60 protein-coding genes and 4 tRNA genes (2 of these 64 cut by a window edge) are annotated in these 57,229 nt (G+C 52.8%); 30 read left to right on the forward strand and 34 right to left on the reverse strand.

Going from position 1 to position 57,229, the window contains the following annotated elements:
• The 4 genes in view from F7C38_06300 to F7C38_06315 are tightly spaced (at most 36 nt apart) and all read left to right on the forward strand, a layout consistent with a single transcriptional unit that may run on beyond the window.
• A protein-coding gene (locus F7C38_06300; GenBank protein MCE4601160.1) for an alpha/beta hydrolase crosses the window boundary here: on the forward strand, window positions 1-788 show its 3' portion. Its footprint begins 112 nt before the window's first position; 788 of the gene's 900 nt are visible here — the last part of the coding sequence; its start codon lies off the left edge, out of view; it ends in the stop codon at window positions 786-788.
• A gap of 33 nt (window positions 789-821) precedes the next feature.
• A complete protein-coding gene (locus tag F7C38_06305) occupies window positions 822-1,751 on the forward strand; it encodes an MBL fold metallo-hydrolase (protein MCE4601161.1) in 930 nt (309 codons plus the stop codon).
• Window positions 1,752-1,787: 36 nt separating this feature from the next.
• Window positions 1,788-2,696 carry a dihydrodipicolinate synthase family protein gene (locus tag F7C38_06310; GenBank protein ID MCE4601162.1) on the forward strand — a complete coding sequence of 303 codons (909 nt, stop codon included), beginning with the start codon at window positions 1,788-1,790 and terminating at the stop codon, window positions 2,694-2,696.
• A gap of 15 nt (window positions 2,697-2,711) precedes the next feature.
• Window positions 2,712-4,112: a hypothetical protein gene (locus tag F7C38_06315; GenBank protein ID MCE4601163.1), complete on the forward strand. Its 1,401-nt coding sequence runs from the start codon at window positions 2,712-2,714 to the stop codon at window positions 4,110-4,112.
• On the opposite strand, the gene F7C38_06320 is transcribed toward F7C38_06315, so the two are convergent.
• Window positions 4,098-5,897, reverse strand: coding sequence for a hypothetical protein (locus F7C38_06320; GenBank protein MCE4601164.1), 1,800 nt, complete (start codon window positions 5,895-5,897; stop codon window positions 4,098-4,100). The genes F7C38_06315 and F7C38_06320 overlap by 15 nt on opposite strands.
• A gap of 131 nt (window positions 5,898-6,028) precedes the next feature.
• On the opposite strand from F7C38_06320, the gene F7C38_06325 reads away from it, so the two are divergent.
• Both F7C38_06325 and F7C38_06330 read left to right on the forward strand, forming a co-directional pair.
• Window positions 6,029-6,143: transfer RNA gene (locus tag F7C38_06325), tRNA-Lys, on the forward strand.
• A gap of 82 nt (window positions 6,144-6,225) precedes the next feature.
• Window positions 6,226-7,005, forward strand: a complete 780-nt coding sequence (locus F7C38_06330; GenBank protein ID MCE4601165.1) for a metallophosphoesterase — start codon at window positions 6,226-6,228, stop codon at window positions 7,003-7,005.
• Between the two features lie 142 nt (window positions 7,006-7,147).
• Here the strand turns inward: F7C38_06330 and F7C38_06335 are convergent, their stop codons facing one another.
• Entirely contained in the window at window positions 7,148-7,735 is a 588-nt protein-coding gene (locus tag F7C38_06335) for a TATA-box-binding protein (protein MCE4601166.1), read from the reverse strand.
• Between the two features lie 88 nt (window positions 7,736-7,823).
• Between F7C38_06335 and F7C38_06340 the strand changes: the two genes are divergently transcribed.
• Window positions 7,824-8,411, forward strand: a complete 588-nt coding sequence (locus F7C38_06340) for a hypothetical protein (GenBank protein MCE4601167.1) — start codon at window positions 7,824-7,826, stop codon at window positions 8,409-8,411.
• Here the strand turns inward: F7C38_06340 and F7C38_06345 are convergent.
• From F7C38_06345 to F7C38_06355, 3 genes are all read right to left on the reverse strand, one after another.
• On the reverse strand, window positions 8,389-9,738 hold the full coding sequence (locus F7C38_06345; GenBank protein ID MCE4601168.1) for a TldD/PmbA family protein: 1,350 nt from the start codon (window positions 9,736-9,738) through the stop codon (window positions 8,389-8,391). The two genes, F7C38_06340 and F7C38_06345, sit on opposite strands and share 23 nt — an antisense overlap.
• Window positions 9,739-9,743: 5 nt before the next feature.
• A complete protein-coding gene (locus F7C38_06350) occupies window positions 9,744-11,147 on the reverse strand; it encodes a TldD/PmbA family protein (protein MCE4601169.1) in 1,404 nt (467 codons plus the stop codon).
• A gap of 61 nt (window positions 11,148-11,208) precedes the next feature.
• Entirely contained in the window at window positions 11,209-11,829 is a 621-nt protein-coding gene (locus F7C38_06355) for an alpha/beta hydrolase (protein MCE4601170.1), read from the reverse strand.
• Between the two features lie 32 nt (window positions 11,830-11,861).
• Here F7C38_06355 and F7C38_06360 point away from each other — a divergent pair, with 32 nt between their 5' ends.
• The 8 genes from F7C38_06360 to F7C38_06395 all read left to right on the forward strand — a co-directional run bounded on the left by F7C38_06360 (window position 11,862) and on the right by F7C38_06395 (window position 18,590).
• A complete protein-coding gene (locus F7C38_06360) occupies window positions 11,862-12,200 on the forward strand; it encodes a hypothetical protein (GenBank protein MCE4601171.1) in 339 nt (112 codons plus the stop codon).
• Between the two features lie 114 nt (window positions 12,201-12,314).
• On the forward strand, window positions 12,315-13,397 hold the full coding sequence (locus F7C38_06365) for a hydroxymethylglutaryl-CoA synthase (GenBank protein ID MCE4601172.1): 1,083 nt from the start codon (window positions 12,315-12,317) through the stop codon (window positions 13,395-13,397).
• A 5-nt stretch (window positions 13,398-13,402) separates the two neighbouring features.
• Entirely contained in the window at window positions 13,403-14,533 is a 1,131-nt protein-coding gene (locus F7C38_06370; GenBank protein MCE4601173.1) for a thiolase family protein, read from the forward strand.
• Window positions 14,534-14,546: 13 nt separating this feature from the next.
• Complete coding sequence (locus F7C38_06375; GenBank protein MCE4601174.1) at window positions 14,547-14,948, forward strand: Zn-ribbon domain-containing OB-fold protein; 402 nt, start codon at window positions 14,547-14,549, stop codon at window positions 14,946-14,948.
• A complete protein-coding gene (hmgA, locus tag F7C38_06380) occupies window positions 14,948-16,195 on the forward strand; it encodes a hydroxymethylglutaryl-CoA reductase (NADPH) (GenBank protein MCE4601175.1) in 1,248 nt (415 codons plus the stop codon). The genes F7C38_06375 and hmgA overlap by 1 nt, the downstream gene beginning before the upstream one ends.
• A complete protein-coding gene (locus F7C38_06385; protein MCE4601176.1) occupies window positions 16,182-16,727 on the forward strand; it encodes an NUDIX hydrolase in 546 nt (181 codons plus the stop codon). Before hmgA ends, F7C38_06385 begins: the two co-directional genes overlap by 14 nt.
• A gap of 73 nt (window positions 16,728-16,800) precedes the next feature.
• A complete protein-coding gene (locus F7C38_06390) occupies window positions 16,801-17,637 on the forward strand; it encodes a D-aminoacyl-tRNA deacylase (GenBank protein ID MCE4601177.1) in 837 nt (278 codons plus the stop codon).
• A 62-nt stretch (window positions 17,638-17,699) separates the two neighbouring features.
• Window positions 17,700-18,590: a DMT family transporter gene (locus F7C38_06395; GenBank protein ID MCE4601178.1), complete on the forward strand. Its 891-nt coding sequence runs from the start codon at window positions 17,700-17,702 to the stop codon at window positions 18,588-18,590.
• A gap of 11 nt (window positions 18,591-18,601) precedes the next feature.
• Here the strand turns inward: F7C38_06395 and F7C38_06400 are convergent.
• From F7C38_06400 to F7C38_06410, 3 genes are all read right to left on the reverse strand, one after another.
• Window positions 18,602-18,713: transfer RNA gene (locus F7C38_06400), tRNA-Gln, on the reverse strand.
• 80 nt (window positions 18,714-18,793) lie between these two features.
• Entirely contained in the window at window positions 18,794-19,348 is a 555-nt protein-coding gene (locus tag F7C38_06405; protein ID MCE4601179.1) for a GNAT family N-acetyltransferase, read from the reverse strand.
• Window positions 19,338-20,282 (reverse strand): amidohydrolase family protein, encoded by a 945-nt coding sequence (locus tag F7C38_06410; GenBank protein ID MCE4601180.1) that lies wholly within the window; start codon window positions 20,280-20,282, stop codon window positions 19,338-19,340. Before F7C38_06410 ends, F7C38_06405 begins: the two co-directional genes overlap by 11 nt.
• Window positions 20,283-20,471: 189 nt before the next feature.
• Between F7C38_06410 and acs the strand changes: the two genes are divergently transcribed.
• From acs to F7C38_06425, 3 genes are all read left to right on the forward strand, one after another.
• A complete protein-coding gene (acs, locus tag F7C38_06415; GenBank protein MCE4601181.1) occupies window positions 20,472-22,445 on the forward strand; it encodes an acetate--CoA ligase in 1,974 nt (657 codons plus the stop codon).
• 19 nt (window positions 22,446-22,464) lie between these two features.
• Window positions 22,465-23,019: an acetate uptake transporter gene (locus tag F7C38_06420; GenBank protein ID MCE4601182.1), complete on the forward strand. Its 555-nt coding sequence runs from the start codon at window positions 22,465-22,467 to the stop codon at window positions 23,017-23,019.
• Window positions 23,020-23,174: 155 nt separating this feature from the next.
• Window positions 23,175-23,738, forward strand: a complete 564-nt coding sequence (locus tag F7C38_06425; protein ID MCE4601183.1) for a hypothetical protein — start codon at window positions 23,175-23,177, stop codon at window positions 23,736-23,738.
• An 11-nt stretch (window positions 23,739-23,749) separates the two neighbouring features.
• Here the strand turns inward: F7C38_06425 and F7C38_06430 are convergent, their stop codons facing one another.
• The 5 genes from F7C38_06430 to F7C38_06450 all read right to left on the reverse strand — a co-directional run bounded on the left by F7C38_06430 (window position 23,750) and on the right by F7C38_06450 (window position 26,839).
• Entirely contained in the window at window positions 23,750-24,178 is a 429-nt protein-coding gene (locus F7C38_06430) for a DUF1641 domain-containing protein (GenBank protein MCE4601184.1), read from the reverse strand.
• A gap of 13 nt (window positions 24,179-24,191) precedes the next feature.
• Window positions 24,192-25,364, reverse strand: a complete 1,173-nt coding sequence (locus F7C38_06435) for an FAD-dependent oxidoreductase (protein ID MCE4601185.1) — start codon at window positions 25,362-25,364, stop codon at window positions 24,192-24,194.
• 178 nt (window positions 25,365-25,542) lie between these two features.
• Window positions 25,543-25,656: transfer RNA gene (locus F7C38_06440), tRNA-Met, on the reverse strand.
• Between the two features lie 46 nt (window positions 25,657-25,702).
• Window positions 25,703-25,891, reverse strand: a complete 189-nt coding sequence (locus F7C38_06445; protein MCE4601186.1) for a ribbon-helix-helix protein, CopG family — start codon at window positions 25,889-25,891, stop codon at window positions 25,703-25,705.
• Window positions 25,892-26,044: 153 nt separating this feature from the next.
• Complete coding sequence (locus tag F7C38_06450) at window positions 26,045-26,839, reverse strand: hypothetical protein (protein ID MCE4601187.1); 795 nt, start codon at window positions 26,837-26,839, stop codon at window positions 26,045-26,047.
• A gap of 161 nt (window positions 26,840-27,000) precedes the next feature.
• On the opposite strand from F7C38_06450, the gene F7C38_06455 reads away from it, so the two are divergent.
• The 3 genes from F7C38_06455 to F7C38_06465 all read left to right on the forward strand — a co-directional run bounded on the left by F7C38_06455 (window position 27,001) and on the right by F7C38_06465 (window position 28,316).
• Window positions 27,001-27,264, forward strand: coding sequence for a hypothetical protein (locus F7C38_06455; protein MCE4601188.1), 264 nt, complete (start codon window positions 27,001-27,003; stop codon window positions 27,262-27,264).
• A 201-nt stretch (window positions 27,265-27,465) separates the two neighbouring features.
• Window positions 27,466-27,636, forward strand: coding sequence for a hypothetical protein (locus tag F7C38_06460; protein MCE4601189.1), 171 nt, complete (start codon window positions 27,466-27,468; stop codon window positions 27,634-27,636).
• Window positions 27,609-28,316 carry a diphthine--ammonia ligase gene (locus F7C38_06465; protein MCE4601190.1) on the forward strand — a complete coding sequence of 236 codons (708 nt, stop codon included), beginning with the start codon at window positions 27,609-27,611 and terminating at the stop codon, window positions 28,314-28,316. Before F7C38_06460 ends, F7C38_06465 begins: the two co-directional genes overlap by 28 nt.
• Here F7C38_06465 and F7C38_06470 read toward each other — a convergent pair.
• The 5 genes from F7C38_06470 to F7C38_06490 form a co-directional block, all read right to left on the reverse strand.
• Window positions 28,313-29,047 (reverse strand): TatD family hydrolase, encoded by a 735-nt coding sequence (locus F7C38_06470; protein MCE4601191.1) that lies wholly within the window; start codon window positions 29,045-29,047, stop codon window positions 28,313-28,315. The genes F7C38_06465 and F7C38_06470 overlap by 4 nt on opposite strands.
• Window positions 29,025-30,023 carry a flippase-like domain-containing protein gene (locus F7C38_06475; protein ID MCE4601192.1) on the reverse strand — a complete coding sequence of 333 codons (999 nt, stop codon included), beginning with the start codon at window positions 30,021-30,023 and terminating at the stop codon, window positions 29,025-29,027. Before F7C38_06475 ends, F7C38_06470 begins: the two co-directional genes overlap by 23 nt.
• Window positions 30,010-30,993, reverse strand: coding sequence for a pyridoxal-phosphate dependent enzyme (locus tag F7C38_06480; protein ID MCE4601193.1), 984 nt, complete (start codon window positions 30,991-30,993; stop codon window positions 30,010-30,012). The genes F7C38_06475 and F7C38_06480 overlap by 14 nt, the downstream gene beginning before the upstream one ends.
• Window positions 30,994-31,063: 70 nt before the next feature.
• Window positions 31,064-32,032: a GNAT family N-acetyltransferase gene (locus tag F7C38_06485; GenBank protein ID MCE4601194.1), complete on the reverse strand. Its 969-nt coding sequence runs from the start codon at window positions 32,030-32,032 to the stop codon at window positions 31,064-31,066.
• A 114-nt stretch (window positions 32,033-32,146) separates the two neighbouring features.
• Entirely contained in the window at window positions 32,147-32,419 is a 273-nt protein-coding gene (locus F7C38_06490; protein MCE4601195.1) for a hypothetical protein, read from the reverse strand.
• A gap of 148 nt (window positions 32,420-32,567) precedes the next feature.
• Here F7C38_06490 and F7C38_06495 point away from each other — a divergent pair, with 148 nt between their 5' ends.
• From F7C38_06495 to F7C38_06520, 6 genes are all read left to right on the forward strand, one after another.
• Window positions 32,568-34,589 carry an enoyl-CoA hydratase-related protein gene (locus F7C38_06495; protein ID MCE4601196.1) on the forward strand — a complete coding sequence of 674 codons (2,022 nt, stop codon included), beginning with the start codon at window positions 32,568-32,570 and terminating at the stop codon, window positions 34,587-34,589.
• 129 nt (window positions 34,590-34,718) lie between these two features.
• Complete coding sequence (locus F7C38_06500; protein MCE4601197.1) at window positions 34,719-35,066, forward strand: hypothetical protein; 348 nt, start codon at window positions 34,719-34,721, stop codon at window positions 35,064-35,066.
• Between the two features lie 224 nt (window positions 35,067-35,290).
• Entirely contained in the window at window positions 35,291-35,518 is a 228-nt protein-coding gene (locus F7C38_06505) for a hypothetical protein (protein MCE4601198.1), read from the forward strand.
• Window positions 35,519-35,614: 96 nt separating this feature from the next.
• Complete coding sequence (locus tag F7C38_06510) at window positions 35,615-35,824, forward strand: hypothetical protein (GenBank protein MCE4601199.1); 210 nt, start codon at window positions 35,615-35,617, stop codon at window positions 35,822-35,824.
• 266 nt (window positions 35,825-36,090) lie between these two features.
• A complete protein-coding gene (locus F7C38_06515; GenBank protein ID MCE4601200.1) occupies window positions 36,091-36,327 on the forward strand; it encodes a type II toxin-antitoxin system HicB family antitoxin in 237 nt (78 codons plus the stop codon).
• On the forward strand, window positions 36,293-36,538 hold the full coding sequence (locus F7C38_06520; GenBank protein MCE4601201.1) for a type II toxin-antitoxin system HicA family toxin: 246 nt from the start codon (window positions 36,293-36,295) through the stop codon (window positions 36,536-36,538). The genes F7C38_06515 and F7C38_06520 overlap by 35 nt, the downstream gene beginning before the upstream one ends.
• A 94-nt stretch (window positions 36,539-36,632) precedes the next feature.
• Here F7C38_06520 and F7C38_06525 read toward each other — a convergent pair.
• The 5 genes from F7C38_06525 to F7C38_06545 form a co-directional block, all read right to left on the reverse strand.
• Window positions 36,633-36,726: transfer RNA gene (locus tag F7C38_06525), tRNA-Thr, on the reverse strand.
• 92 nt (window positions 36,727-36,818) lie between these two features.
• The gene (locus tag F7C38_06530) at window positions 36,819-37,634 is read right to left on the reverse strand and encodes an SDR family oxidoreductase (GenBank protein ID MCE4601202.1); all 816 of its coding nucleotides are present in this window, start codon (window positions 37,632-37,634) and stop codon (window positions 36,819-36,821) included.
• Between the two features lie 41 nt (window positions 37,635-37,675).
• Window positions 37,676-38,125, reverse strand: a complete 450-nt coding sequence (locus tag F7C38_06535) for a hypothetical protein (protein ID MCE4601203.1) — start codon at window positions 38,123-38,125, stop codon at window positions 37,676-37,678.
• Window positions 38,122-39,561, reverse strand: coding sequence for a sodium:solute symporter family protein (locus F7C38_06540; protein MCE4601204.1), 1,440 nt, complete (start codon window positions 39,559-39,561; stop codon window positions 38,122-38,124). Before F7C38_06540 ends, F7C38_06535 begins: the two co-directional genes overlap by 4 nt.
• The gene (locus tag F7C38_06545) at window positions 39,558-39,725 is read right to left on the reverse strand and encodes a hypothetical protein (protein MCE4601205.1); all 168 of its coding nucleotides are present in this window, start codon (window positions 39,723-39,725) and stop codon (window positions 39,558-39,560) included. Before F7C38_06545 ends, F7C38_06540 begins: the two co-directional genes overlap by 4 nt.
• Window positions 39,726-39,808: 83 nt before the next feature.
• On the opposite strand from F7C38_06545, the gene F7C38_06550 reads away from it, so the two are divergent.
• Window positions 39,809-40,771: a winged helix-turn-helix transcriptional regulator gene (locus tag F7C38_06550; GenBank protein MCE4601206.1), complete on the forward strand. Its 963-nt coding sequence runs from the start codon at window positions 39,809-39,811 to the stop codon at window positions 40,769-40,771.
• A gap of 1 nt (window position 40,772) precedes the next feature.
• On the opposite strand, the gene F7C38_06555 is transcribed toward F7C38_06550, so the two are convergent.
• The 8 genes from F7C38_06555 to F7C38_06590 all read right to left on the reverse strand — a co-directional run bounded on the left by F7C38_06555 (window position 40,773) and on the right by F7C38_06590 (window position 49,610).
• Complete coding sequence (locus F7C38_06555) at window positions 40,773-41,852, reverse strand: glycosyl transferase family 4 (GenBank protein MCE4601207.1); 1,080 nt, start codon at window positions 41,850-41,852, stop codon at window positions 40,773-40,775.
• On the reverse strand, window positions 41,843-42,424 hold the full coding sequence (locus tag F7C38_06560; protein ID MCE4601208.1) for a hypothetical protein: 582 nt from the start codon (window positions 42,422-42,424) through the stop codon (window positions 41,843-41,845). Before F7C38_06560 ends, F7C38_06555 begins: the two co-directional genes overlap by 10 nt.
• The gene (locus tag F7C38_06565) at window positions 42,421-42,747 is read right to left on the reverse strand and encodes a hypothetical protein (GenBank protein ID MCE4601209.1); all 327 of its coding nucleotides are present in this window, start codon (window positions 42,745-42,747) and stop codon (window positions 42,421-42,423) included. Before F7C38_06565 ends, F7C38_06560 begins: the two co-directional genes overlap by 4 nt.
• Window positions 42,748-42,779: 32 nt before the next feature.
• Complete coding sequence (locus tag F7C38_06570; GenBank protein MCE4601210.1) at window positions 42,780-43,622, reverse strand: deoxyribonuclease IV; 843 nt, start codon at window positions 43,620-43,622, stop codon at window positions 42,780-42,782.
• A 106-nt stretch (window positions 43,623-43,728) separates the two neighbouring features.
• On the reverse strand, window positions 43,729-44,310 hold the full coding sequence (locus F7C38_06575; GenBank protein MCE4601211.1) for a VWA domain-containing protein: 582 nt from the start codon (window positions 44,308-44,310) through the stop codon (window positions 43,729-43,731).
• Window positions 44,307-45,071 (reverse strand): type II toxin-antitoxin system ParD family antitoxin, encoded by a 765-nt coding sequence (locus F7C38_06580; GenBank protein MCE4601212.1) that lies wholly within the window; start codon window positions 45,069-45,071, stop codon window positions 44,307-44,309. Before F7C38_06580 ends, F7C38_06575 begins: the two co-directional genes overlap by 4 nt.
• Before the next feature lie 56 nt (window positions 45,072-45,127).
• On the reverse strand, window positions 45,128-45,679 hold the full coding sequence (locus F7C38_06585) for a hypothetical protein (protein ID MCE4601213.1): 552 nt from the start codon (window positions 45,677-45,679) through the stop codon (window positions 45,128-45,130).
• Between the two features lie 49 nt (window positions 45,680-45,728).
• Window positions 45,729-49,610 (reverse strand): methyl-accepting chemotaxis protein, encoded by a 3,882-nt coding sequence (locus tag F7C38_06590; protein ID MCE4601214.1) that lies wholly within the window; start codon window positions 49,608-49,610, stop codon window positions 45,729-45,731.
• 212 nt (window positions 49,611-49,822) lie between these two features.
• Between F7C38_06590 and F7C38_06595 the strand changes: the two genes are divergently transcribed.
• On the forward strand, window positions 49,823-51,046 hold the full coding sequence (locus F7C38_06595) for a hypothetical protein (GenBank protein ID MCE4601215.1): 1,224 nt from the start codon (window positions 49,823-49,825) through the stop codon (window positions 51,044-51,046).
• Here the strand turns inward: F7C38_06595 and F7C38_06600 are convergent.
• Window positions 51,036-52,970 carry a hypothetical protein gene (locus tag F7C38_06600; protein ID MCE4601216.1) on the reverse strand — a complete coding sequence of 645 codons (1,935 nt, stop codon included), beginning with the start codon at window positions 52,968-52,970 and terminating at the stop codon, window positions 51,036-51,038. The genes F7C38_06595 and F7C38_06600 overlap by 11 nt on opposite strands.
• Before the next feature lie 153 nt (window positions 52,971-53,123).
• On the opposite strand from F7C38_06600, the gene F7C38_06605 reads away from it, so the two are divergent.
• Window positions 53,124-53,648, forward strand: a complete 525-nt coding sequence (locus tag F7C38_06605; GenBank protein MCE4601217.1) for a hypothetical protein — start codon at window positions 53,124-53,126, stop codon at window positions 53,646-53,648.
• On the opposite strand, the gene ppsA is transcribed toward F7C38_06605, so the two are convergent.
• Window positions 53,645-56,086 (reverse strand): pyruvate, water dikinase, encoded by a 2,442-nt coding sequence (ppsA, locus tag F7C38_06610; GenBank protein ID MCE4601218.1) that lies wholly within the window; start codon window positions 56,084-56,086, stop codon window positions 53,645-53,647. The genes F7C38_06605 and ppsA overlap by 4 nt on opposite strands.
• Window positions 56,087-56,197: 111 nt before the next feature.
• Window positions 56,198-57,229: the 3' portion of a histidine--tRNA ligase gene (hisS, locus tag F7C38_06615; protein MCE4601219.1), read on the reverse strand. Its footprint extends 285 nt past the window's final position; 1,032 of the gene's 1,317 nt are visible here — the last part of the coding sequence; the start codon falls outside the window, past its right edge; its stop codon occupies window positions 56,198-56,200.

Raw genomic sequence — 57,229 nt, forward strand, 5'->3', positions numbered from 1 at the left:
TGGGTTTCGGCATGGTTAAAGAGGCCCACTCAGACGATTATGGACCCGTGTTCGCTGAGAAGGGCATAGCGGTTCTGGCCTTCGACTACAGGAGGTTCGGGAGGAGCCAAGGAGAGCCTAGACAGGCGCTCTACCCGGAGGATCAGGTGGCAGACTATAGATGCGCGGTGTCCTACATGCAGGACCTAGACTTCATAGACGGGAACAGCATGTGTGTCTGGGGGACGAGCTTCTCGGGGGGACACGTGTTCACGCTACTGGCGTTCCCCCAGCCCGGGGTCAAGTGCGGGATAGCACAAGTGCCGAACGTATACAGCTACAAGACCGCTTTGACCTACTTTGGGAGCCTGGAGCCCGTGATGCTTCTAGCCGAGCAGGGCAGGAAGCCCTGCTGTAGGGGCGAGCCAGCATATATACCAATCGTATCCAGGGAGGGACCCTCAGTCATAATGACGACGGAGGCCTACGAATACTACAGTGAGATCGCCGGGAAGATTCCATGGTTCGAGAACAGGGTGACCCTTGACAGCATAGAGCGCGTACTAGCATATAACCCCGGCGACTACGCGCATCTCATAAACAAGCCCTTCCTCGTCATACTGGCCGAGAGGGATAAGACCACGCCGCCAAGCCTAGCTAGGGAGGTTATAGAGAAGATACCGGGCAAAGTGGACGTAAAATCATACGATGCAGGCCACTTCGACATCTACAAGCCACCGCTCATCCAAGAAATAGCTGGGCTAGAGGCCGAGTGGATCAAGGAAACCCTACTCGGGACCACAGGCTAGCCTGGCATGAGGAGCTCGACGGGGGTGCATGAAGTGCCTGGGTGTGAATGGTGCAGGGTCGAGGAACTAGATACAGGGGTTTACGCCCTGATAGATGTTGATGGTGGATGGTTCCGGAGCAATACTGGGCTAATCGACGCGGGAGACTACACGATAGTGGTGGACACCCAGTATAACGAGCCCAGGGCCAAGGCCGTGAGAAGCATCATTGAGGAGCTAGGGCTCCCTAGGCCGGGCCTCGTGATTAACACGCACCACCACGGAGACCATGCATGGGGGAACCACGTCTTTGAGGCGATATCCATCATGCACGAGCAGGCGGCAAGCCTAGTGGAAGCTCTGAAGGACGTGGCCCCAGACATCTACAAGCCCTTCTTCCCCCAGCTAGACTTCACTGGGTCCAAGTACACTATACCGAACATCGCCGTGGGCGACAGGGTTGTCGTGAACACGCCTAGGGGCAGGTTGATTGTGAGGCATATGGGGCCAGCGCATACGATAGGGGACATAGTGGTAGAGTTGTCGCGGAGCAACATAGTATTCGCTGGGGACCTGGTGTTCAACAAGGTAACGCCGCTAGCCATCGATGGGAGTGTGAAGGAGTGGATCAACGCCCTTGAAGCGCTGAGGCGAGAGTATCGGGGATACACGATCGTCGGAGGCCACGGACCGCTTGCCGGCGAGGACGTGTTAGAGACGCTCATCGCCTACCTCCGACACGTTATGGAAGGGACATCCCACTTCTATAGGCTCGGCGTGAGAGACCCTCTAGAGGTTGCCAAGAGGATTGGAAACGGCCCTATATCGGATTGGAGCGAGGGGGAGAGGATAGTCCTAAACATAGCTAGGGCCTTCATGGACCTCGAAGGCCAGCCCCCGGGCTCCACAGTCGATAACTTGCCGGAGCTAGCCCAGAAGATGATGCTGTACAAAGAGGCTAGGGGATATTCCACACGCCCTTAAACTCAAGGGTCTACACTTGAGGGTTGGTGGAGCTGATTGCGGGGTCATGAGCTGACTAGGATTATAGCGCCGATGGTAACTCCCTACAACGAAGACCTCACGATCGACACGCACGGAGCCGAGGCTCTAGCGTCACGCCTTGCCAGGGAAGGAGTAGGCGTGTTCATAGCAGGCACCACTGGCGAGATGCCGCTGTTAATGCCGGAGGAGAAGAAGAGGCTCTTGGCGGCTGCTAGAAAGGGTGTTGGAGAGCGGGTGCCGTTGCTGGCAGGGTCTGGATGGCCCAACCCGTACCTGGTGCTCCAGGAGGCTAGCGAGCTTGGATCGGCTGGTGCAGACGTCCTCGTGATACCGCCACCTTACTATTATCCGGCTCCAGTGTACGCGATCGAGGGCTTCTACAGGTGGCTCTCAAGGAACCTAGAGACGCCTATACTCGTGTACAACATACCCTCCCACACCGGGATCCACATACCCGTAGACCTTGTAATTTCTCTTGCGGAGGAAGATAACATCATAGGGGTCAAGGCTACAGTAGCCGATGTAAAGTACCAGGCACGCCTCATAGAAGAGGCGAAGAAGGCCTACAGCGGCTTCCACGTGTACTCGGGCTTCGACCAGCTCCTAGCCTATAATATCTTATCTGGGGGAGATGGCGGCATCGTGGCCGGGTCGAACTTGACCCCAAAGCTACACACTGCCCTTGTAGAGGCTCTAGTTGACGGGAGGCTGCGCGAGGCGATGAAACTCCACAGACTCCTCCTCAAGCTGGACTGGGTCCTAGAACCGGCTAGAAGCGTCCAGGGAGGAATAAAGGCTATCCTGGCCTTCGAGGGCCTGCTCGGAAGCGACCTAGTAAGGCCGCCATTGCCCGGTGAAGACGACGTGTCTCGGAGGGAAGTGATTGAGAGGTGGAAGAGTAGCGGCTTGAGAGATTACTTCTAGGAGCTGGGATGCTGTATGCCCGCTGCGGTGGCCGGGATAGATGTCGGTACGAGCAGGATCAAGCTAGACGTCTACCGTGGAGACGAGCTCGTTGAGAGGAGGTCCTGGGCTAACGAGTTCCTCAGGAGCGGGGGAGTGGTTGAGCAGGATCCAGAGCTTGTTAGGGCTAGGGTCCTCGAAGCACTCGACGTTGCCAGGGGGCTTGGGGCCCGGTGTGTAGGCCTCTCCACCTACCGGGGTAGCGTCGTCGTGTGGCGTGCAGGCGGCGGTAAGGTCACTAACGTGGTTACCTGGATGGATAGGAGGAGCCTCGAACTCTACAGGACCCTGCCCCTGAGGGCTAGAGCGGCTTCTAGGCTCCCGGTACTAGGCTCTACTCTCTCGCCGGAGTCCCCTATGGTCAAGCTCCGCATCCTACTGGGCGAGAGGAGGGATCTCCGTGAGGGACTAGCCAGTGGGAGGTTCCGTGCCTGGAATATCGACGCTTACCTTGTAGAGGCATTGACTGGTGGCTACAAGAGTGATCCGTCGAATAAAGCGTTGATGGGTATTGTGCATCCTAGAGACTTGAGGCCTCTCTGGCTGGTGGCCAGGTTACTCGGCCTGCCCAGGATCCCTATCCCCGACACGCTATACCACGACGAGGTCGTGGAAGCTGGCGGATTCACCCTGGGGGTTGTGATTGGCGATCAGCAGGCTACTAACCATGGCACTGGGTGCCTGGAGCCAGGATGCGTCAGGGTCGGGATGGGGAGCGGGTTGTTCGCCTCGCTGGTAACCGGGCCTCGGCTAGAGTTGTCGCCTGGCAGGGGCCTTGTCCCCCTAGTCATATATAGGGACAGGGCCTCATCCATCTATGGCCTCGAAGGCTATATAACCGGGCTTGGCAGGGCAGTTGAATGGTTCATAGACAACTTCTTCAGAGGGAGCTACAACATCCTAGACGAGGTATCCCGTGAAGCCGGGAGACCACCCGTGGTACTACCCTTCTTCTGGGGGCTACGCTACCCCAGGAGGACTAGTGGCCTAGCCGGAGTGCTCGGGATCGAGCCCCACCACACGCTGAGAGACATCGCCAAGGGTGTGGCCCACTCTATAGCGGCCTCGATAGCTTTCCAGGTAAGACTGCTCTCGCCGGCCAGCCCAGGCAGGGTTAGAGTGGTGGTTACTGGAGGGTTATCCAGGCTCCATGGGCTCGTCTCTCTAACTGCCTCCTACTTGGGACGTAACGTGGAGAGGACTATTGACCCGGATACCGCTGCGCTCGGGGTCGCGGGGATTGCGGCTCGTAACTGTGGCGTTGAGGGACCCTCCCCTGCCGTGACCGAGGTCGTCGACCCGGCTGAGGGGGTTGATATTATTGAGCCTGAGCGCTTCTTTGAGTGGATAGGGTCCCTCGGGTCAGCTAATCCTTAGCTTGACTGATAGCAGTTCCTGGAATATCCTGGAGAGCCTTGTCCCATACTCGGCCTCCCTCTCTGATAGCCCGGTTGACCTGACGATCCTCCACGTCCATTTGAGGGGTTCTAGTGCTTCGCCCGAGGTCTTGGAGCCCTTCCTGGCTAGGACCACGTAGACGAGCTTGCTCATGGCCCTGCCGAAGACGCCTCTAGCCTCTCCAACGACTGGTAGTACCGATATTATCCCGGCTCCCGCGTCTTCTATCTCAGACAGGATATCCGCTATGAGCGATAGACCCTCTACCGAGGGGCTTGAGATGAAGAGGAGGAGGACCGCGTTATCGGAGCTCTGGGAGAGCGATATCCTGAGGGACCCCACCACGCCCCTCCTATAGGATTCGTGGTCCCTCGTGTCTATCTCAGACCAGTCCAGCGATGCCTCCTCGCCCGCTAGGTGCCTGGCGTGGGCGTAGAAGAGGCTCATATCCCTATACGTGTGGAGGCCGGGATATGGGGGGTCGGTCGCCACTATGTGGTAGCCGTGCCCGGGCTGCCTCACCCTTGAGTCGCCTTCGAAGAACGAGGGCGGCTCGCTGCACTCGTCACCGGCTCCACAGGAGGATGTATAGGAGTTTAGGAGTGATATGAAAGTCCCCCTACCCACGGGGCGTGGATCTCCCCCTGGGGGATACGGCATTCTGTCGTGGGAGAATGGGTTGAGCTCGACGGGGTTACGTGGGACCCAATAGCTTTTGACTACCATGCCTGGGTTGACCTTGGCCATGGGCTGGTAGTAGAGTGCCAGGAGGCTTGTGGAGAGCGAGGCTGTCGCCACCAGCAGCTCGGCTTCCCTGGTACAGGTGGAGGCCCTGTTTAGGAAGTAGCGGTAGGTGGCGTTCTGCCTCCACGTGTATAGCCTGTCGGTTGTCATCCTGTTACGCCTGTATAGCCTGCGGGTCTCTTCCATGAGCGGGATCCGCACACCCCCTATGGAATTAGAGATCCTCTCGGCGATCTTACTAGTCTCTTCCAGGTATCTCCTCCACCTCAATGCCTCTGTCGAGGAGCCGATGAGCGATATCCACCTTCTCCTCTTACCGGGGCCTAGGACCTCGATCGCATATACAATATAGTCCTCGGCCTCTCGGGGAAGGCTCGGAGGGAGGCTGATTACTGGGTCATCGGGCGAGAGGTCTGAGGGGTTAGTCCAGTAGAGGCCGCCGTCATCACCTATAACCAGTGCCTTAACCGGTCTAGACCCCCTTCTCTTGCTCGAAACCCACCTAGGAGCAGTACAGGGGGGGCACCTGGCGAGTAATGCATGTATAATGCACTCTACCCCATTGCACCAGAGGCCCCTTATCGCGGGCCAGGCCTGTTCTAGGGCTCGCTTCAAGCAGGCTGTTTTGGCCATGCAACCGCCCGTGCACAGGTCGGATAGGGCCCTGCTAATGGCAACCGCATACGGGTTCACATCCTGTCCAACGGCCTCGTATCCCAGGCGAGCAGCTTCGAGCGGTATGAGGCCCGAGCCCGAGAAGGGATCTATCAGCTTCGTGCCCAGAGCCCTTTTCCGGACTACTCCAACGGCCTCCGGGCTCCCCCTGGCCGCCTCTATAGCCGTTTCCTCGTCTACCCCAGCTAGCAGAGCCAGGAAGCCCCTCACTAGTATCCTAGGCCTCCTCCCCCACCACTTGAATATAGTCGGCCTCCTATTGGCCTCCGAGGCTAGTATAGCCCTGCTTAGGTCCACGAGGAACCTAGCCGACACCGGACTGCCTTCCAGCCTCCCCGGCTCCAATCAAACCCTTCCCCGTGTTGTCTGTAGAGGGCCTAGATATATGGGGGGTTTAGGTGGCGGTAGCCTATGCGCCAGCCCGCAGATGGAAACCTTTATAGCCAATAACAACGGGTTAGACGAGACTGGCGGATGGGCCCGTAGCTCAGCCTGGTAGAGCGGCGGGCTCTTAGCAGTGGAGGGGGTCCCTCCCTCACTAGTGGGGGAGACACCCGTAGGTCCCGGGTTCAAATCCCGGCGGGCCCGCCACAGTAGACTAGGGCTCCTAGCCCCTCCATATCCACTAGATAATTACCCTCTAGGATACAATGGAGTTACCCTGGGGTTTGTTTTGCTGGATAGTGGTTTGGAGAGGCTAGGTGGTGCTGGCGAGAAGGGGGTCTTGCTGGTTAGAGGCTACCCTGCAGTATACGTCGAGTGGCTAGACATGTTCGTGATTGCTGATTTACACCTGGGCTTCGAAGAGGCTATGGCTTCTACCGGGGTGTTCTTACCGCGCGTGCAGTTGAGGAACGCCATACGCCTACTCGAAAGCCTCTCAACGGTTAAGCCCGGGGCCCGGCTCGCCGTGGCCGGGGATATGAAGCACGCCTTCCATACCCTGACTAGGCAGGAGCGTATAGAGCTCGTCAAGTTCGTTAGGAGTGTTGAGAGCCTTGGCTTCAGGGAGCTGGTGGTCGTCAGGGGCAATCACGATAATTATGTTAAGAACGTGCTGGCGCCCCTCGGTGTCGAAGTCGTCGAGCCCCTACTGGACCTGGGTAGGGGGGTAATCGTAGCCCACGGCCATAAGAGGATCGACCAGGACTACGAGCTAGTCATAATGGGCCACGAGCATCCAGCGATAACAGTATCGGTTGGCGGGGGTAGATCTAAGTTCCCGGTCTTCCTAATGGTGCCCTTGGAGGGCGGGGGCCAGGCGCTGGTACTGCCTCCGTCCGGAAGCTATCAGGTCGGTAATGTCGTCTCAACGGATAGATCCTCGTATCTCAGCCCGGTTATAAGGGAAAGGGGTGTTGTGAAAGACGCGGTGCCCGTTATTGTCGATGAGGAGACTGGTCTCATGCCCCTTGTAAGGCTGTCACTGTTGGAGGAGCTCTTTCTGGCCTAGCGGGTCCCTCAGCGCTCAGCACTGCTCCTCATTGCACTCCCACGGCTCGGTATTCCCGGCCTATAGTTCATTGGGACCGTAGCGTGTCTCGTTGCGGCCTGTATCTATTGTTAAGGAGTCTCCATGGATAAAGCTTTGGGGTCTAATCGGCTGGCCCCAGTATGCATCCAGCCTCCTTCAGGGTCTTGTATATGTTCTCGACTGCACGCTTCACGTCTTCCTCCTTCTTAGCACCGGTTATGACCATCTTTCCACTACTGAATATCAACAGTACGACTCTGGGGTCGTTCATCCTGTAGATTAGGCCTGGGAACTGTTCGGGCTCGTACATGCTTCTTTCGAGGACGAATGCGGCCTTGTCGAGATCAATGTAGACGTGTAGGTTCGCGCTGGCCACTATGTTCTGTATCTGGAGCCTGGGCTTCCCGACGATCTCTATCCCCGAGTCTCTGAGGCTCTTGATGATCTTCTTGACGGCTAGCACGAGCTCCGATATGCTCTTGGCCCCCGTCACAACCATTTTACCCGACTTGAATATAAGAGCCGTCACTTTTGGAGTGCCTAGCCTATAGACTAGGCCTGGGAAGGTGTCTGGATTGTAGTCTACGTCTGGTATACGGGCTTCTATTAGGTTTAGATCGAGGTTCTGGTCTAGGATCACCGTGGCGACTATGTTCTCGATCTTGGATTCTGGTTTAGGAAGAGCTTCTCCTCTTACCTTCTCGCTCAATACCGGCACCTCCTTTTAAACTGTGACGGCGAGATATTTAAAAGGCGTATTGACTCCGCGTATAAATTCCCCTGACCGGGTAGGGATGGTGAGCGTCACTATAAAACCTCGCAGAGACAAGGATATATCCTATATGGGCGGTGGCATGAAGAAGCGAGCAGCCAAGGACGCTGGGGCGAGTGAAGAGCCTAGTCTCACACCGACCACCGCCCATAGACTCGCGGTACAAGGCACCATTATCTTGATAGACATAGACGCCATGGAAGAGGTTATGATGGAACGCGGCTGGAACGAATACAAGCCCAACGAGGCGACAGGGCTCCTTTCGAACCTGGTTGAGGATCTAGTGCGTAGGCGCCATGCAGTCGTGATACATGGTCTCGACTGGGAGAGAGGCACAGAGGAGGCCCTACTAGAACTCCCGGTTACAAGACCCGAGGAGATTGAGAATGACCTAGTGGAGATAGCTAAGCTCATGTGTAGCCAGGCCGGTGTCAGTGTGACTATAGTAGCCGTCGAGGGTCCCGTGGGCTTGAAACCTGTTGACAGGAAGCGCGTATACACGGGGTCGCGTGGCTATGCTAAGAGGCTTTTGGAGGCTCTTAAGCGTAGGGGAGGGGGTGTCGTCTATGTCGGGGGGAGGGTGGTTTACGTTAGCCCTTGCCGGAGAAGGTGACCTCCCTTGAGTGGAGTGCTGATGTGCACACGCCTCCCCGACACTCGGGCTCTCCACCCGCGTTGACGAACCTCGGTCCGAGCACCTCGTATATGTTGTCTGTTAGGACTAGGCCCTTTACGGGCCTCTCTATAGATCCTTTGGACACTAGGAAGCCGAAGCTTATCGTAGCGTTTATCTGGCCGTTAACTGGGTTCGACATCCACGAGCCGATGGTCCTTACCACTAGTATCCCGGTTTCTATCTCGGCTAGTAGATCATCAATGCTCCTTACACGGTCTTTCACTTTGACGACTAGGTTTGCGGGTGCTGGTGTCGGAGTGGACCATGGCATCCTCCTCGACGCGTTCCCGGTGGAGCTCTTTCCCTCTCTTGAAGCGGCGTAGTAGTCATATAGGAATGTTTTGAAGACGCCGTCCTCGAACACGGCTTTCCTAGATGTGGGGTGACCCTCGTCGTCCCACGTGGCAGAGCCCGGCTCCCATGGTAGGAAGGGGTCGTCGATAATCGATATCCCCTTATCGAGCACCTGGACCCCCAACCTATCCTTTAGAGGACTCCTACCCTTCTGGGCCTGTTCCGCTGAGATAGCTGGCGATATCAATGTAGCTATTATACTACTGGCCTCGTCGGGTGTTAGGACTAGGTCTCCTCTGATAGTCTCTATAGGCCTGGCCTTGACGGCCTCTGACACCATCTTGAGTGCGTTCAGCGTAGTCGTCTCGACACGGTCCGGCTCTAGCCTTGCCTTGGTGAAGTAGTCGTAGAAGGTGCCCTCCCCCTCGGATCCCGTTTTCTTCAGCTCGATGCCATAGCTGAAGAACGATCTCCTCCCCTCAACGATGCCTCCGCCGGTGTTAGTATATGTAGCCTCCACGATACCGGCTTCTACTCCAGCCTCGGAGGCGACCACGTTCTCTTCAGCCTTCACGATCTTCAACTGGCCGAGGAGTAGCTCTACTAGGTCTTCCGAGGAGAGGCTGGCCGTTGGCTCGTCGAAGACATCCAGCTTATACTGCGCTGCGCCGACGTTTGGGTTGAATCCAGGCCAGTTGGGGTCCTCTGGCGCGGTCCTGGCTATCTTTATAGCCTCCTCTATAATTTTCTCCGCGTCGCTCTCGGATGCGGCGACTCCTCCTGCGGCTCCTACTTTCTTGCCGATCGCTGTCCTCACGCCTATACGCGTTACCTCGTCCATTGATGCCTGTTCCAGCTCGCTACGCCGGGCTTCCACGGATACGGACTTGCTGCGTACTATGTAGATCTCTGCCTCTGAGGCGCCGAGCCTCTTGGCAAGCGAGAGTAGCTTTTCCACGTCTACATGCATTGTCTTCACCTCCCTCCTACCACTATACCCTTAACCCTGACGTGGGGGCCACCTGTTCCTACGCGGACTAGCTGTCCTCCCTTTCCACAACCACCGAATACGCTGGTTTCGACCTCGAAGTCCCTCCCTACGGCGTCGATCCTCGATAGGACCTCTAGTATCTGGCCCGTGAGGCTGACCCCCCTGAGGGGCTTAGAGAGCTTTCCCTTCTCGATTAGCCACGAGACTCCTACGCTGAATGTGAAGGTTCCCATGCCGGGGTCCACCTGGCCTCCTTTAGCCCCCTTAGCGGTCGTGTATATGCCGTAGTCTATGTCTTCTATCAACTCCTCGAACGAGTAGTCGCCTGGCTCCATATAGTAGTTGGTTTGCCTCACGATCACGGGGTTCGAGTAGTACATGACTCTCCCGTTGCCGGTCGGTTTAAGGCCTAACTTGTAGGCGTTCACTCTATCGGCTAGGAGCCCCTTGAGCACGCCATTCTCGACGACCATAACCTTCTCTTTCTCAACACCTTCATCGTCGTACGGGACATAGTATCCGCCCGGTACCAGGCCGTCATCGTATATAGTCACCTTCTCCGAGCCTATCCTCGATCCAAGCCTCCCCTCAAGAACGCTAGACCCGCTGGCCACCAGGTCGCCCTCGCTCGCGTGGCCTAACGCCTCGTGGAGGAGTAAGCCGACTACCCTGGGCTCCAATACGGCCTCGTATTCTCCGCCTTTTGGGACGTCGGCGTTTGATGCTACGACGGCTAGCGTTGACGTCTCTCTAGCCATCTCCTCCCAGTCCATGGATCTTATGAATTCGAAGCCTGCCACCCTGGATTCGTAGTCCGACGCGTATTCCAGGCCTTTCTCTCCCTTGGCTATCGATGCCTGTGATATGCCGGTCATGACTGTCTCTACATCGACGTGCGTGCCCTCGCTAGATAATACTATCCTTCTATCCCGTTGCACTCCAAGCCTCGTAACGGCCGACACCACGCCTTTGACCTCCATCGCCACCTTGTTAGCCGTCTCCGCTATCTCAAGCTTCTCCAAGTCAACAGTGAATGGGTCGACTATGTAGCTTGAACGGGCCTTGGCCTGCACGGCCTTATAATCTGCTAGCCGCACTTTCTCCTCCACGTTGTTTGATAGCGACCTGGCCGCCCTTACGGTCTCCTCTACAGTCTCAATGATCGATTCCCTTGATAGCCTCGCCGTGGAGCCGTAGGCCACTGCGCCCTTGTAGATTACCCTGAATCCCAGGCCCTTACGTGCGGTGTAGGTGTGTTCTTTAAGTAAACCATTATCATATACTATCAACTCGTAATCGTAGGATTGGAGTCTTGCATCAACGAACTCGGCCCCGAGGGTTTCGGCCTTCTTAAACGCTTCTAGGATATAGTCGATTACCTCATCCAACATTATCCCCGCTACCTCTCCCGTTGGAAACCGGGCTATTTAATCTAAGGCGCTGGAGGCGTTATCCATTATTGACAAGGGATCTATAGAATCCTTCGACGTCGCTGGCGAATCTCTCCGGGTCGCTTAGATACATCGCATGACCCGCTCCTTCGTAGACCACCAGGCGAGCCCTTAGCTTTTCGGCTAGCTTCCTATGTATGCGTAGGGGTATGAAGTCGCGGGCTCCACGTAGTATGACCACTGGGCTCCTTATCAATTTGATATACTCCCATATCTCCTCGTCGTCCTTTACCGCTGGCGACGCGAGGAGTAGGCCCTTGACAGGGTATCGAGCCGCGTAGTAGAGAGCTACCCGTCCCCCAATACTAGCGCCGACTATAATGGGTGGTCTCCTACCCGGCACGATATTCGAGACCTCTCTCACGGCTTTTACGTTAACGTCTATGTTCCTCGTCCTCTTAGTACAGGCTGTCTTCCTCCCATACGGCATGTCTGGCATGAGAGAGGGAATCCCCTTTGCGTCTAGTATCCCGGCTATCCCCGTCTCTATCCAGACTCTCCTGTTGAAGTTGAAGCCGTGTAGGAGGATTACGGGGAGTTCCGCCCTCCTCACGTTTTCATTGTAGGTTACTGGGCATTCTATACTGCCGACTCCATACAGTGCCTCTTTAAGCTTCATCCTTAACGCACCTCTTATAGGTGGGCCCGGGTATGCCGATATTGGTGGCTCTCTTTAGGCTGGCTACATTACTACTGGTTATCGGGTATGTGGCGATAAACTTTCTCGCAGACTTGCCCCTCTTCCTCATAGCGGAGAACCTCATATACGCTGTAGTCTACGCTGGACTCCTATATCTTTCAGCAACGGGAAATGGATACGCCTATTGCCTAATATCAGCTGTAGCAATGTTTAACGCTGGAAGAGTGTCTAGGAGCGTTGTGACGCCTGAGGGCGGCCTTGCCGAGTTGGCCGTCGAGCACATACCGCTCTTGGCGCTAATTCTGTTCGTGGGGCTATTGGCTCTATACCTAGGCCTGAGCAAGACTTAGTCCCTGAGGAGTCCACGAGGTTTAGACTATTGTCTAAATTAGTATCGTCGATTGGCTTAACGCTTTTAATGGGACCAGGGGCATAGAAGAGGAGTGAAACAGTGGGGATCAACGATGAACTTCGACATTCAAAGAGAATATCATGGAGGAGCCGGGATACATGGCTGGGGAGGCTACATCCCAAGATACAGACTCCCGGTAGATAAGATAGCCGAGACCTGGGGTTGGCCTCCTCAACAGTACAAGGGCTTGAACGTGAGCCACAAGTCAGTCGACGGCCCAGACGAGGACTCTACGACCATGGGCTTCGAAGCGGCATACAACGCATTACTGAGGGCCCGGATAGATCCCTCGCTCATCGGAGCAGTATTCTTCGGCAGCGAGTCGAAGGTTTATGCCGTAAAACCCTCTGCAACCCTGATAGCAGAGATGATCGGGGCCACGCCAGCTACAATGGCCAGCGACCTGGAATTCGCCTGCAGAGCTGGTAGCGAGGGCCTTAAAGCCTCGCTGGGACTAGTCTCCTCCGGCATAGTGAAATACGCCCTAGCCGTGGGCAGCGATACCGCCCAGGCGGAGCCTGGGGATGTACTCGAATTCACAGCCTCAAGCGGGGCAGCCGCCTTCATCGTCGGCCCGAGCGAGGGGTCAGCGGCAGTCGTCGAGGCGACCTATACCTATGTAACCGACACCCCGGACTTCTGGAGGAGAGCCGAGAAACCCTATCCGAGGCATGGAGAGGGCTTCACAGGTGAGCCAGCCTACTTCCACCATATAATAAACGCCGTCAAGGGCCTCTTCGAGAAGACAGGGCTTAAGCCAGAGGACTTCGACTACGCGATATTCCACCAGCCTAATGGAAAGTTCCCCCTTAGGGTGGGAAAGCGCCTCGGGTTCACAGATAAACAACTGGAGAGGGGGCTTGTGACTCCCTTCATCGGGAATACCTATAACGCGAGTGCGTTGCTAGGCCTCGCCAGGGTCCTGGATGTGGCCAAGCCTGGCCAGAGGATCCTGGTGGCGCCCTTCGGCAGTGGGGCTGGTAGCGATGCCTACAGCATCCTTGTAACCGACGAGATAAGTGAGAGGCAGGGGCTAGCGCCTGGGATCGATGACTACCTCAAGAGGAGTAAGGAGGTCGACTACGCAACCTACACCAGGTATAGGAGGATACTTGTGATGTTGTCCAGGGGGTGATCGTTATGGTTTACGTTACTAGCGTCGGGATGACTAGGATTGACAGGCACTTCGAAAAGGGGGTTAGGGATCTGGCCTTCGAGGCCGCTAGGAAGGCTTTGGAGGACGTCGACATAGACTCGATCGACTACCTGATTGTAGCCTCAAGCCTATCATACCAGCAAGCGCCGCAACTGGATCTGGCAGCCTATATCGCGGGCGAGCTTGGGGTTGCAGTGAAGTCAGCGCTCGCAGTAGAGGCTGGGGAGAATAGTGGATTGGCCGCCGTCGAGGTGGCCTACAATCTCCTCCAGGCTCACGCCGCCGAGAGGGTTCTCGTGGTTGGAGTTGATAAGCTAACCGAGTATCCAAGTGGGCCAACGTATAGGATGCTTGAGGCGCTCTACGATACAGAGACTGACGCGGTATACAATATTGGCCATGCAACGCCGCTCGCCCTATTAATGAGAATCTACATGGAGAGGTATGGCGTGCCTAGGGAGACGCTGGCCTACTGGCCCGCCATGATGCACTTGCACGGCAAGGAGAACCCCTATGCCATGCTTAGGTTTGCCATAAAGCCTGAGAAGGTCCCTAGCTCGATGCCCATTGCAGAGCCGATAACACTGCTCGACGCGTATCCATTGGGCGACGGTGCCGCTGCTGTGCTGTTGTCGTGCGAGGACCAGCAAGGAGACCATTTGGCTAGGCTAGCCAACATAGTCTCCGGGGTCGGCGCTCAATCAATAGCGTTGAGGGAAGACCCGCTGAGGATTGAGGCCGTCGAGAAGCTCGTACACGAACTAGATCTAAAGCCGGAAGACTTCGACGTAGTAGAGGTTCACGACAACTTCACCATAATGGGTATACTTCTACTGGAGGCTCTAGGCCTAGCACCTAGGGGGAAGGCGGCTGAACTAGTAAAGCAAGGATACTTCAGCATCAACGGAGAGGGACCCCTGGTCAACCCGAGCGGAGGGCTTAAGTCCCGGGGCAACCCTATCGGCGCCACCGGAGTATACATGATCGCTGAGACAGCGCTCCAACTAGCCGGAGAGTTCCCTGGAGTCACTAGAAGCGGGGCCGAGAAGGGCCTAGTGGTTGGAGTCAACGGCCATGGCTCTTCCGCCCGGATAGGCGTATTGGAGAGAGTCTAGGAGGTGGTGTGTAATGGTCCTGTCTAGGTGGTGGAGGAAGAGGATTCCCCGGTATAGGCTAGAGGGGGCTGTATGCGAGGAGTGTGGCAAGATACACTATCCACCGAGAAACTCTTGCCCCTACTGCGGTTCAGTAAACCTCAAGAGGGTCCCTCTGCCGAGGAGGGGAGTGCTGGAGAGCTACACTGTAGTCTACAGTGTTCCGGGCGATAACAGGCTCCAAGCCCCGGTGATAGTTGGTCTAGTCAAGCTCAACGGCGGTATCCGCATAGTCACTGAGATAACCGACGCGGATCCCGGCGAGCTGAGGACTGGTATGGAGGTTGAAGCCGCTATTAGGAGGATAAGGGAGGACGGCGATAACGGTGTTATACTCTACGGCGTGAAGTTTAGACCTGTCCTGGGGACAGGCTAATGAGCGACGGACTCGACGAGGTAATAGAAAAGCTGGCCAGGGGAGAGATAAGCCTATCCAGGCTAGAGCAAGTGCTCGGTAACCCGAACCTAGCCGCCCTAGCCCGGAGGCTCTTTCTAGAGAGAAAGCTCGGCGTACACCTATCCTCGATAGCAAGCACCATACTAGACTTCTCGGAACTCTACGGTAGGAACATAGAGAACCCTATCGGCGCCGTGCAAGTCCCAGTGGGAGTAGTTGGGCCGTTGCTAGTGAAGGGAGAATACGCGAAGGGAGAATTCTACGTGCCCCTAGCGACCACCGAGGGAGCCCTTGTCGCAAGCGTCTCACGTGGCGTGAAGGCCCTGACAGAGAGTGGAGGCGTGACTGTAAGGGTCATAAGTAACGGAATGACTAGAGCCCCCGTCCTTCGATTCGATAGCGTGCTCGACGCGGTGAGGTTCCTTGAGTGGCTCGACTCGAACTGGGAAAAGCTTAGAGAGGCCGTGAGGGAGACCACTAGGCATGGGAGGCTAACTGGCTACAAGCCATTCCTCGTTGGAAACCTAGTCTGGATCCGCTTCATATACGAGACCGGAGACGCCATGGGCATGAATATGGCTACGATAGCAACCGATAGGATCTGTAAGAGGATCGAGAAGGAATACCCTGGGAAAGCCGAGTGCCTCGCAGTAAGCGGCAACTTGTGCAGCGATAAGAAGCCGGCCATCATAAACAGGCTACTCGGGAGGGGCAAGTACACGATAGCAGAGGCGGTGGTTAAAAAGGACGTGGTAGAGAGCCTGTTAAAGGCGACGGCCAACGAGATACACGTGGTGAACATGACAAAGAATCTTCTGGGGAGCGCCGTGGCGGGTAGCCCGAGCTATAACGCACACGTGGCGAATATTATAGCGGCGATATTCCTAGCCACGGGACAGGATATGGCCCAGGTGGTGGAGTCCAGCCTATCATTTACCTGGACCGAGCCCAGGAGGGGCGACCTCTACATATCCGTCACTCTGCCAAGCCTAGAAGTAGGAACTGTCGGAGGCGGGACACGCCTGCCCACTCAGAGAGAGGCTCTCTCTATAATGGGGGTTGCCGGGGGAGGCGAGCCCCCGGGCGTCAACGCGTTAAAGCTAGCCGAAATCATCGGTGCAACCGTGTTAGCCGGCGAGTTAAACCTACTGGCAGCCCTTGCATCGGACCATTTGGCTAGAGCCCATGAACTGCTTGGCAGGGGTGGAATCCGTGGACAGCCGTGAGAGAGTCGAGTGCCGTGGGAGACGTGTGGTCTTCGTTTCAGACATCGAGACACTGCCCAACGGCAGGGTGTCGAGGGTTGACAGGGTCCTCTTCCCCAGCTCCGTCACAGTGCTACCCCTGGACGAAGAGTCTTGTAGGATAACGCTCCTCCGGCAGTACAGGCCCGCGATAGGAGAGTGGATCCTGGAGGCGCCCGCTGGAGTAATCGATAACGGCGAGCTCCCCGAGGAAGCTGCAAGGAGGGAGCTAGAGGAGGAGGCCGGCCTCAGCCCATCAAAGCTGGTGAAGCTTGGAGAAGGTTATACCAGCCCTGGCTACTCGACCGAGTACATGCATATCTACCTGGCGTTAAACCCGGTAGCAACTCGTTCCAACCCGGAGGAGTACGAGGTCATCAGTGGAGTAGTAGAATATAGCTTGGATGAATCTATATCGAGTATCCTGAAAGGGGAGATACGCGACATCAAGACAATACTCACAATCTACGGGGCATACAGGTATTGCTCCACAAGACAAACCCGGCCCCAATAACACACCCTCTTTCCCCGCATCCTTCTAGGGTTAATACCCCGACCCTCATCCCCTCCCTCACGGTGTATAGCGGGTGAAGCCGAGGCTTGCGATAGCCTACAGTGTGAACGATCCCGCTGGAAAGGGCGCGGCCGAGAAACTACTCCAGCTCTACGAGTGGAGTCCATACGAGTGCAACCACGCAGTAGAATGCTTCAAGCTGTCCAACGGAGTAGTCATGGGCGGATACAGAGAGGAAACCATACACTTCGACTTCATAGACGAGACCCCAGATCCCTCGGCTGACGCCGTGATAATCCTATCCAGGCACAGCGCCGTCAGCGGGAGGCCAAGCCTCACAACACACCATACCGGTAATCCCACAGGGAGAGCCGAGTACGGTGGAGAACCCTATAAGCTGAGTATCGCAGCGCCACCACTGTCACGCGCTCTGCTTAGGGCGTATAGGAGTGAAGCCGAGAAGCTAGGGCTACTAAACGAGTATGAAGTCACGCTGGAAGCCACCCATCACGGACCGACGAAGCCCAGTAAACCACTAGTCTTCATAGAGATTGGATCGACCCCGGATAGGTGGAGGGATGAACGAGCTCGCCTGGCTATGGCTAGAGCCGTGGCCCGTGTAATCGATGGGGAGATAGAGGACTGCGAGCCTGCCGCTGGCTTCGGGGAGCCCCACTACCCCGTGAAGTTCACGCGCATACACTTGGACGGCGACTACTGTATGGGCCATATAATAGCCAAGTATGCCATACCTGATGCGAACGAGGACGTCATAGCCCAGGCGGTGAAAAACAACTGGCCCCGGCCACATGCTACCGCTCTCGTCCAGAAGAAGGCCGCTAGATCAGAGGTTAGGAGGAGGCTGGTGAAGGTACTTGAGGGCCTGGGTGTAGATGTCGTCATAATATAGGTTCTCTTCTACTGTTGGTTGCAACGAGTGTAAATGGGGGGACGGCTCGGGGACTGTTAGGGATGCTCGACGGGGAACCACTAGGCTATGCGTTTGCTCTGCTAGCCGGGTTGTTCTTCGGGCTCAGCGATGCCCTTGTGAGGGCCGCCTCAGTCCGGTTAAAGCCCTTGGAGAACCTGTCGATAAGCCTCCTCGTCGGGACTCCTCTCCTCTGGTTTTTCGCTCTCGCAAAGGGTTCCACGAGCGTTGATTCAACTGCGATGGTCTACTTTATCCTAGCTGGGTTGCTTAACTTCGTAGTGGGTAGACTCCTCTTCTATATAGCAATAACCAGCCTAGGAGCCACGACCGCCTCTATACTAGCGAGCCCTACAGTAATAGTAAGCGCTATACTGGCTTGGTTATTACTGGGGGAAAGTCTAAGCGCTATACAGATGACTGGCATAGTCTTGGTAATGATAGCCGTCTCCTTGGCATCATTTAGGCCCTCTGGAAAGCCATTGCACAATAGCAAGACCACTATCGGCGTAGTAGCCGGGATAGGATCCACTGTGGTCTTCGCTATAACCGCCATATTAGTTAGGAGCGCGGCTGGCTACCTGAACGCCGACCCCTTAACCGGGGTCGCCATATCCTATACCAGTGCCTTACCAGTTGCCCTACTGCTAGAGAGAGGCCCTCTACGTCCGGGCATTATGCCGCGTAGGGAGTTATTGTACATGGTTGCCGCCGGCGTTATCGTGGCGTTAGCCCAGTTATCCCGCTACCAGGCTCTAAACCTGACCTGGGTCGCTAAGGCATCCGTTATAATCTCCTTGTTCCCGCTCTTCACGCTCCTGTTCTCGTATGTGCTCCGTGGCGAGGCTATGGAGGAGCCCAGCGCTGTACACCTCATAGCGGGTGTGATGGCTGTCGCCGGCATATTCCTGACTAACTACTATGGAGGAGCATAGAGTGGTTTTGGTGGTAGCCGGGCGGGGATTCGAACCCCGGTCACGGGGGATCCCCTAACGACCCCCCAGCCAGGGGAGCCGTTATCCAAAGCCCCGCATCCTTGGCCGCTAGACGACCCGGCTATCCATCGATTATTTAATGGGGGTTCCCTGGCCGTTTAAAGAGTTTCCTGGGTTCGCTGTGACTGTTGAGGTAGTCGGGGTCATGGGAGGCGTATATTGTATTTGGATAGAACTTCTGCAATCTTGTCCCTCGCCGCCTCCAGGTCCATTTCGATTAGGTACGAGTCGCCTAGATCATCTATTATCCTCGGGGACAGGTATTTTGTCAGTCGCAGTGCAGGTACGTTGTCCTTGAATACATATGCCCTGAACTTCTTTATACCGTATTGTAGCGCACAGTAGCCAGCTAGGTTTACTAGCAGGCGGCCTAGCCCCATTCCCTGGAAGTCGTCTAGCACCGCTACCGCTGGTTCTCCCACGTCTGGCCAGGTCGTCTTATAGACCTCGCTACACCCTATTATGCTACCCTTGTATTCGATTGCTATGCAGAATAGCGTGTCCTTCCCTCCGAGCATTTTATCGATTATCTCGCCGAAGTCCTTTATCAGCCTGAAGAACCTGTGGTATATCGATTCCTCCGACATCCTCTTCAGGAACTCTTCGACCTTGGGCTTATCGAAGGGCGAGGGTCTACGGGCTATGATGGTGCCTAGCTTGGGGTGTGGCACCTCTATGTGGAGGCTCCTACAGTCCATCGCCGCTACACCTTACACCGAATATCTCCTCTGCGAAGCCGTGGAATGTGGCCTCGATATCCCTGGCCTTGTAGCCTGCTGCCCGGAGAGCCCTTGCTACTTGGAGTGCGAATAGTCTTATGTCGTCGTTGTCTATTACCGGGTAGTCTGAGCCGAATATTAGCTTGTTTGTGGATAGAGTCTTCGCGGCTGAGCCTGCTAGGTGTGGTGGGACCGCTGAGGTGTCGAGGTATACTCTCTCGTATTTGTTGGCTAGGTGCACTGCCTCCTGGGTGAATACCCCTGGGGCTATAGCGCTATAGCCCCCCAGGTGGGCTAGCACTGTTACCACGTCCCTATGCCTGGATAGTATGGAGTCGAGCCTTGAGGGGTCCCCGTATTTACAGTATTTTGGTAGCTCCCATATGCCTGGGTCGCACCCGGTGTGGACTACCACGGGTAATCCCTTGGAGTCTGCGACCTCGAATACTGTCTCGACTGTCTCGTCGTCTAGGAACTTGAAGAAGAGGGTAGATAGTACCTTGAATCCCCGGAAGCCTAGGCTGGCTAGCGCTTCAAGCCGGTCTGCTAGTCTCTCGGGGTCCATTGCTAGATTGGCCGCGGCTAGTATAGCATAGTTCTCTCCGCTTGGCTCGAACTCGCATAGCTCTCCGTAGCTTGCTAGTAGGTTTACGACGTTGAGGTAGAGGGCTTCCGGTGTAAGGGACTCTTTTATATCGCTGGCGTATCTCTCGATGAGGTATTCTATCCTACCGTATTCCTTCTCGATGTGTGTTATGTCGATGTGCTGCAGGATTTCTTTTACAGATGGGACTCCTAGTATGACTGCTCCTCCTATTCCGTGTTCCCTGAGCCTTGATACTAGTTGCCTGGGGGTTAGCTTTGGTTGTATCGGTAGGTGTACGTGAGCGTCTATTATGCACCTGGGCAGCATTGTTGAATCCGCTCTCGTGTAATTTGAGTCTGCTAGGGTTTATATTTCGTCATGATTATTTTATTCTATTTTATTTTTATTAAGGACATTCAAATATTAATATAACATTAATAAACAATATTTTTAGTAAAATATAAATACCTGTTAGGAATACTTAAATATATTGACAGAGTGTCAAGGGTGGGATTCTTGACTCAGGAAACACTACCCTTCGAGGAGAAATACTACCCCAGCAAAGAGGCCTACCTAGACTTCTACAGGAAAAGCGTGGAAGACATAGAGGAATTCTGGGACAAACAAGCCAGGGAACTCCAATGGTACAGGACCTGGGACAAGGTACTGGACCGGTCGAACGCCCCCTTCTACAAGTGGTTTGTCGGAGCGAAAACCAACATCAACCTAAATGCCCTAGACAGGTGGATTGGGACAGACGTGTTCAACAAAGTCGCCTACTACTGGGAGGGCGAGCCCGGCGATACACGGGTCATATCCTATAGAGAACTCTTCTGGGAGGTCAACAGGTTCGCCTGGGCCCTAAGGGAACTCGTCAAGATAAAGGAGAACGACACCGTAACAATATACCTGCCCATGATACCGGAACTCCCCATATCTATGCTAGCAGTGACGAGGCTAGGCGCCATACACAGCGTCGTGTTCTCCGGCTTCAGCCCACAGGCCCTAGCCGATAGGATCATCGACGCGAAGGCCAAGGTCCTGATAACAGTCGACGGCTTCTACAGGAGGGGTAAAGTGATAAACCTCAAGGAGAATGCAGACACGGCGGTCAAGCTCGCAGCCGACCAGGGCGTGGTTGTAGAGAAGACTATAGTGATCAAGAGGGCCGGGATAGACATACCATGGCACGAGCAGAGGGATGTATGGTACCATGATCTAGTAAAAGAGGCTCCTGACAAGGCCTATGTGAAGCCTGTGGAGAGGAATGCGACGGACGTGCTATTCATCCTATACACGAGCGGGACCACCGGGAAGCCTAAGGGCATAATGCACAGTGTAGGCGGCTACCAGGTATACGTGTACAACGTCTTCAAGTGGAACTGGGACCCGCGTCCAGGCGACGTCTTCTGGTGCGCCGCCGACATAGGATGGATAACAGGACACACCTACATAGTCTACGGCCCCCTAATGAACGGGGTAACCCAGGTCATGTACGAGGGAGCACCCAACTACCCGGCACCCGACAGGATATGGGAGCTAGTCGACAAATACGATGTGACAACATTCTACACGAGTCCAACGCTACTAAGACTCCTGAGGAAGTACGGGGACGAGTGGGTCGAGAAGCACGATCTAGGGAGCCTACGGATCCTCGGCACGGTAGGAGAACCGATAAACCCGGAGGTATGGCTATGGTATCACAAGAAGATTGGGAAGGAGAAGGCACCCATCGTAGACACGTGGTGGCAAACCGAGACCGGGGCCGCCATGATATCGCCAGCGCCCGGGATAAGCATCGTGCCCTTGAAGCCAGGAAGCGCCACGTTCCCACTGCCGGGTATTGTGGCGGACGTATACAGGCCCGATGGAAGCCAGGCGTCGCCTGGTGAGAAGGGGCTACTGGTCATCAAAGAGCCGTGGCCGGGAATGCTCATTGGCATATGGGGCGACCCGGACCGGTATGTGAGGACGTACTGGTCGATGTTCAGCAAGCCCGACAAGGGGATATGGATCTACTACCCAGCCGACTATGCTGTACGCGACGAGGAGGGATACTTCTGGCTGCTGGGCAGGGCCGACGAGGTCATGAACGTTGCAGGCCACAGGCTGGGCACCATAGAGCTGGAAGACGCGCTGCTAACTCACCCCGCCGTGAGCGAGGCAGCCGTGGTAGGCGCTCCTGACCCCGTCAAGGGGCAGGTGCCCGTAGCAGCGGTGGTGCTGAGGGAGGGATACACTCCATCGCCAGAGCTTGAAGAGGAGTTGAAGAACGTGGTGAGAAACCTGGTTGGACCCATCGCCGTGCCAGCGAAGATACTCTTCGTGAAGAAGCTACCTAAGACTAGGAGCGGGAAGATAATGAGGAGGATACTGATCGCCCTGCTAGAGGGTAGGCCCGTCGGCGACACTAGCACGCTAGAGGACCCGACGGCTGTAGAGGAGCTGAGGAGAGCGGTAGAGGAGTTCAAGAAGTTGATGAAGGAGTGACGCCCTCAGGGTGGCCTAGATGGCTGGTAATGGAGAGTGGGGTAATCCCGCCGCCCTGGGTCTCGCCGGGTTCGGCTTAACAACTACCGCCTTAAGCCTACACAACTTAGGAGTCATACCGACAGCCAGCTACACCCTGGCGTATGGATTCATGTACGGTGGTCTGGCCCAGGTGATAGCCGGGATCATAGATTTCAGGAGGAACAATGTCTTCGGCGGGACCGCGTTCACCTCCTATGGACTCTTCTGGCTTGGCCTCTCGCTCCTAACGGTCTTGGAGGCAACAGGCATATACCCGGAGGTCTCTCCAGGCGAGTTCGCTACCTGGATGGTCCTGTGGGGTATATTCACGCTATACATGGCTGTGGGGGCCTATGCCCTTAAGGCTAGGGCCGTCACAGTTGTGCTGACGCTACTGACCATACTATTCTTCATACTAGCCGCTGCACAATACTCCGAGACCGTATTGAAGATCGCGGGCGCATGGGGCGTGCTCACGGGCCTATCAGCGGTCTACACTTCAGCTGCGATAATTGTGAATACTACAATGGGCAAGGAGGTCCTGCCCGAGTAGTTCCGAGAAGGCATGAAAGACCCTCTTTTCCCATCTTTTTTTTCTCCGGCCTAATATACTGGTTTACCCTTGTAGCACCCGGGTAATCCCGGCGTTTATCGAAGCCTTACCCCCTAAACACCGAGTCACCTAATAATATACGGCTAGGGATCGAATTGGGCCTAGCGAAGATTATATTCGGGTTCGATAGAGAGGACTTAAGGAAGCTAGAAGAAGAGAACAAGGCCCTTAAAGCAGAGTTGTCTAAGCTCAAGGAAGAGAATACCGTTCTGAAGAGTAAGATTAAAGAATTAGAGGGCCAAATGGCGGGATTGGCCAGCGAGCTGAAGCAGGCCTATAGCATTGCGGCATCCCTGGTTAACGAGATAGATGTTTTGAAGAATAGGGTAGTCAGGCTTGAGGATAGAGAGGAGCAGCGTGAAGCCGAGGATAAGAAAGGCGATTCAGGGCAGACGCATGATCTAGAGGAAACCGTCGAAGTCAATGAGGAGGCCTTGGAATCCTATGAGGGCGATGAGGCGGAAAAGCTAGTGTTAGAGGCGATCTCGAAGGGAATCAACAGTCCGAGCGACATAGTATCCTATACGGGCCTAAGCAAGAGCAGGGTCTATGCCGTGCTGAAGGAGCTGACGGAGGAGGGGGTCCTGGTTAAAAAGAAGGAGGGTAGGCGTGTGCACTATATCATGGCTAGAGCCAGGGCCGCCGAGTCCCCGGCTTAGCGCCACCACTATTATTTCTCCAGGCTCCTGAGACAGGCGCCCAGGTTCTTGGCAATGGCCATCAAATAGCCCAGGCCCTTTTGGACGTCGGGGTCCCTCAGCGCTCCCATGAGCCCGAACATTCCCTTGGGCTCTGCCTTCGCGGGAGTTACTGATGCTAGGGAGTTGAATAGGCAGAATGAGGTGTCTTCTGTGTTCATCTTTAGCCCGGCTATCGTTGACCCGTCGAGCCTCCTCGCTGCTTCTAGCATCGCCCCTATTAGGACTCCGAGCCTCATCAGGCTTGTGTCTGCTTGCATGCCCGACATTGCTCCTTCCGTGTCTGAGAGCATCTCTTTCAGCATGCCTAGTAGACCTGACTTCTTTAGTTCGAGGGCGACTTCAAGCAGGTCTTTTAACGCCTGGACTTCTACCTCGCTGAACTCTAGACCTTCACTCACTACAACTCACCTCCTAGACCCTCAGTTTATCGAGCCACCCCTGGTAAAAGCCCCTCTTGACTAGCTTCATAGCGAAGCTCTCCATTACATTATAGCAGTTTCTCCAGTTGTACATTGTGCCGTCGAAGTCCACTTCGCATACACCCATGAAGCCCTTGTCTCCGCTATAAGCGACGCACGCCACTGGATGTATGTCGTGTGGCTCTCCCACTCCATACTCCTCGTGGAGGAGTATCGTGGCGGCCTTGTATGTTGCGGCGTGTATGAAGACTCCAGCGGTGCCTAGGCCTGTTGGCGGCATTGAGTGTTCTCCGGTCAGGAATATGTCGTCGTATTCGGGGTGCCTGAAGTCTAGTGGCCTTGCTTTTACGAACCTCTTGTCCTGTTCGAAGAGGAACTTGGGGTCCTCCAGCACCTTAGGCGGCCTCGGCGGCGGTACTTTTACGAGGAGGTCATAAGATTCCTCGTAGTTCTTGGTTACAACGACTTTTCTCTCGTCGTCAACCTTCTCTATCCCGTCATGTACCTTCACGGTTATATTGTACCTGTTGAAGTACTTGTGCCATAGCCTAGCAATGTCGGGGCCTAGAGCCCAAGAAATGTCCCTCCCGTCGGGCATCTTCGGGCTCAACACTACTATCTCCGCCTTTATCCCCTTCAAGTGAAGCATATGGCCTAGTACAGTCGCGAATTCGACCGGGTATATTCCACATCTGAAGGGTAGTTCTGGGACTGCTATGACCACTTTGCCTCCCTTGAATTGCCGTAGAGCCTTATTGAACTCGACCGCCGCCTCTGGCTCGTAGTTGTGGTATCCAGCCTTGTCATAGCCGGGTATAGCTTCCCATCCGTTCCTTAGGCCGAGGGTGACGAATAGGTAGTCGTAGTTGAGCTTTGTTCCATCAGCTGTCTCGACGCTCCTGTTGTCGGGGTCTATCTTTACAGCCTCCTTGACCACTACGTTGACGCCGTACTTTTCGAGGCCCTTGATGGGGGCCCTGGTCTTGTCCAGGGGTAGTCCTTCGAGGGCGACGTCCATCCAGAGGGGAGGCATGTAGTGCCATTCATCCTTATTGACTAGGGTCACGTTTATGTCGAGGCCGTGCTTCTTCTTTGCCTCGGCGAAGGTTAGCGCGGCAACTATTCCGCCTGTCCCACCTCCTAGTATTAGGATATCCTTACCCATTCTTGTACACCAGGTGTTTGGCCTCGTCTGTATAAGGGATTGTATCGACTATCTATATGGGTTACCTGGCCCTCGTATATACATTTTCGATGCACTTAAATTATTTTATTACACTGCCTCGACGGGCCCGGTTAGGATAATACTGCAAGGGAGTTGTATGGGGCCTGGGAGTCTTTCGTGGTGCCGCCGCCGGGATTTGAACCCGGGACCTCCGGATCTCCCAGGCCCCTGCGACTCGGCAGGGACGGGACCGTATGAGTCCGGCGCTCTGCCAAGGCTGAGCTACGGCGGCACCCGATGGTTACTGGTCTGGGGGTTAGGGTTTTTGTATGTTGCCGTTAGACGCCTAGCTCTTTAATGGTCTTCTCTAGGGCGTATCTTATTAACTCGCTCCTACTCAGCCCTAGTTTAGCCGCTGCCCTGTCTATTTCTTCTAGCTTTGAGGGTTCTATCTTGAATGTGACTATCCTGAGTTTCTCCCTGTGGACTTCGCCGTACTCTACAACTAGTGGGATGGCCAACGACATCTTCCCTTCACCGGTGTTGTATTTTGCTGTTGGTTAGTGATTAGGAGGAAGAGTAACTAGTACCAGATACCCTGGGGTGACCGGATATAATCTGTAGTCTCTACAAGATGACCTCGGACCCTGATGTAACCAGGATTATGTCCGGGTTACTTCCTATCCCGAGAAGTGTATAGTGACGAGGTTGTAGGTTAGCCTGTACTCCTGGCCCGGGGTAGTTATACTAACGCTCCAAGACCCGACTACCGGTAGCCCCTTCATATCTGTCAGGAACATGGAGTAAGACAGCATCGACCATTTCACCGTGGGGTTCGGCGCGCTGGGATTCAGCACTAGTGTGGCCCCCGAGACCTCCTTACCCATTATGACGAGCTTGCCCATGCCAACCCTCACCTCCATCAAAGACGACACATTACCCGTGCCACGCCTGATTGATGCTAGCATATCCCAGTTGACTTGAAGCCTCTCGCCCAGGAACTTTGGCAGGTATACCGGGGCCACGCCTGGGAATGGGCTGAAGTCGGTCACTGTCAAATTAGCGGGTTCTATATTGAACTTTAGGCTGGTTAGGAAGAAGTCCTCCAACACGACCACGTCGGCCCCCCGGTACTCCTTGACCGTCCCGTTCGAGTACTCTATCCTAGCGTAGGTTAGGCCGCTGCCCGAATAGTTGTAGTAGACCTTGTACTCCAGGCTGTCTCCACTATAGAGCTCGGCTACCCCTGATTTGGCGGTGGGATTGTTCTCTACCTTGACGATGTACTTATTGCCCTGCTGATCCGATACATTGTATTCGATATAGGTTACCTTGCCCAGGACCTCCTCTAGGTTGCCTTCATTGGCCGCCGCCCGGAACGGGGATAGGAACGAGTAGTACACCGCCACGCCGATGACCGCCGATATTATCGTTGCTATAAATGATATTATTATTATTGCCTTGATCTTGTTCAATCCCAGCACACCCTCGCTCCGATAACAAAAGCCGGCCTCCAACCCGCTAAAAAGTCTAGGTGCACAGCCTACACATGCCCGAGGAGGCTACTGGCTGCGTCGAATAGCGTGATGCCTTTATAAGCCCATGCTACACAGTGGCTTCCTGGGTGGGTGCAAGAGTGACGATAGGACTAATCAAGGGGATAAACGCCCACGGCCACATAGGATGGGTGACGGTCAGGTGCAGAGTCTGCGGCCGCTACCTAAGCCTAACAGGCCAACACCCCGGCGCGGCCAGGAGGACCGAGGTAGTATACGCTTGCCCGAAATGCGCTAAAGAGTATGGGGCCTACTTCTGCCACGCCGATGCGAGGAAGTTCAACTACCGCTGCCCCTTCTGCGGGAGACAGCTGGTCGTCGTCACGCCAGTTCAAACAGAGTAGTGGAGGAGGGACCCCCAAATTACCGGGTACATCCTAGAAGAGGATGTCATCGACGATCACTACAGGGTAGTTAAGATCCGGTCTGGGGACTGGGTCCTCTATTCTATAGACGTATACGAGCTCCTGCCTGAGGCCATCGAGTGCGACGACAAGCTGGTTGAGGGACCCGTCACCCTCTGCTATAAGAGGGTAGATGATTGCGTGCTCACAGTCTCTATGGTAGACGATAGGGTAGAGCTCGTGAACATAAGGCTACATGTTAGGGTCGATGAGGATCCAGCGGAGGGCATGCCTTCGAGGGCGCGAGAGTACTGTCTCAGCAGGGTCAAGGGGTTGCTGGAGGAGTGGCTAAGAGGAGGCTCTGCGGGCTAATATCCGGGGGGAAGGATAGCAATTATGCCTTCTACAGAGCCCTCCTAGAGGGGTACGAACCAGCCTGTATACTCGCCTTGCGCCCCAAGAGGAGTGATAGCTGGATGTTCCATGTACCCCACGTCTCGCTGGTCAGGTATCAAGCCATTGCGATGGGCCTGGAAAGCGTCTACAGGGAGTATGAGGTTAGTGGCGTGAAGGAGAGGGAGGTGGAGGAGCTCGCCGAGATCCTTTCCTCCCTGAAGAGGGAGACCGGCTTCGAAGTGGTCTCGGTAGGGGCCATTGCCAGTAGATACCAGTATGAGAGGATGAAGAGGATATCGCTTAAGATTGGCTTCGAGATCTACGCACCCCAGTGGGGCATGGACCCCAGAGCCTATATGAGGCGTCTCGTAGCCGAAGGCTTCAGATTCATCATAACATCCATAACAGTCTACGGCCTCCCACCCAGATACCTGGGGAGAGAACTAGCGCCAGGCGACATCGAGGAGATAATAAGGCTAGCGGAGCGATACGGGTTCAATCCAGCCTTCGAGGGAGGCGAGGCCGAGACCCTAGTTGTGGACGCGCCGCACTATAGGAAGAAGCTACGCGTCCAGGGGCGTCCCATGAGGCTAGGCCCCGACTCGTGGCTCTTCGAAATAGAGCGGGTCTGGCTTGAGGATAAAGGGGGCGCCTAGAAGAGTAGTCTCTGGGAGTTGAGCCGAGCCACCTCTTCTACCTTCCCTATCGGGACCCCCTTTAGCTCGGCTACAAGCTTTATAGAGCCGGGTATCATCCTGGGGGTGAGCCTTAGCCCTCTATAGTTGTAGGGGCCGTCGCTCTCGAAGACCATGGCTTCTAGTGGGGCCTGGAAGGCTACCCGGCGGTGTTTCTCCTGGATCCTTACCGCCGGGTTTATCGATATGTAGTAGCCGTTCCCTGCTATGACCGGTATAAGGTCTAGGGGGCCGGTGTACCAGTGGAACATTGCCCTGGCAACGCCGAGGTCCACTATTATCTTCAGGGCGTCTCGCCAGGCGTTTGGGGAGTGTATTGTCATGTAGGAGTCTGTCTCCCGGGCTAGGCCGGCGAACGTCTTAAAAACCTCTACCTGGGCGTTCCACGTCTCTGCTGGCACGAATTTCTTGTCAAGCCCAACCTCGCCAATACACTCCAGGTCCAGCCTGTAGAAGGCCCTGGCCACCTCGTAGGCCTCCTGGAGGCTTCCGCCTCCCCGGAAGTTCCAGGGGTGGTAGCCTGCGCATGCTATCACGTTCCCGAAGCTCTTAGCCAGCTCTACTGTAGCGGTCAGGCTTTCTAGGTCGTCGCTCACCGCGACCAGGACAGTGTCGTTGGCTTCTAGGGCTTCTTCAGGGTCCTCGAACTCGTGGAGGTGTATGTGCATGTCATAGTACCTGGCTGGCTTCACAGGTCTTCACCTCCGTCTCCAATAGAGACCTAGCGTATTCCCTGACCCTGCCGAGTAGGAGTAGTATGAGGAGGCCCGGTATAAGGCTGAACACCACATACGTTATACGCCACCATACGAGTAACGCCGGGTCTAGCACCCCGGTCAGCCCGTACTCGAAGAACAACGCGCCGCCGGGAGTGGGACTCATGACCATGACATTCGATATCTCAAGGGCTAGAAAGCTCTTCCACACGGACTCCAGCATGCTCCAGCCAGGCTCTATGGTCGCCGAGTGCGAGAGGACTAGTATGGAGTAGGTCTCCACGATATGGGCGGCCAGGGTGAGTGTGAGCCCTATCGTGAACACGAGCCTGTTCCTCAGTATCGATGACATGCTTTTGAGGAACTTGTCCCGCTGCCTTAGCAGGTAGCATGCGTAGTCGGTCTTGACCCTTCTATTGACGAATTTAACGAACCTATCGGTCCGAACCCAGCCGATCCCGCCAAGCCAGAGGCTGGCCAAGAACAACGATGTCAGGAACGCCAGCCAGGTTGCCGGTAGGAGGGGTATTGTCAGTATCAGTGTTACAGCTATTGGGAGGAAGGTGTCGAAGAGGCTCTCGATAGTTGTTATACCGAAGGCTGATCCCGGCTCCATGTTGGAGGCCGCCGCGATCACCGCGGCCCTGGCGGGCGTGGCCCCGGAGTACGCTGGCGTGAGCACGCCGAAGAACCTGCCGACTAGCCTGGCTGTCAGGGCCCAGTGGAGGGGGACCCTCAATCCATAGCTCCTGGCGAAGAGTGTGAGGCGCACCGCCTTAACCAGCTCGGCTAGGAAGAGGAAGAGCATGGCCACCACGACGGACGAGTCCATCTCCAGTACCAGGTGTAGGAGCCTTGAGGGACCCCCGGTTAGGTGGATGAGGCTAAGCCCGGACAGCGTGAAGAGCACGACGGCCCCAGCGATCAGCGTCCTCTGGCTACCCGACCTCAACCTCCTCAGCCATCTTATCGTGGTACTTTAACCCGCTGCCTGTGAGGATCAAGATAGAGTTGTGAGCATCTAAAGCGTCGGCCGCCGCATATACAGAGGCGCTGGAGGGCTCCACTATTAAACCCCTCAAAGCCAATCGACGCCAAGCAACACGGACGTACTCGTCCCCCACTATGACAACCCCCTCCGTGGCCGCCTCCACCATATCCCTCAGCCGGGGAGGGTCCCTCAAGACCAGTGCATCCAGCAGGGAGCCCTGGGAGCCGAGCCTCTCCAACACCCTAACCCTCCCATCTAGGCTGGCGGCCAGGGGAGACTGGACGGCTACTATCCTAGGCTCTATCCCTGCTTCGATCAAGCCCCTGTAGATGCCTACAATAAGGGACCCGCTGCTAGCGGGGGCGAAGACTAGCCTATCCCGGGCGGCCTCCCCCAGCTCTCTGCCTAGAGTCTTTATACCCTCCAGGAATACTGGGCTGGTCGAGTGGGCTACATAGAAGCACCTCTCGGCGTCTCTCCTCGCGGCCTCCGATGCCTCCTCCCTGGTAGGGTGTATGGCGACTTCTGCTCCCATGAATCGTAGGAGCGCTAGCTTCCCCGGAGATATGGTTAGAGGCACGTGTACCCTGGCCTTCATACCATACCAGCCAGCGTAGGCTACGGTGGAGATCGCGGTGTTGCCGCTTGAATCCTCGACTACGCACTTATAGTCTAGAGTATGGGCTAGGTGAATGGAGTATGCCGTGCCCCTGTCTTTGAAGCTCCCAGTAGGGTTGAGATACTCTAGCTTGTAGAGGGTCCCTCTACTGTCTTCTACTAGAGGCGTGTCTCCCTCTCCCAATACAGGCCTTCTAGGTACTGGGAGGGTCCCTCTAGCCTCCAGGGGGCCGCCGCACCTGGGGCAGAAGGGGTGGTACTCCTCGCTCCCACCGGTCCATCCGCAACGGGGGCAGTAGAGTCTCCAGGCCAAGACTTACCTTCCCGTCTACCATGCAATTGTACTGGACTGGTAAAATAACCCGGGTAACTGGCTGTTTGGTTTAAAGGGATAGGAGGGCCGTCACGGGTACGTGGGCTTTGAGGTTTCTGAGGACTGGTGTGAAGCCTAGCTTCTCGTAGAGGGGTTGTGCCTTGGGCACGCTGTCTAGGACGAGAGTGTCTATTCCCATGTGCTCTAAGACCGCTTTGGCCCTGGATAAGAGGTAGCTTCCAATCCCCCTGCCCTGGTATTTCCTGCGTGTGGCTAGCAGGGATACATAGCCGACCCTCCTGCCACCCGATACTTCGTAGTGGTTTATCTCCGCTAGCCCTGCTATCCCCTCTTCTCCCAGGAGGGTGATTATGAAGTATTCGCCGGGGTGCTCGGTGAACATGAGTTTATAGTAGTTCCATGCGTTGGCTAGCTCCCAGTCCCCCGAGCCCGGGTATATAGAGAAGGCATCGTTTACAGCGCCTCTAATCTCGTCTACGAGGTTTATGTCGGGGAGGTTTAGGATAACCTCCTCTCTGAAGCCCGGGGGCGGCGTTGACTTGAGGGACCCCCTGAACTCCATTAGCGATCCCGAGTGCGCGTAGAGGGCTCTCCCACCCAGTATGTTCTCTACGGCGAGGTGGATTCTTGAGTATTCCCTCCCGATGTATATGGTGGCTGGGTCGATAGCCTTATCGTAGTAGGCCAGGGTCTCTCCTATCCAGTGGAGGAGTAGCCTTAGAGCCTCGGTATAGAGCGGCTCCGGGGTCTCCGGGTCTATAGTTACTCGGCCTCCTCCTGGCTCGTAGTCGTCCATCGCCCATGCCATTGCATAGCCCACGACCTCTCCCGTGCTTGTCTCGGCTATCGCCGTCTCTAGGGGGTCATACTCTGGGTCGCTCTTGAGCCACGATTCTATTTCCTCTGGTGTTGGCCTGGGATAGTAGTTTATATAGTTGTTTTCCTCATATACTTTGGATAGTATTATTGAGGCCTCGTTCACGTAGTCGAGTAGGTTATGGGATAGTCTAAGCGACATGGAGGGACCCTCCGAGGGAGTACAGGTTTCCCAGGGCGGGCTGGGAGGCCTGGTATACTAGGGGTTGTATAGAGTTTAAGGTTGGTGTCTAGGAGCGTCTTGGCGGGGAAACCGTTACTCTTCCTGCTCTACCTTTCTATGCTGTGCCTCTAGCACGTTGAATACGACTTGTGCAAGGTGTTCTGGCTTAGTGTAGAATTTGTCGTATAGGTATTTCTGGCCTTGGAAGCTTATCTCGATATTGTCCCCCGTGTCCCTGATCGTCATGTACACCTGTCCTCCCTTCATTAGGCTGAACGACGACTTGCCGCGTGGCAGTATCTTCAGCCCGTACTTTGAGGCTTCTTCCCTGACTAGCTTCTTCACCTCGTCTATGTACTCGCTCATACATTACACCCGAATAGGTCCGGCGGCTTCTCGGGTTTTAAATATATCCCCCTACTTGGGCTTACAAAGACACCGGCCTCGTAGGAATATTATCCAAGGTATGCAACTGTATTTACGCGAGGCATAGGAGAAGGGGTGAGTTCTACAAATGGTAAAGGTGGACGAGATAAAGACTATAACCGTGGTTGGAGCCGGGACTATGGGCCATGGGATCGCCGAAGTAGCGGCCATGGCAGGGTACAAGGTCTACCTGGCCGATATAAAGAAGGAGATACTCGACAACGCCCTGGAGAAGATCAAGTGGAGCCTAACGAAGCTGGCCGAGAAGGGAGTGCTCCGGGACAGCGTCGACACAGTCATGGCCCGTATAACCCCTATCGTAAACCTGGACGAGCAGGGCAACTATACCGAGGAGTTCGCCAAAGCCCTAGAGGAGACCGACTTCATGATAGAGGCCATAATAGAACGGCTAGACCTAAAACAGAAACTCTTCGCCTTCGCCGACGAGCACGCGCCGGAACACGCCATACTAGCCACCAACACCAGCAGCCTGCCTATAACGGAGATAGCATCTGCGACCAAGAGGCCCGAGAAGGTAGTCGGCATGCACTTCTTCAACCCACCACCGCTAATGCCGCTAGTCGAGATAATCAGAGGAGAGAAGACTAGCGACGAGACCGTCGAGGTCACTGTAGCGCTCTCGAAGAAATTCGGGAAACAGCCAGTTATAGTCAAGAAGGACGTCCCAGGCTTCATAGTGAACAGGATACTGGGCAGGTTCCTGAACACCGGCTGCCACCTAGTAGCCAAGGGCAAGGCGACCATAGAGGAGGTAGACGCTACCGTAAAGTACGTGCTGGGCCTCCCAATGGGCATATTCGAGCTGAGCGACTACTCGGGCATAGACGTCTTCTACTACGTGTTCCAGGCAATGAAGGAGAGGGGCTTCAAGACAACCCCCTGTCCGCTCTACGAGGAGAAGTTCAAGAAGAACGAGCTAGGCATGAAGACAGGCAAGGGCTTCTACCAGTACCCAGCCCCAGGCAAGTACGCCAGGCCAAACATACCAAAGGACCTAGCCGGCAAGGTCGACCCAGTGCTCCTAGTGGCACCCGCCGTTAACGAGGCCGCATGGCTCCTCAGGAACGATGTGGCCAGCAAGGAGGACATCGATAAGGCCGTCAAGCTAGGGCTCGGATGGCCCAAGGGAGTACTAGAGTACGCGGACGAGTTCGGGATAGACGCCATAGTAGAGGCCCTGAAGAAGCTGAAGGAGGACCTAGGCCTCGAAGAGATGGAGCCAGACCCACTCCTACTAGAGATGGTAGAGAAGGGAGAGCTCGGCAGGAAGACGGGTAAGGGCTTCTACGAGTATGGAGAGATCGAGGAGATCAAGAAGAAGACCATCATAATAAGGAAGGAGAAGCCTATAGCATGGATAGTCCTCAACAGGCCCAGGAAATACAACGCGCTAAGCCCAGAGCTACTAAAGGAGCTGGGAGAATCCCTCGACGAGCTGGAAGAGGACCCGGACGTGAGGGTAGTCATACTCAAGGGCGAGGGCAGGGCCTTCAGCGCTGGAGCCGACGTAACAGCCTTCGCCGGGGTGACGCCGATAGACGTGGCCAAGTTCTCCAGGAGGTTCCAGGAACTGACCCTCAAGATGCAGTTCTACACCAAGCCGATAATCGTAGCCATACACGGCTACGCCCTCGGGGGAGGCCTTGAGATAGCCATGAGCGGCGACATAAGGATCGCTAGCGAGGACGCCATGCTGGGCCAGCCAGAGATAAACCTCGGCTTCATACCGGGCGCGGGAGGCACCCAGAGACTGCCCAGGCTCGTGGGTAGAGGAAAGGCCAAGGAACTCATATTCACAGGAGACATGATACCCGCCTCCGAAGCCTACAGGATAGGGTTAGTCGACAAGGTGGTACCACCGGAGAGACTAGACCAGGAGGCTAGGGCGCTCGCATTGAAGCTCGCCGAGAAGCCGCCGCTAGCCCTGATGGCGGCCAAGTACGCTGTAGAATACGGGCTAGAGTCCAACATATGGGCGGGCCTAAGCCTCGAAGCACACCTATTCGCCCTACTCTTCAGCACCGAGGACGTTATCGAGGGCGTAACGGCATTCCTGGAGAAGAGGAAGCCCAAGTTCAAAGGCAGATAGCCCCGGGGGCAACACCCTCTCCTTTTTATCCAGTCGTATCTTCTCCAGCACACCCCTCTAACGCGTTCGAGACTCTCATAACCATTATTAAATACGGAGAGACACATAAGAGTATACAGGGGCCCCTATATGGCGAGCGAACTCCTCCAGCCACCACCAGAACCACTAGACATAAAGAAGGCACTACGAATCCTACTGGAGAGCCAGGGCAAGGCAAAATACATAGTATTCGCGGGGAACCAGCTCCCGAAATACCTCTGGGACCACTGGTCAGAGGAACTCCACAGGCTAGGGCTGAAATGGCAAGACCTACTACAAGCGCTATCAAGGAACACCGACAAGGCACTAGCCTGGATAGCGGGAGAAGCCTCCTGGAAAGAACTAGTCCATACCATAACCAGAGACCTCCTAGCAAGATCAGAGGAAAGAGAAGAGAAGAAGAGAGGACCAACGCGCACACTAGTAGACTACCTCTAGGAAACCCAAGTAAAATCCACGAGAATAACTATAATCCCTCTCAACCGCTAAAGCAACATTGAAGGATCTACTAGACAACCAGGACTGGCTAGACCTTCTGTAATTATATCTATAATTATATACTGATACTGATTATATACTGTAGTAGTGGCTTGTTTTGCGTGTGCTAGTGTCTTTAAGGTTTGAGCGGGAATCTACTAGTTAGAGTGGTGATTACGGTTTGGGTGGTTAAGCCGAGAACTATTACGGTTAAGCTACCTCCTTGGATCTCGGAGGAGGAGGCCTGGAGAGTTGTAGAAGAGATAGTAGCGAGGCTATGGGGTCGAGTGAGCATCGAGGAGGTTCGATCGAAACTCGGCGTGAGAAGGGAGCAACTCTTAGAGGACATAGAGGAGGCAGGAGAACATGATATAGAGGAGCTGCGTAAACGCGTGAGGGAACGACTGCCTTGACGGTACTAGACACCAGCGTTGTAATAGATAGGGTCCGCGAGAGAGTCCATAACCGAGGATATAACGATTGTAACCCTTGTAGAGTATCCCCGGATAGTGTACTATAAGCGCTTCCAGGGCAACGTTATATTCCCCGTGGAGCAAGACTATCTTACAGTCCATAAGCTCCAACTGCAACTACTAAGGAGAGGACAGCCACAAGCATTCGCCGGCCTACTAATTGCCTCCATAGCACTAAACAGGAGAGAAAAGCTGATAATGAAAGACAAAGACTTCGAAATAATAGCTAAGGTAGCCCCGAACTAGGCTATGAGTTCGAGTTAGAATTAAAACCGGCTAGAGAAGTGCAGATGTTTAGGCGTAAAGGTTGCTTACAGAAGAATACAAAATATACAGCGCAACACACAATTATACCGGCGGGATTCGAACCCGCGACCACTGGCTTACAAGATCGAAGATGTGGATACCAACGCTACATGCTACAGAAAGCCATATGAGACCTGAAAGGTTCACAAACTACCACGGATTTTATCCTGGAACTGTATTATAGGTTTGAGGGGTGTTCTTCTGGGATGCGTGTTAGGGTTATTGTCTGGCGTGAGGAGGACACGTATGTGGCTAGAGAGATTGCTACAGGGGTTACTAGCCAGGGTAGAACTGTCGAGGAGGCCGTCGAGAATCTCCGAGAAGCACTAGAGCTATACCTGGAGGAGGCTCCTGAGGCGTTAGAGAAGCTGGAGCAACTCGATCGAGGCATTGTGGGTGTGCTGGAGGTTGAAGCAAAGGCTCCCAAGACTGTCAGGGCGTGAAGTCGTAGAGCTGCTCGTCAGGAAACTCGGGTTCGCTGTGAGGAGACAACGTGGGAGTCACGTAGTCCTAGCCAAGTACACTGGTGATAGGAAGATCGTAACTGTCGTGCCACTCCACCCAGAGCTAAAGCCTGGTACTCTTCTTGGAGTGCTTGAACTGGCAGGAATAGATAGGGAAGAATTCCTGAAAGTATACGAGGAGGACTGTTAGAATGGACCTTGCTGATCGATCGCTATATAGAGTTACTGTTATCGACGCCTTAAGCAAATACATTCTATACAATCGTAAGACAGCGGGGGAATTGTGGAGCCGCCGGCGGGATTCGAACCCGCGACCACTGGCTTACAAGGCCAGCGCTTTAGGCCCCGCACAGGGTCTGCCTGCTGAGCTACGGCGGCCTCCCGGGTTTTGTCTAATTGAGTGGGAGAGGATTTTAGGGTTTATGGGTTCCCGGCCTTTGGTCGACCGGGGATTTGCCTGTTTTTGGCCTCTAGGTTCTTCTGCCAGCGTTTATCGAGAGTATGTGGCCTGTGATGCCTCGTGATTCTACCGGGTCTAGTAGGAAGTGTATCGCGCGGGCCACGTCTTCTGGCTGGAGTATGATTTTGAGGGGGTGTAGGTTCCGTATCTTCTCCCTGCTCTGCGGGTCTTCGAGGAACCTCCGTGTCATGTCTGTCTCCACGAAGCTCGGCGCTACGGCGTTGACTCGTATGCCTTGTTCTGCTAGCTCTATTGCTAGCCTCTTGGTCAAGCCTATTAGTCCTGCCTTGCTCGCGGAGTACGCGGCTCCCGCTACGACGTTACCGGTCTCTCCGGCTATGCTCGATATTAGTACTATTGAGGCCCATGACGCCTTCCGGAGGGCTGGGAGCGTGTATTTTATCGTGTAGAATGCCCCGTATAGGTTTACTCGTAGTACTTTGTCCCATTCTTCTATGGTGAGGTCTTCGATGCTCCCGGCCTGTAGTATACCAGCGGAGTATACTATTCCGTTGAGGTAGGGGTAGTCCTCTTGAACGCTAAAGGCTAGTTTCTTAACCTCTTCGTGGCTTGCCACGTCTACCTTGTATAGCTTGTGGCGTCCCGAAGGGTTTCGCTTCTCGACCTCTCTCAAAACCGCTAGGGCTTTTTCACGGGACTTATTGTAAGTGATGGCTAGGTTGTATCCCTTCTCCGCTAGGAGGATCGCTGTCGCCGCGCCTATGCCTCGGGAGCCTCCTACGACTAACACGTAGGAGTTTCCCGGTTGCAGCTCCCGTGGAACACTAGTCCCATGAGCTAGCAGGGGACCCCTCTCTCCAGGCATGCCTCCTCTACCCTCCGGGGCCCTATGGCGTGTTTTCTAGTCTAGACCTCGATTATCTCTACCATGGCTACTAGTTGTTTGAGCAGGCTTTTTGCATTTGCCAGGCCAGCCATGTCTAGTAGGATAAGTTCCTCCTCTCCAGGCTCTTCTCTCTCGAAGGCGAAGAGTAAGGGGAAGGCCCATGGCGGCGTGTATACACTGGTTACTCCGTGTTTCCTAGCTAGTTCCTGTAGACGCTCCCTCCCAGTGTATTTGATCAGCGATAGTGGACCCGCTGTGACCGCCACGCCGTGGTCGTCTAGGTAGCCCAGTCTATCTATTATTACGTGGGGCTCCCACCTGTAGGCTGAGCCCGATACGACTAGTGCCAGGGCTATTAGGTATTGATCCCTCACCCTCTGGTATGGCCCGGCTATCTTCTTGGTCTTCACTATGGTGGCTCTCTCAGGTATAAAGAACCTTATCCCCTCTGTATCCTGTTTCGCGTTCAAGCACTCACCTCTCCCTCTATGCTGGGTATTGTTAGGATCGTCGAGACTATGAGTATCCAGCCTGCTATGGGTACGCCTAGTGGGTGTGAGGCGAAAGCCTTCAAGGGGCTCCCCTCGATAACCGTTACCAGGGCTACTATGACCGGGCCCGATAGTATTGCTAGGATCGGCCATATACTACTCTTTTTCACGCTGAGGAGCCAGCCTGCTAGCGTCGGCGGTGCCAGGCTTAGGAGTATGAGGCTGGAGAGCACGCTCAGCTGGACTATATAGCTGACCCTGGACAACGCGACTACAGCCATAAGCACCCCCACCACTACTATGGAGGCGAGGGCTATTCTCTTCCTCCTGGTCTCGTCTCCCCTTGCCAGGTCCACTGCTACAACGCTGGATAGCGTTAGGAGTATGCTATCGGCCGTAGACGCGCTAGCAGCTATAATGCTCGTGAACACGATTCCAGCCAGGACAGGGCTCATGATGCTTAGTAGGAGTGGTGTCACCTGGTCCTTGCCCTTCGGGTTAATAGAAAGGTATCCGGCCTCGACTCCAGCCCTTGCGTAGAGTCCTATCAGGGTCACTATTATTGTGTAGATTAGGCCGAAGAGGCCGAACCACCTGATCATTTTCCCCAGGCTCTCCTCGTCTCTCGGCATATAGAGCCTCTGGACTACCTGGGGGTTTGTTACCGCGAAGAATATCCAGGGGAGTGTGAATGCCAGGTAGGTGTTCAGGGTCCAGAACCCGCCTAGCCTATCCAGCCCCTTCTCGCCTAGAACCGTCCACGCGCTCCCGAGGTCTCCCGCGTTGGAAGTCCACAACCAGACTACATAGCCTAGCAGTAGGAGCGCTGACAGTATCATCCAGAGGCCTTGGAGGGCGTCTGTGAGCGCTACACTCCATATTCCGGCGATCGAGCTCCAGGCTATTATGATTAGAAGGCCAACTACCACGCCCAACGCATAGTAGCCGCCTGCCAGGCCCGCGATCGCTTCTCCTATACTCTTCAACTGGCTCGCGGCGTATGGTATCAGAGCTATCAGGTAGATTATACCGACAATGACCGCTATCCTCCTGTCGCCAAACAGGTCGGCGAGCATCTGGCTAGGCGTGATCCACTTCCTCTCACGGGACCTCCTGTATACCCTGCGGGAGAGTAGGGTGAGTAAGCCCAGCGTGGCCACGAAGTAGGATAGCTCGAATCCCAGTGCTCCTATGCCTGTGGAATATGCGAATCCAACTAGGCCTACGATCATGAAGCCGCTATAGGTTGTAGCGGCGTAAGTCATAGCTGATAGGAATCCGCCTAGCCTCCCCCGTGACGTGAAGAAGTCTTCTAGGCCCCCTGAGAGCTTTTTCCTGCTTAGGTATGCTAGTAGCGTGCCTAGTATTAGGTAGATCGCCAGGATTGAGATCGAGACTGCTAGTCCCGTGTTCATTTCTTGCCCCACCTCCACGTATGGTACCAGGTGGCTAGTAGCGTTGCTAGCGCCGTGAGAGACCAGTAGGTGTAGAGGATGGAGCCTTGTAGCTTGTCTGGCATGGCGAGGGGTAGATACATTAGGAGGAGTAGTGCCGTGTATACTATCGCCTCTAGCTTCATCCCCGCCACCCATAAGGAAACAATCGTTTCCTTACAACGCTATTTAAGTTTAACAAGGGACACACATAATAACAGGAGACGCCATGAGGACTAGAACAAAGACCGAGACACAACTACTAAGCCTAATAATAAGGTATGGTCCGCTGACCGCGTCAGAACTAGCAAGGATATCCGGTTACTCCAGAAGCTGGGTGTGGAAAACCCTACAACGCTTATCCAAGGAGGGAGTTGTCAATCTAGAGAAACGCGGGGGCACACTTATAGTAAGGCCATCCACCGCGTCCTACAAGAAGCTCCTTCGGATAGGCATACTAAGAGCCTCAGAGTACCCCTATGTAATACCCTTCGCTAAGAGACTAAAGAACTACTACCACGAGGTCGAGATAATAGTCTACGATGAAGCCTTTAAACTAGCCTATGACATAGCACTAGGCAGGCTCCACTTGGGGTTCGCCCCGGCTATCTCACACCTGATAGTCCACAGGGTCAGTGGAGGGCTGACCTACATTATGGGTGGGGGAAGTAAGGGTGGAGCCGGTATAATAGAGGGTAGAGAGGGCTCCGGTCATATGACAACTATGGCCTCAACAATGGAGTTATGCTCTGAAGTAATGAGGCTTGAGCCTCCCCGTGTCTACGCTAGGACGGGAGATGCCATAATAACAGGCGTACTGGAGGGTAGGGCCAGGTATGGAGTCGTGTGGGAGCCCTACCTTTACCTGGCCCAGAGACGGGGCCTACGGGTGAATGAGTGTGGCCTACCATTTTGTTGCCTGCTAGCTGGGAATATTGGTATGGCTGGAGAACATGAGAGGGTCTCTAGACTGCTCTCGCAGGCCATGGATGAGGCTCGAAGGAGGCTGAGGGACCCTCTCCTAGCCGAGTCCTATTCGAACCTTATCGGGATCGATAAGAATATTGTGGCTGAGACAATGACTCGGTATGAGTTCTTGGCTGAGCCTCCTGTTAACGAGCTGAAGTCGCTACTCAACTCTATGAGGAGCGTAGCGTTTCCAGACTGGATCCTGCGGGAGGCTATTCTCTAGACTAAATTAATATAATAATTATAGATAATAATATTATTACGGCTTCGAGTAAGAGGATGAAGGCCACAACATCGCTCTCAGACACATGTGTAGGACACTCATAACTACCGCTCTTTATCTTGGCTAAGAGTTTCAACGCTATGTGGGTCACGCTATAGACCTTGTCTGACGGCGGTGCCAGACTCCCGTCGGGGCATACGTAGGCAAAGTTTCGTTTCTCCACGCCCGTGGCTTTGGCTCGTAGGAAGAGCGCTAGCTCTACGAAATACAATGCGAAGACGGCCACGCCGAACTTCTCGAAGTTACCCAATATCACGAGCCCCGCGAAGTACGCTCCGATGCCATATGTAAACGAGTTACCGGGAAACGTCAGCGCGGGGTACTTGTTATACGCTATAAACGCCAGTATGGCAGCGATGCCTATCACCGACGCTACTATTACCAGGTCTAAGCCCTTCAACAAGCCCAGGACCAGCGACGCCAGCAGTAGTAGCATCCCCATACCCGCCTCCAGCCCGTTATAGCCAGCTAGCATGTTGAAGGCATTCGAAGCCCCTATGACCCCAATGGGGACCACGACAAGGGGATACAGGAGGCCTAGATCGACCACTCCCACGAGCGGCACATCTAGCCGTGAGTAGCCGGCTTTTATCGCGACCAGGGGAAGTGATATGGGTGCCATGAGGGCGATCCTTGTCAGAGGGGATAATCCCTTAACCTCTGTATCGCTTCGTTTGTAGCTGATTAGGCTCAATACATCGTCTATGAAGCCCATTAGCGTTGAGAGGAGGGTCATGAGGGATAATGCTAGTAGCGATGAGAGGACGAACTCGCTTCCACGGCAATATATCTGTATTATCTCGAAGAACAATAACCCCATACTTATAGCGATAAGTGTAAAGGTGCCCCCTGCTGCAGAGGCATGGGGCTTGCCTGGTTTGTTCTCGTCGGGAACCATGAATAGACTAGTCTTGGAGGTCAGCTTGATCCATTTACGGGTGAGTACTAGGTTTATAGCGAATGCTATTAGAGACGCTGCTAGCAGGTCAATTGCGTGTATCTCTGTGTCGCCTAGTTGCATGCCTCGGCCTCCCACTCCAGGTAGGCTATTACCTGGCTGGTCTGGTAGCTGAGGGGACCTATACTGGCCTTCGCATCGATATAGTTTCTTATGTCGTTAATTATGTGTTCTGGGATGTCGATTTGAGCGCCCAGGAGATACGCTCTGGGTTTTACCCGGGGAAGCCCTGATATATCCTCGCCGTCCTCTGCCAGCAGGATAGTTTCGAAGCCTGCTTTGCTTATGATAGATACAACGTCTCTAACACCTATAGCGTACCTATCTATGCATACGCTCTTACCTTGCACTGATTTTCGAATGTATTGTAGAGCCTCTCTTTCACTTGAAAACCTGCATCCCTCCCTATACCTGTATACTATAGTTGCTGGGGGGTTTGGCGGGCCTAGCAGGACTGCTACTAGGAGTGATTTACTCCTAGCGATGCTGAGCATGGACCTGGCTATCTCGTCTATTCTACCACTAGGTCCCGCGTAGCCCCGGAGAGGATAGTTTGTGTCCGTCCTGGCGGTAGGTGAAACGATAATGTAAATGGTGTCAGCGGATTCCTTGTGTATTGTTTCTTTGAAGGTCAAGGGTCCCTCAGTATCTCTTCTATCGCCTTCTTGGCCTCCTTGTAGGCTTGTTCTTCGTCTGGCTTTGTTGTAGCCGGGTCGAAGGGGTATGAGCCGAGGACTAGCTTCACGGTTCCATCTTCTAGCTCGGCGAAGAGCTGGGGGAGGGCTGCCATGCCTAGGTCGTCGGTCTGCCCGTGTTCTATGGCGTACATGTAGTCCTCCTTTTTCACCTCTAGCTCAACGCCTAGCTCCTCTGAGAGCTTCTTGGCCAGCGACATCCACGCTTTATGTAGTGGGTGGAATTCCGCTGTGTCGAGTACGAGCTTCGCTATCTTACCCATCCTATACGTCACCGTATCCACTCTGTACTGGTCTAGCTTTTAACTTTCTCCTCGCAGATCTTCTTCATGAGCAACGCATCCTCTTCTAGTATCGGGCTCTCGCTGATAACTACGGCTTCTATTCCAGCGCTTAGGTAGGCTTCACAGACTATACTCCATTCTGGCCCATAGCCTTCCTCGGAGAGGGTGTGGTGTTCCCTTTCACCGCCTGGCCCATATTCGATCTTTGAGAAGTGTGTGTGTAGCGGGCTGATTGCCTTTTTGCCCAGGTTTTTCTCGAAGTACTCTATGACCCCCAGTACATCATCTACGCTGACGACCTTCTCTCCCTGGTATCTGGCGTAGTAGTGGGCCCAGTCTATCGTTGGCCTGCACCTCTCTATCTCTAGACATATCTCTACGACCTCGTCTATGTCCCCGATGGCGGCTACCCTGCCCATGACCTCCGGCGATATGTCTGGCTTTGTGACGAAGCTAGGGAGGGCCTCTAGCACCCTCTTGTACCCGGCTATTGCTCTCTTGAGCGCCTCCTCCTTGGATTTGTTTCCCTTGTAGTAGCCGGTGTGTACCACTACGGCGTAAGCCCCCATCCATTCCGCTGCTACGAGCGAGTCTACTATCCTCTTTACACTCTTCTCGACTATCGCATCGTCGGTACTCGCCAGGTTTATATAGTAGGGTGCATGGAGCGATAGTACTATATCGTGTTTCTTGGCCTCTTCCCCGAAGCGCTTCGCCTTGGCCTCACTTATCCTGACCCCCCTAACCGCTTCATACTCCATGGCGTCTAAGCCTATACTTCTTAGGAATTCCGGCACTTTCTCCAATGCTCCTTTGAAGGATATAGGTTTCCCAGCGGGACCGAAGCGTATCATATCTCTCCATCCTCGTTAGATAACGCTCAGTTCCCGGGTTTAATTGTTGAAGTAGGAACCGTTAACTCGACAGGATATATAAGCTTCTGGCCGCGTTGTTGATAGTCTATATGAGTGTCTCGTGTATCTCTAGGTTAGCTAGTTTCATCAAGTTCCTTAGTGCCTCTGTTTTGGTCTCGGCATTATACCAGTTTAACAAGTTGTTTTTCTCCAGGTATTCTAGTGTTTCTACTATCTTTATCTTCTCCTTGACGCCGAGGGTTAGTATGTTCACGTCTACTCTATGGTTTGCCGCGTATATGGTTGCTAGTTCTAGGGGTGCTCCTGCGTTATAGTCTCCGTCTGTTATCATTACGATCTTCCGTTTCCTTAGGCTCTTCCGCAGCATTTTTACCGCGTCTATTATAGCGTCTCCTGGAGCCGAGCCTTCGAACGTCTTGTTGATTATTGATAGTGTCTTCATAATTTGCGATATATTGTCTGTGGGAGGTAGTAGTGGTATTGACTTGTTGTAGAAGACAACTATGCCGATTCTGCTTCCCTTCTGTTTTAGTATACGCTCGACTATCATTGACATTATATGGAGTGTTGCGGATAACTTGCTTGGTTGCATGTCGTTAAATGATCTCCCCATGCTCAGGCTTACATCTATAATATATACAATGTCTTCAATCTCTTGATCCTTCACCGTTGCTCTGCCTCCTCCATACTACTTGGATACATGTATGGCAGGCCTCTTAGCGATAACAGGGTCTCTCTATATTCAATGTCGTTTATTATTTTTTGTTTTCTGGCATATAGTAGGAAGCTGATTGAAGGGATTACCTTAATGTTATTCTGGCTCGCTACCTTTTGCACGTAGAAATCGTCGGATACCACTGTCATCTTTGTATTCTTAGCATGGTTTATTATTGAGTATTCGTGTCGTGTTAGTAAGAGATTCTGTGGGGGTTTCGATTCCTTAATCTTGATTAGCTTGAAGGCGGGGAGCTTCTTTGCTCCCACTCTTGAGGCTGTGGCGCTCATTAATCTATAGTAGTGGGCTAGGCTCTCGGGTATGTAGAGCTCTATGACGTTGCCAACTCCATGAAATATATTATATAATAATGTATTGAATATCACGAATATCGATATGGAGTCGATAAGGTAAGTCCCAGATGAATCGACGTCTGGTACATCCCCCTGCCAACCTAATCCTGGAGTCACGCCGTTAACGAGCAAGTAGTCAATAAACTTCGGACAGGTAGTTTCGGCGAATTCACAGGCGTATGCTAATGAAGAGCCCTTCGTGACGTAGAAATTTAAAGCGATCCTCCTTAGATCCATGGAGGAAAGCATCCTCCTAACGGCGTCTCTAACCGCTTCAGAGACGCTGGCATATATGCCTAGATCCACCAGTCTCCTCAACTTGTGTTCAAGCACGCCGGATATCTCGACGCTTACTACCATATGGGTAGTCCCTCTGGAAGGCCCGGTACATATATGGATTTGTGAATAATTATAAGCTAGATAGCGTATCCCAATCCCTCTGAGACGTGCTCTAGCGACTTACTCACTAGGGTCTCTATCTTCATATTCTGTCTCAAGTAGATTACACCTCCTAATAGCGACATTATCCTGTTCTTCATCAACCATTTTGGCGGCGATGTAGTGGGGACCACAAGCAAGGGTTTCAATCCATTATTTAAACTGGATACGAGGATTAGTTCGAAGTCCTGTACACCTCTACGTGGCGGCTGCCATACTATTACGAGCCTTGGATGCTCTAATTGAGCGTCACCGAGTTCTGTGACCAGCTTTACGACCTGAGAGGGGTCACTACGTCCGTGGAAATCTTTTATACCAGCTATGTGTGCAAGGATCCCTTGTTTATCTAGTGGTAGTTGTGCCTCGGCACTGTACTCTATAATGGGATACGCGTTCTCTCCAAACAAGATTATAGTAAATAGTTTATAGCTTTCTAAGACGTCAAGTACTCTCGCTAGCATCCTGAGCCTGAGGGACCGGGGGATACTGCTTGTATAGTCTAAGGCAAAAAACATCGTGGGCTCGAACAATACAATACACCAAGAGAAAAAGGAGATTGGGATTGTTATTTGTTTATCTTTAAGGAGCCTTCTTGAAGAGTAGACCTACGGCGACGAGTACTATTATCAGTATGATTACGTCTAGCACTAGCAGTAGCGTCAGCTTGCCGCCCATGCCGCTCACGTTCTTGTTTGTCTCGTCGACCTTTGAGGCCACGTCGCTTACGCTCTTCTGCAGGCTGCCGAGGTTATTGTTTACGTCAACTACTGATCCCTTGATGTCGGCTACGTCGCCCTGCACCTGCGCTACAGCGCCTGATAGCTGGTCTAGCTTGTTGTTGATTCCGGATAGAGTGTCGCCTAGACCCTTCAGCGCGTCTAGGTTGCCTAGACCCTGTTCTAGCGCCTGCTTTAGCGCGTCTATCGAGGCTGTGATGTTGCCTGCCTTGGTGTTTATCACTGCTACTACTTCGTCTCCCTTGTTCTCAACAGTTACCTTTACGTCATTCAGCAGTCCCTTCACGGTATCCAGGTCTGCGGTTACTGTTCCTAGGGTTGTCTGTATAGTCGCGACACCATCGGATATGTCGGTTATCGTTGGCTCTAGCTCGTCGAACTTAGTCAGTAGCACGGATACCGTTGAGTTGACAGTGTTGACTACCGTCGCTAGCTGGTCCTCGACTCCAGCCAGTAGCAGTCCGCTGCCCTTGATGAACATTATGCCGCCGAAGGTCTTCCAGCCTGTCTCTGATACCGTGTAGTTGACAGTGTATGGAGCTGTTGTGTTGTCTATTACGCTGGGTGCTGCGAGCTGGAACTTGAATTCAACTCCCACTATTCCGGCATCCTCGGCGTTGGGCACCTTGAATGATAGAGCTAGTAGACCATCCTCGTATGTTGCTGATACTGGTACTGTGACTTCGCTGCCGTCGGGTAGTGTTAGCTTGGCTACTACCTTGCCGAATGCTGCTACGAACTTCATCTTGACTTCGTCGCTTGCTCCTGAGATGTTTGCTGGGAACTGGAGTCCTGACAGTACTGTGCTGTCAGCGTAGACTGTGAATGTTGACCCTGCTATTGCGTATGGCATGTTGTCTAGGTAGAATCCGTGTCCGGGTAGTAGTATCACTAGTATTGGCTCCTCTAGTATTGGCGTGGTTGGGTCGTCTACGGCTACGATGTTCACGTAGTAGTCCTCGTATACTAGGCCGAAGGGTATCGGGAATGACACGGTTAGAGTGCCGGTTCCGTCGCTGAACCATACGTATGGTAGTGGCTCTCCTAGCTCGTCTGCGGTCGGTGACCATGTGACCATGTAGGCTCTGTTGGGTGCTACTCCGCTTACTGTTATCGTCATGGTGTCGCCTGATGAGAAGTACGGTGATGATGGGGCTGAGACTAGTGCTGGTACTATCTTGATTGTCGTTGGGAAGGTCTCGTAGGTGACTGTTCTCTGTATGTACGCGGCGTAGGTTCCGGCTGGGACTGCGGGTACTGTTATTGTGAATACTACGGCTCCGTGGTTGTTAGCGTTGCCGTGGGCTACGGTGCCTATTGTTGAGAATCCGCCTACTAGGGCCTCGCCGGCCTCGAAGTTGACTCCGATTACCTTGATTACATCGCCTGGGTTGGCTTCTGTCGGGTCTACGAATACCTTTGCTCCTCCGTAGAGGTCTGCTCTCGGGCTTGAGGCTATGAACTTGAATGCTCCGGCCAGCTCGCCCTCAGCTGCTCCGTAGTAGTACTTTACTGCTAGTAGGTTTAGACCGACTACTGATGCGTCGTTTGGTAGCTGTATTCTAGCTACTAGGGTTCCAGTGTTGTCCGACCAGAGTACTGTCTTTAGCTTGTTTGACGTGTCATAGACCGGTACGCTTACACCGTTGAGTTCTATGGTGTACGCCTCGCCTGGTACTAGTCCTGTGAATACTACCTGTATGTAGTCGCCTGGGTGTACTACCTTGTAGGGTCCAGCGGTTTCTAGCCTGGGTGTTATGCTGGATGGCGAGCTTATCACGCTCTGGACAGTACCACCAGCGAACTGTATCATGTAGTAGCTTGTGTGTGTGTATGTTGATGCGATTGTTGCCCCTAGCGCGGTCTTTAGTTCAACCTGAATGTTTACTATGTCGCCAGTAGCCCAGTTGTTTAGTAGGTCTGCATAGGCTACTACGTACTTGAAGTGTAGTACTCCATTCTCGTTTGCTATGAAGTAGCCTCTGCCTAGGCTACCCTCGACTACGTCTACTTGGTATACTCTGTAGTTCGTCGCAATGTTGAATGACGTGCTGCCCATTACCTCTTCTACTTTTACCTTTGCATTGGGTGAGAGTCCGTCAACATAGAAGTGGATCGTTTGCACTCCTGAGAGTAGATAGTCGGCGTTTGGTCCATAGCCGTCCGGCTCCCACCATACGTCGACATCCCAGGCTATCTTGACTTTGTATGGGTTGTTGCCAACTCCGACTCCTACTAGGGTTCCACCGGTGTTCGGGTCTACGGCCTCTGCTGTTAGTCTGTATACTATCTGGTTGGCGTTGTTGTCGTAACCTGGTAGGACGGGTGTCTTTACCCATCCTACAGCTGCTCCCCTATCGTCGGTTGTTAGTTTGCCAGCCTCCTTATGGCCAACATATATCGTTACTTCTGTGTTTGCTGGGAAGTTGATTACTGCAACCTTGAACGCCCATCCAACTTGTCTGGTGATCGTTGAGCCTGCTGAGAGGACGCTGGTTGGATCTGAGGGGTTGAATACTACCATGAACTCGTCTCCATAAGCTGTTGGAGTTGATATGGCCATTACCGAGTATATGCTGTCGCTTCCGTCACCAGCTGGCCCTAGGCCTCCTAGTGGGAATGTTCCAGGGGTGTAGTCTACGTCTCCTGAGGCGTAGGTTAGTGTGACATCGACCATGCCGCCGCTTATCCCGGCGGGCTTGTTGTCTAGTAGCTCTATTGTGAACTGCACGTTACCGTTTGCATCGGCTATTCCGCCGCTTGTGATTCTAGCTCTTATGAGGGCCCTTGAGGAACCGTCGAAGACGGAGAGTGCTACTGGTGTTGTCGTGTCTAGCTTTGAGTTTGCTGGGAAGCCCTTTCCTGTTAGGGTCACTGTCTCGCCGATTACGCCCTGGAGGGAGAACTTGCTTGGTGATAGGCTTGGCTTTACGTATACCCACATGAATGCGCCGTAGCCAGCGTCGCTGACTGCTACTACTGCGTGGAATCCTTCAGGCGCGTCTGGCACTGTGAACGATACTTTTCCGAAGCCACCACTGGTACTGGTTAGTGTCTGTCCTCCATAGTAGTCCCAGTAGAGGGTTACTGTGTCCCCGGGTATGTAGTAGTAGACAGTTACAGTCTGTCCTGGGCTTGCCTGCTTGACCGTGCTAGGCCTGTTGAATACTGTTAGTGTCGGGAGTGAGCTGCTGCTGTATGTTACTCCTATGTAGTAGCTTGGGTTCGCGCTACCGATCCAGGGTACTCTGCCTCCCCAGTCTTCTACTGTCAGCTCGGGGCCTACTACTCCTGAGGAGCCGTCGGCCGAATCTGAGACAAGTAGGTATGCCGAGCCGGCTGAGAGGTAGTCTGAGCCCTTGAGGGCCGCGTCGCTGTAGTCGTTTGGCAGGTATATGATCGAGCCCTCTGGGATGGTCGTCTGCCCTGGCTTTAGTCCGATCCATGCGTCGCCATTACCTGTGCCCCAGTTGTTGCTGTTTGATAGCTTGATGTAGAGTGTGGCTCCTGGCGTGAAGGAGCCGCTTACCTGCTTTACTGTTAGTAGAACGTCTTGTCCCTTTACGATCTTGCTGGGGTAAACCTCTAGCTGTGTCCCTCCTGATACTGCTTGCGATACGAAGAGGTTGCCTAGTAGTCCGCTTAGCGCTGCTAGTGGCGTGGCTACCATTAGGGCTATAAGTATTAGCGACGCGATCTTCCTCGTAGTATATCTATTCGACACTTTACACTCACCCTTCACTCGGGTGTTTCAGTCTGTTTCTCTTAACACGGGTCAGACAGTATTTAAGAGATTCGGGTTAGGAAATAATTGGTAGTTCCGGGATAAACCTGGAAAAACCTGGTATCGGCCTTGCCTTCGGGGTTCTGTCCATGTAACGTAATAATTCCTCCTGGAGAGGCTTTGACTTATGGCGTGATTGAGGTAGTTTGGGCTTGAATAGAAGCGCGTTGCCACTAGTTGCAGTAGGCGCGATCGTGTTCCTCCTATTATTAGCGTATAGTCTAGCTGGCTTAGCCTATAGTCCGCTTTATAGTGTTGTTCTTGAACGTGAAAGCCTGGCTTCTGTGCAACCAGGTACTCTAGTCCTAGATAGTATCTTCTTCAGGGGACAAGAGGTTGCCTTGGTGTCTAACAATATGTCCACGTCACTACTCTTTATAGGAGAAGACGGCTCAACCAAGGAAGTTACTATAATTAATGGTGGCGTGAAGGCTGGGGCTATGAGCGTTGCATCTCCCGATTTACTGTTAGTCTCCACATTATTTAATAATGAGTCTATTCACATCTATGGTGTTTATCCGAATTATAAATATAAACTCTTATATAATATTAATATTAATCCTTTATTTTATTCCATCGAGGATGTATCAATATCACCCACCGGCTATATTGCTGCTGGAGGAACGACTGTCTCGGCTAAATTGAGCCTCCAGAGCTATCTGGTACTGATGCACGGAGATAAAGTCTTATGGAGTAAAGAGTGGGGTGGACCTGACAAGGATGTCGTTGTTGATGTAGAGAATAGTGACGACCTTGTATGTAGTCTCTCGATTCCAAACATATTGAGATGTTTTGACACAATGGGTAATTTAGTTATGGAAAGAATGCTTGGAGATACCATTACTTCATTTAAAATTTATGATAATTATATTATAATAAATTATATTCAATTTAATAAATCTTATATAGCTGGTCTTGATCGTGACGGCGCCATAAAATGGAATGTAGACGTGACCCCATATATAATTACTGATATAACTATAAATTATTATAATAATATAATTGCTGCATCAGGCTTCATTAAAGTAAATAACCGCTATTATCCTGGTCTAGTATTTATTGATAAAGAGGGAAGACTCTTAATTAAATCAAAGTTTGATCACGTCCTAAAGCGGCCAATGATATTTCTAGTTAATAGCTATAGCGACAAGTTTGCTGTCACCTACATTAATGGTACAACGTTGCATTTGGATATAGTTGAGCTGAATAAGATCAATCAAACTACCTCCACCGTCACTCAAGGTAATTCAACGACGTCCATCGAAGGTGTGGGAAGTGTTAACAAGCTATTATTGATCCATTATATATTAATATTAATTATAATTTCTACTATTGGTATAGGTATCTATTTATTTAAAGTAAAAATTAATAAATAATTAAAATAATAATTTTAAATAGTTTATAGCTATCTATGTAATAAGGCAGATACGCTACGTAGTTACCTGGCACGTCTATATCGAACTCTTGTGCTGGAACTTCGGCAAGATCATTCGCGTACAAGTCAGAGGGAACTCTTATCGGACGTGTTGTTGACTGTAAATCAATAATATTTATGTATATTGTATCAGCGCTTGAGGAGTTGATTGGTATACCACCTATTAAGGGGGCTAATCCATGATACGTGTTGTTGAATTGCCTTAGATATCCGTCCCCCACAGGAAGTACAACTAGATATTCTGATCCATGAATAATATCTTTTATTAATATTAATGCCGGATAGTATTGGGGATAGCCCACAGGTGTTTCAACGGAAGACACATTATACCTGTAGTATTCGTAGGGACCCATACTATCATGAGTATAATCTACCTTAATCCTAGTAGTTGCCGGTAGAATCTCTGGAGGATTATACTTTACTGCGAGATTTGTTATGTTACGCAATGGAATGGCTTTCCAAGAATCAGTCACTGGTCTTGTTACAGTCACTCCATTGAGCTCCATTTCTATATAGGCTTGACCCGATAGATCCTTCGAAGAGTCCTTGTACATGAATTGCATCATCGCTTTAGTTATTGCGTTTGAGTATGAAGGTACTATCTTAATCAGCCTGTAGTTTATCGCACTATCAGCAGAGAGGGGCTGGAGTTCGGCCTTGGCAGTGGTCGAATTCAGCAACAACACCTCTCTTAAGAATAGGGTTGCGTTCATGTCAAACTTTCCTAGGTCCGAGGTGCTAACTAATAGGGCGATGCCATAGTTGGTTAGGAATGATCCGTTCGCCCATCCTTTGAAATCCACTGTCTTACCGTAGTATAGCCTGCATGTCCCATCTAGCTCTGATGTAAAACTAGATAAAGGAGAGTAAACAGTTGGTAGTACGTAAGTCTCGTTGTTATAGTTGCAGTTGTTTGTGCTTGAGTGATAGTTTACCTTGAGGTCTACCTGTATATCCCCGGAGACAAGTAATGTCGTAGAAGCTCTAAGGGTTGATGCGTCTGGCGAGAACGCGATTCCTATGATACACAATGGAGTTGAAATGTCACATAGTACTCTGCCGTATAACTTGACTGCTCTTCCATCGTCATTATAAGTGTAGATGTATCGGGCGACTGGACTGTTATTGGACGGCACTGTGATTGTGGTAGACGCTATTAACGTGTCTCCGTCTAGTGTATAGAGTTTGAAATCTATGTTATCTCCTGGATATCCGCTTCCATTTATTCTCAGCTTGAAAGTTGTTATCGTGTAGGGATCCCCCCGGAGTACGGTGTGTAGGCTTGGAGAACCCTCTACTAGGTGGAGAGCCTCGTTTGCTATGGAAACCACTGTCTCGTTGGAATTGGTGCTTGGGTTGTTGCTGTAACCCGTTGCATTGAATAATGTTTCTATATAGCTACAATCAATATATGTTTTTCTTATTATACTTGATTTTATCTTATCGGGTAACATTAATGCCAGGGGGTCTCGCGTTGGGGTGTAGGGGATTAGTATCCCTTCTCCGATCTCTAGGTAAACTCGGACTGGCGAACAATCATAGGTATCGTCTACGATAATCTCAGAAGTATTAAATATCGTCTTGTTTATTGCAATGAAAGTTAAGTTATCGTTTTTTAGGTAGTATATCCCCTTTAGATATGTTGGTGAAAAAGTATATATTACTACTGATAATGTCTTGTTTTCTAGTCTGGGACTCATATATAGTGGTTGCGATGAGAGTACCAGTCGCCTAGACGCGTCTTCCACGCTTTCTTCCATAATCTTCGAGACGTGCGTCGACGTGTATGCCATGTACGCCACTATGGATGACATAGCGCTGATAAGTATTAATGCCCCGATTAACTCACTTAGTCCTCTCCTCATACTCTAGCCCCTAACATCAGTGTTTATGTTTTTATAATGTGGCGGGGAGTTGGGCGGATAGTATCTCTAGCGACCGGAGGTATGTACTGTTGGTTAGTGAGTAAACGTAAATTACAGAAGCGCGACTAGTCTGTATCTCCAAGGTATCTGGATTTGGAGATGGCTGGGGAGACCGTAGTCGACGAAACTCTGAAGAGGAAGAATGAGGCGTTGGCTGGAACTAGGCCTCATACTACTAGCGCTGAGATTGAGGCCGGGGAGATTGTAGATCTTCTGTCTAATTACGGGGTTAGCTACCGATTAGTTTATATATCGGATGAAGAAATAGGCCGTATACCTATAGTATTCATTGATTTAAATAAATTTTATATATTTATTATAATATTGGGTGATAAGGTTAAATTAACTGGCGTCTTAAGCCTCAAGATATTCGAACAAATAAAAGAGATGCTAACCAGCGACAGCAACAAAAGACCTATACTCATCTACTATAGCAAGAATGGGATCATACTGAAGACAGCCTACTTATTCCTTGGATACCTAATCGAGAAACACAATGTCGGGATCCTATTCGTCAACGGGACCGGAAACGAAATAGCCGAGATAATAGAGAGCCTCTCCAAAAAAGGCGAATTCAAACCCGAAGAAGAAGATTATATTAAAATAGAAAAGGACTAATGATTAGATTTTCCTAGTTTCTCTAATAGAATCTTCTTCTCTATGCTAGCCACTAGCCTCCTCGTCCTCACCACCGCGTCGGGGTTTACGCTAATAGAGTCTATACCCTCCCTTACCAGGAACTCTACGAGCTCCGGGTAGACGCTAGGCGCTTGTCCACAAATACTAGCCGTTATACCGTTTCTGTGCGCGGCTCTAATTATCTCTCTGATAGCCTTTAGCACAGCCGGATCCCTTTCGTCAAAATAGCCTAGCTTAGCTAGCAATGCGCTATCCCTGTCCGCTCCGAGGACTAGCTGTGTCAGGTCGTTGCTTCCTATGCTAAACCCGTCTATCATCTTTGCGAACTCGTCTGCCAGCATAACGGTACTAGGTACTTCAACCATTATCCAGACCTTGAAGTCTCTGCCCCTCCCAAGTCCTTCGTCTTCTAGTATCGCTAGAGCTTTCTTCAACTCCCATACTGTCCTGACGAAGGGGAACATTACCCAAACGTTCTTCAAGCCCCACTCTTCCCTTACCTTCTTCACGGCTCTAACTTCTAGCCTGAAGGCTGGTTCGAACTTCGGAGTTATGTATCTTGACACGCCCCTCCATCCAATCATCGGGTTCCTCTCTTCCAGGTCCTCGTATTTCTCGCCGCCTATTAGCCTCTTGTACTCGTTGGTCTTGAAATCGCTGAACCTAACTACTACTGGTCTCGGGTAGATTGCTGAGGCTACTTTTGCAATGCCCTCGGCTAGCTTATCTACAAAGTAAACGCCCCTCCCCTGGTCAATCAGATAGAGTGGATGGTATCTTATCCACCCGGATATTATGAACTCGATCCTCATGAGTCCTATACCGTCGAAAGGTAGATCCTTGTACCTGTCGATTTCCTCGGGCTGGCCTAGATTCATGTATATCTTAGTAGCGGTTACGGGGTAGAGGTTCATGAGTATCTCTGGCGTGAGGCCTGTAGCCGCTGCGGGCTTCTCCTCGGCCTTCTCCTCGACAACCTTGCCCGAGTAGACGACTCCCCTGCTACCGTCAACCGTGACCAGCATGCCGTCCTTTAAGACCTCAGTCGCATTGCCAGTGCCTACAACGGCTGGGATCCCTAGCTCTCTAGCAACAATAGCGGCGTGAGCGGTCATACCGCCTTCATCTGTAACTATGGCTGATGCTATCTTCATGTATGGAACCCAGTCGGGATCCGTCATTTTTGTTACGAGGACGTCGCCCTTCTTCATCTTCTTTGCAGCTTCCTCAACTGACAAAGCGACTTTTACGTTGCCAACAGCTACACCTGGGCTGGCCGGAACCCCCCTTACAAGCACCTCTCCCTCCTGCTCAACCTCTGTCTGTGATAGTTGCTGGGTTTCCGCCTTCTTCCTACTCCACACAGTTTCGGGCCTGGCCTGTACAGTGAAGATTCCCTCCGGAGGCTCTATATCCGCGTCAATAGCCCACTCAATATCCATGTGATGGTTGAAATGTTCCTCTACTCTCTTGGCTAGCTTCGCCAGGGTTTTAACCTCTTCGTCCGATAGTGATGGCATGTTGGGGAATATGCCATGCTTCTCTATCAGGTCAGCGATCTCTGGGTATTTCTGTCGCAGCTCTTCTAGTTCTTCATCGTTCTCGGGCAGTTTTATCTCCACGTTTGATCTTGATCTCGGATCGTAGAAGAGCGCTTTCTCTTTCTTGACTATTTTTTTATCAATTATCTCTAGTGTCTCCTTGTCTACCGTGAAAGAGTCCGGTGTCACAACACCAGCTACGACGAACTCGCCTAGACCCCAGGAGGACTCGATGACTATCTTGTTTTCATCTCCGGTAACCGGGTGTAGTGTAAACATTACGCCTGCGCTTCTACTGTTAACCATTTTCTGCACTACAACAGCCATGTATGCTTGTTCGTGTGAGACGTTTAGCGAATCCCTGTAGCTTAATGCTCTAGCGGTCCATAGGCTAGCCCATGCTTTCTTTACATGATCTACCACTTCCTCCTCGCCAGCCACGTTTAGATAAGTCTCTTGTTGGCCAGCGAAGCTAGCCTCTGGCAGGTCCTCAACTGTAGCGCTGCTTCTAACGGCTACTCGTGGATTAGGCACGCCGATTCTGCGGCCGAGTTCCCTGTAAGCCTCTATAATCGCCTTCCGGATTTTGGGTGGTACGGGTGTTCTCACGAATTTAGACCTGATTAATTCGCTAGCTTTCTCGTATTCCTCTGGTTTTCCACTTATTATGACTTCGTCGAGGACGTGTTTTACGAACCCGGCTATGCCGGTCTCGTATATGAAATCCTTGTAAGCGTCGCTAGTCACCACGAAGCCTGGGGGTACTGGTATTCCGGCCTTTATCATCTCGCCTAGTCCGGCGGCCTTACCTCCGACCTTCTCATGTAGCTTGCTGTCAACCTGGTCTAACCATAAAACATACTCTTTTCTGGCCACTAAGAGACCACCGGTTTACCTGCTTAGGGCTAAAATATTTAAGAATGACACTTCCCATATGAGGATCCGTTTTAAATGTGAATTTTAGGAGTAAAATGCCTCTAGGGGGATTCACGGGTTAGACAAGGCATTCCTGAGGTATTCGAGACCGCTTGTTTTATCTAGCACTACCCTCTTGTTCTCAAGGGCGTCATATATTGTGATTTTATCGGTCTGGGCTTCATTCTTACCTATGTAGACTAGATAGCGTATTCCTAGCCTCTGTGCTTTCCTCCTCTGGACTCTCGGGCTTACCCTGTTCAAGTCTATCCTGGTGTTAATTCCTATATCCCTGAGTTGCCTGGCTATATCCCATGCGTATGAATAGACGGATCTATCAAGGACTATTACCTGTGCCTGCGTTAGCGTCTTCCGGTCGAGCTTGTAGAATCCCAGTTCAACGCCAGCATCTATTATCCTCTCGATACCGATACTGACGCCAGTTGCTGGTATGTCCTCGCCTGTGAATATACCTATAAGGCCGTCATACCTTCCTCCTCCAGCCACACTGCCTATCCGTGGCTTGTCTAGCACTACCTCTAGTATGGGGCCTGTATAGTAGTCTAGCCCCCTTACTAGGCTTAGGTCGAATAGTGTTTTCTCGGGGTTATTCAGGTAGCTCAGCATCTCCAGTATATGGTTGGTTCCGTCGGTTACGTTCTTGTTGCCACGGTATTTTTTCTGGATCTCTTCTAGTATCTCCTCTGGACTGCCCTCCATAGATATTAAATATTTTATTTTATTTATCTTAGATTCGTTGAGTCCCAACTCCCTCAGCTGGGCCAGAACCCCTTCAAGCCCTATCTTATCGAGTTTATCTATAACTCGATATACTGGGATAGGATTGTCGAGGCCAAGCTCTTCTTCGAAGATACCCCTCAATATGCGTCTATCATTAAGCCTAACCTTGAACCCCTCCTTGAAGCCAAGCGCCACCATACTATCGACAGTTAGATTAACTATCTCGGCATCAGCCTCGGGATAGGGCGACCCCACTGTATCAGCATCACACTGGTAGAACTCCCTGTACCTACCCTTCTGGGGCTCCTCGTGTCTCCATACAGGTCCTATGTGATATCTCTTGAAGGGCAAGGCCATATCACG

Source organism: Candidatus Thermodiscus eudorianus, assembly GCA_015521085.1.
Lineage (GTDB): Archaea > Thermoproteota > Thermoprotei_A > Sulfolobales > Acidilobaceae > Thermodiscus > Thermodiscus eudorianus.

Coding starts and splice junctions, on each gene's coding strand:
- F7C38_06315 (MCE4601163.1), top strand. CDS start 2,712: ATGCCCGCTGCGGTGGCCGGGATAGATGTCGGTACGAGCAGGATCAAG.
- F7C38_06345 (MCE4601168.1), bottom strand. CDS start 9,738: ATGCATGTAGACGTGGAAAAGCTACTCTCGCTTGCCAAGAGGCTCGGC.
- F7C38_06355 (MCE4601170.1), bottom strand. CDS start 11,829: ATGAAGCTTAAAGAGGCACTGTATGGAGTCGGCAGTATAGAATGCCCA.
- F7C38_06360 (MCE4601171.1), top strand. CDS start 11,862: ATGCCGATATTGGTGGCTCTCTTTAGGCTGGCTACATTACTACTGGTT.
- F7C38_06365 (MCE4601172.1), top strand. CDS start 12,315: ATGAACTTCGACATTCAAAGAGAATATCATGGAGGAGCCGGGATACAT.
- F7C38_06370 (MCE4601173.1), top strand. CDS start 13,403: ATGGTTTACGTTACTAGCGTCGGGATGACTAGGATTGACAGGCACTTC.
- F7C38_06375 (MCE4601174.1), top strand. CDS start 14,547: ATGGTCCTGTCTAGGTGGTGGAGGAAGAGGATTCCCCGGTATAGGCTA.
- hmgA (MCE4601175.1), top strand. CDS start 14,948: ATGAGCGACGGACTCGACGAGGTAATAGAAAAGCTGGCCAGGGGAGAG.
- F7C38_06395 (MCE4601178.1), top strand. CDS start 17,700: ATGCTCGACGGGGAACCACTAGGCTATGCGTTTGCTCTGCTAGCCGGG.
- F7C38_06405 (MCE4601179.1), bottom strand. CDS start 19,348: ATGGACTGTAGGAGCCTCCACATAGAGGTGCCACACCCCAAGCTAGGC.
- F7C38_06410 (MCE4601180.1), bottom strand. CDS start 20,282: ATGCTGCCCAGGTGCATAATAGACGCTCACGTACACCTACCGATACAA.
- F7C38_06420 (MCE4601182.1), top strand. CDS start 22,465: ATGGCTGGTAATGGAGAGTGGGGTAATCCCGCCGCCCTGGGTCTCGCC.
- F7C38_06435 (MCE4601185.1), bottom strand. CDS start 25,364: ATGGGTAAGGATATCCTAATACTAGGAGGTGGGACAGGCGGAATAGTT.
- F7C38_06445 (MCE4601186.1), bottom strand. CDS start 25,891: ATGTCGTTGGCCATCCCACTAGTTGTAGAGTACGGCGAAGTCCACAGG.
- F7C38_06485 (MCE4601194.1), bottom strand. CDS start 32,032: ATGTCGCTTAGACTATCCCATAACCTACTCGACTACGTGAACGAGGCC.
- F7C38_06490 (MCE4601195.1), bottom strand. CDS start 32,419: ATGAGCGAGTACATAGACGAGGTGAAGAAGCTAGTCAGGGAAGAAGCC.
- F7C38_06495 (MCE4601196.1), top strand. CDS start 32,568: ATGGTAAAGGTGGACGAGATAAAGACTATAACCGTGGTTGGAGCCGGG.
- F7C38_06500 (MCE4601197.1), top strand. CDS start 34,719: ATGGCGAGCGAACTCCTCCAGCCACCACCAGAACCACTAGACATAAAG.
- F7C38_06515 (MCE4601200.1), top strand. CDS start 36,091: ATGCGTGTTAGGGTTATTGTCTGGCGTGAGGAGGACACGTATGTGGCT.
- F7C38_06530 (MCE4601202.1), bottom strand. CDS start 37,634: ATGCCTGGAGAGAGGGGTCCCCTGCTAGCTCATGGGACTAGTGTTCCA.
- F7C38_06540 (MCE4601204.1), bottom strand. CDS start 39,561: ATGAACACGGGACTAGCAGTCTCGATCTCAATCCTGGCGATCTACCTA.
- F7C38_06545 (MCE4601205.1), bottom strand. CDS start 39,725: ATGAAGCTAGAGGCGATAGTATACACGGCACTACTCCTCCTAATGTAT.
- F7C38_06550 (MCE4601206.1), top strand. CDS start 39,809: ATGAGGACTAGAACAAAGACCGAGACACAACTACTAAGCCTAATAATA.
- F7C38_06555 (MCE4601207.1), bottom strand. CDS start 41,852: ATGCAACTAGGCGACACAGAGATACACGCAATTGACCTGCTAGCAGCG.
- F7C38_06565 (MCE4601209.1), bottom strand. CDS start 42,747: ATGGGTAAGATAGCGAAGCTCGTACTCGACACAGCGGAATTCCACCCA.
- F7C38_06570 (MCE4601210.1), bottom strand. CDS start 43,622: ATGATACGCTTCGGTCCCGCTGGGAAACCTATATCCTTCAAAGGAGCA.
- F7C38_06580 (MCE4601212.1), bottom strand. CDS start 45,071: ATGGTAGTAAGCGTCGAGATATCCGGCGTGCTTGAACACAAGTTGAGG.
- F7C38_06600 (MCE4601216.1), bottom strand. CDS start 52,970: ATGAGGAGAGGACTAAGTGAGTTAATCGGGGCATTAATACTTATCAGC.